At 64.0% G+C, this 56951-nt stretch carries 54 protein-coding genes and 1 tRNA gene (2 of these 55 cut by a window edge); 13 read left to right on the top strand and 42 right to left on the bottom strand.

The annotated features are described in order from the left end of the window. The 3 genes from tsaE to ahcY all read right to left on the bottom strand — a co-directional run. Window positions 1-219, bottom strand: partial view of a tRNA (adenosine(37)-N6)-threonylcarbamoyltransferase complex ATPase subunit type 1 TsaE gene (tsaE, locus tag K4G67_RS07730; RefSeq protein WP_239805809.1) — the 5' portion only. Its footprint begins 246 nt before the window's first position; the window shows 219 of its 465 coding nt (coding positions 1-219); it begins with the start codon at window positions 217-219; its stop codon lies off the left edge, out of view. Then, the gene (locus K4G67_RS07725) at window positions 216-2510 is read right to left on the bottom strand and encodes a sensor histidine kinase (protein WP_239805808.1); all 2295 of its coding nucleotides are present in this window, start codon (window positions 2508-2510) and stop codon (window positions 216-218) included. Before K4G67_RS07725 ends, tsaE begins: the two co-directional genes overlap by 4 nt. A 130-nt stretch (window positions 2511-2640) precedes the next feature. Next, the gene (gene ahcY, locus K4G67_RS07720; RefSeq protein WP_239805807.1) at window positions 2641-4056 is read right to left on the bottom strand and encodes an adenosylhomocysteinase; all 1416 of its coding nucleotides are present in this window, start codon (window positions 4054-4056) and stop codon (window positions 2641-2643) included. 210 nt (window positions 4057-4266) lie between these two features. Between ahcY and K4G67_RS07715 the strand changes: the two genes are divergently transcribed. Then, window positions 4267-4746 (top strand): peroxiredoxin, encoded by a 480-nt coding sequence (locus K4G67_RS07715; RefSeq protein WP_239805806.1) that lies wholly within the window; start codon window positions 4267-4269, stop codon window positions 4744-4746. A 76-nt stretch (window positions 4747-4822) separates the two neighbouring features. Here K4G67_RS07715 and K4G67_RS07710 read toward each other — a convergent pair whose 3' ends face one another. The 4 genes from K4G67_RS07710 to K4G67_RS07695 form a co-directional block, all read right to left on the bottom strand. Next, entirely contained in the window at window positions 4823-6349 is a 1527-nt protein-coding gene (locus K4G67_RS07710; RefSeq protein WP_239805805.1) for a phospholipase D-like domain-containing protein, read from the bottom strand. Continuing rightward, on the bottom strand, window positions 6346-6837 hold the full coding sequence (locus tag K4G67_RS07705; RefSeq protein ID WP_239805804.1) for a hemerythrin domain-containing protein: 492 nt from the start codon (window positions 6835-6837) through the stop codon (window positions 6346-6348). Before K4G67_RS07705 ends, K4G67_RS07710 begins: the two co-directional genes overlap by 4 nt. A 138-nt stretch (window positions 6838-6975) precedes the next feature. Beyond that, window positions 6976-7052 (bottom strand) — tRNA-Arg (locus K4G67_RS07700). A gap of 62 nt (window positions 7053-7114) precedes the next feature. Then, window positions 7115-7525, bottom strand: a complete 411-nt coding sequence (locus K4G67_RS07695; RefSeq protein ID WP_239805803.1) for a (deoxy)nucleoside triphosphate pyrophosphohydrolase — start codon at window positions 7523-7525, stop codon at window positions 7115-7117. A 120-nt stretch (window positions 7526-7645) separates the two neighbouring features. On the opposite strand from K4G67_RS07695, the gene K4G67_RS07690 reads away from it, so the two are divergent. Both K4G67_RS07690 and K4G67_RS07685 read left to right on the top strand, forming a co-directional pair. Beyond that, a complete protein-coding gene (locus K4G67_RS07690; RefSeq protein ID WP_239805802.1) occupies window positions 7646-7831 on the top strand; it encodes a Flp family type IVb pilin in 186 nt (61 codons plus the stop codon). Window positions 7832-7964: 133 nt separating this feature from the next. Next, window positions 7965-8183: a Flp family type IVb pilin gene (locus tag K4G67_RS07685; protein ID WP_239805801.1), complete on the top strand. Its 219-nt coding sequence runs from the start codon at window positions 7965-7967 to the stop codon at window positions 8181-8183. A gap of 123 nt (window positions 8184-8306) precedes the next feature. Here the strand turns inward: K4G67_RS07685 and K4G67_RS07680 are convergent, their stop codons facing one another. The 4 genes from K4G67_RS07680 to K4G67_RS07665 all read right to left on the bottom strand — a co-directional run bounded on the left by K4G67_RS07680 (window position 8307) and on the right by K4G67_RS07665 (window position 13912). Further along, window positions 8307-9818: a M48 family metalloprotease gene (locus tag K4G67_RS07680; protein ID WP_239805800.1), complete on the bottom strand. Its 1512-nt coding sequence runs from the start codon at window positions 9816-9818 to the stop codon at window positions 8307-8309. 159 nt (window positions 9819-9977) lie between these two features. Then, a complete protein-coding gene (locus K4G67_RS07675; RefSeq protein ID WP_239805799.1) occupies window positions 9978-10934 on the bottom strand; it encodes an acetyl-CoA carboxylase carboxyltransferase subunit alpha in 957 nt (318 codons plus the stop codon). A gap of 35 nt (window positions 10935-10969) precedes the next feature. Next, window positions 10970-11923 (bottom strand): tyrosine recombinase, encoded by a 954-nt coding sequence (locus tag K4G67_RS07670; protein ID WP_338026404.1) that lies wholly within the window; start codon window positions 11921-11923, stop codon window positions 10970-10972. Between the two features lie 36 nt (window positions 11924-11959). Next, the gene (locus K4G67_RS07665; protein WP_239805798.1) at window positions 11960-13912 is read right to left on the bottom strand and encodes a hypothetical protein; all 1953 of its coding nucleotides are present in this window, start codon (window positions 13910-13912) and stop codon (window positions 11960-11962) included. Window positions 13913-14230: 318 nt separating this feature from the next. On the opposite strand from K4G67_RS07665, the gene K4G67_RS07660 reads away from it, so the two are divergent. Both K4G67_RS07660 and aroB read left to right on the top strand, forming a co-directional pair. Next, entirely contained in the window at window positions 14231-14854 is a 624-nt protein-coding gene (locus tag K4G67_RS07660) for a shikimate kinase (RefSeq protein WP_420830010.1), read from the top strand. Next, window positions 14851-15975, top strand: coding sequence for a 3-dehydroquinate synthase (aroB, locus tag K4G67_RS07655; RefSeq protein WP_239805797.1), 1125 nt, complete (start codon window positions 14851-14853; stop codon window positions 15973-15975). Before K4G67_RS07660 ends, aroB begins: the two co-directional genes overlap by 4 nt. Here the strand turns inward: aroB and K4G67_RS07650 are convergent. The 11 genes from K4G67_RS07650 to K4G67_RS07600 form a co-directional block, all read right to left on the bottom strand. Beyond that, window positions 15972-16496 (bottom strand): DUF421 domain-containing protein, encoded by a 525-nt coding sequence (locus K4G67_RS07650; protein WP_239805796.1) that lies wholly within the window; start codon window positions 16494-16496, stop codon window positions 15972-15974. The genes aroB and K4G67_RS07650 overlap by 4 nt on opposite strands. 39 nt (window positions 16497-16535) lie before the next feature. Then, window positions 16536-17150: a DUF421 domain-containing protein gene (locus K4G67_RS07645; protein ID WP_239805795.1), complete on the bottom strand. Its 615-nt coding sequence runs from the start codon at window positions 17148-17150 to the stop codon at window positions 16536-16538. Between the two features lie 3 nt (window positions 17151-17153). After that, a complete protein-coding gene (locus tag K4G67_RS07640) occupies window positions 17154-17600 on the bottom strand; it encodes a DUF488 domain-containing protein (protein WP_239805794.1) in 447 nt (148 codons plus the stop codon). Continuing rightward, window positions 17597-17968 (bottom strand): tRNA-binding protein, encoded by a 372-nt coding sequence (locus tag K4G67_RS07635; protein ID WP_239805793.1) that lies wholly within the window; start codon window positions 17966-17968, stop codon window positions 17597-17599. Before K4G67_RS07635 ends, K4G67_RS07640 begins: the two co-directional genes overlap by 4 nt. Next, the gene (locus tag K4G67_RS07630) at window positions 17968-19995 is read right to left on the bottom strand and encodes an acetyl-CoA carboxylase biotin carboxylase subunit (RefSeq protein WP_239805792.1); all 2028 of its coding nucleotides are present in this window, start codon (window positions 19993-19995) and stop codon (window positions 17968-17970) included. The genes K4G67_RS07635 and K4G67_RS07630 overlap by 1 nt, the downstream gene beginning before the upstream one ends. Continuing rightward, entirely contained in the window at window positions 19995-20357 is a 363-nt protein-coding gene (locus K4G67_RS07625) for a lysozyme inhibitor LprI family protein (RefSeq protein ID WP_239805791.1), read from the bottom strand. The genes K4G67_RS07630 and K4G67_RS07625 overlap by 1 nt, the downstream gene beginning before the upstream one ends. After that, window positions 20354-21361 (bottom strand): biotin synthase BioB, encoded by a 1008-nt coding sequence (gene bioB / locus K4G67_RS07620; RefSeq protein WP_239805790.1) that lies wholly within the window; start codon window positions 21359-21361, stop codon window positions 20354-20356. Before bioB ends, K4G67_RS07625 begins: the two co-directional genes overlap by 4 nt. Further along, window positions 21358-23607: a methylmalonyl-CoA mutase gene (gene scpA / locus K4G67_RS07615; protein ID WP_239805789.1), complete on the bottom strand. Its 2250-nt coding sequence runs from the start codon at window positions 23605-23607 to the stop codon at window positions 21358-21360. Before scpA ends, bioB begins: the two co-directional genes overlap by 4 nt. Before the next feature lie 18 nt (window positions 23608-23625). Continuing rightward, window positions 23626-24399: an enoyl-CoA hydratase-related protein gene (locus K4G67_RS07610; protein WP_239805788.1), complete on the bottom strand. Its 774-nt coding sequence runs from the start codon at window positions 24397-24399 to the stop codon at window positions 23626-23628. A gap of 2 nt (window positions 24400-24401) precedes the next feature. Then, the gene (gene mce, locus K4G67_RS07605; protein ID WP_239805787.1) at window positions 24402-24839 is read right to left on the bottom strand and encodes a methylmalonyl-CoA epimerase; all 438 of its coding nucleotides are present in this window, start codon (window positions 24837-24839) and stop codon (window positions 24402-24404) included. Window positions 24840-24925: 86 nt separating this feature from the next. Next, window positions 24926-26452, bottom strand: coding sequence for an acyl-CoA carboxylase subunit beta (locus K4G67_RS07600; RefSeq protein ID WP_239805786.1), 1527 nt, complete (start codon window positions 26450-26452; stop codon window positions 24926-24928). A 134-nt stretch (window positions 26453-26586) separates the two neighbouring features. Here K4G67_RS07600 and K4G67_RS07595 point away from each other — a divergent pair, with 134 nt between their 5' ends. After that, window positions 26587-27996 (top strand): helix-turn-helix domain-containing protein, encoded by a 1410-nt coding sequence (locus K4G67_RS07595; RefSeq protein ID WP_239805785.1) that lies wholly within the window; start codon window positions 26587-26589, stop codon window positions 27994-27996. Window positions 27997-28074: 78 nt separating this feature from the next. On the opposite strand, the gene K4G67_RS07590 is transcribed toward K4G67_RS07595, so the two are convergent. The 4 genes from K4G67_RS07590 to pgi form a co-directional block, all read right to left on the bottom strand. Next, the gene (locus K4G67_RS07590; RefSeq protein ID WP_239805784.1) at window positions 28075-28674 is read right to left on the bottom strand and encodes an opacity protein; all 600 of its coding nucleotides are present in this window, start codon (window positions 28672-28674) and stop codon (window positions 28075-28077) included. A 260-nt stretch (window positions 28675-28934) separates the two neighbouring features. Beyond that, the gene (gene gor, locus K4G67_RS07585) at window positions 28935-30281 is read right to left on the bottom strand and encodes a glutathione-disulfide reductase (protein WP_239805783.1); all 1347 of its coding nucleotides are present in this window, start codon (window positions 30279-30281) and stop codon (window positions 28935-28937) included. 185 nt (window positions 30282-30466) lie between these two features. Further along, window positions 30467-30688, bottom strand: a complete 222-nt coding sequence (locus tag K4G67_RS07580; protein WP_239805782.1) for a hypothetical protein — start codon at window positions 30686-30688, stop codon at window positions 30467-30469. Between the two features lie 99 nt (window positions 30689-30787). Next, window positions 30788-32332: a glucose-6-phosphate isomerase gene (gene pgi / locus K4G67_RS07575; RefSeq protein ID WP_239805781.1), complete on the bottom strand. Its 1545-nt coding sequence runs from the start codon at window positions 32330-32332 to the stop codon at window positions 30788-30790. 144 nt (window positions 32333-32476) lie between these two features. Here pgi and lepB point away from each other — a divergent pair, with 144 nt between their 5' ends. Genes lepB through era form a run of 3 tightly spaced genes read left to right on the top strand, consistent with a single transcriptional unit; the run spans window position 32477 to window position 34933 of the window. Next, window positions 32477-33325: a signal peptidase I gene (lepB, locus tag K4G67_RS07570; RefSeq protein WP_239805780.1), complete on the top strand. Its 849-nt coding sequence runs from the start codon at window positions 32477-32479 to the stop codon at window positions 33323-33325. Next, the gene (gene rnc / locus K4G67_RS07565; RefSeq protein ID WP_239805779.1) at window positions 33325-33999 is read left to right on the top strand and encodes a ribonuclease III; all 675 of its coding nucleotides are present in this window, start codon (window positions 33325-33327) and stop codon (window positions 33997-33999) included. The genes lepB and rnc overlap by 1 nt, the downstream gene beginning before the upstream one ends. Then, complete coding sequence (era, locus tag K4G67_RS07560) at window positions 33992-34933, top strand: GTPase Era (RefSeq protein WP_239805778.1); 942 nt, start codon at window positions 33992-33994, stop codon at window positions 34931-34933. Before rnc ends, era begins: the two co-directional genes overlap by 8 nt. A 3-nt stretch (window positions 34934-34936) precedes the next feature. On the opposite strand, the gene K4G67_RS07555 is transcribed toward era, so the two are convergent. The 5 genes from K4G67_RS07555 to plsY all read right to left on the bottom strand — a co-directional run bounded on the left by K4G67_RS07555 (window position 34937) and on the right by plsY (window position 40910). Beyond that, complete coding sequence (locus K4G67_RS07555) at window positions 34937-35524, bottom strand: MFS transporter (RefSeq protein ID WP_239805777.1); 588 nt, start codon at window positions 35522-35524, stop codon at window positions 34937-34939. Next, window positions 35521-36387: an MFS transporter gene (locus K4G67_RS07550; protein WP_239805776.1), complete on the bottom strand. Its 867-nt coding sequence runs from the start codon at window positions 36385-36387 to the stop codon at window positions 35521-35523. The genes K4G67_RS07555 and K4G67_RS07550 overlap by 4 nt, the downstream gene beginning before the upstream one ends. 55 nt (window positions 36388-36442) lie before the next feature. Next, window positions 36443-39085 carry a type I DNA topoisomerase gene (topA, locus tag K4G67_RS07545; RefSeq protein WP_239805775.1) on the bottom strand — a complete coding sequence of 881 codons (2643 nt, stop codon included), beginning with the start codon at window positions 39083-39085 and terminating at the stop codon, window positions 36443-36445. Window positions 39086-39183: 98 nt separating this feature from the next. Beyond that, window positions 39184-40317, bottom strand: a complete 1134-nt coding sequence (dprA, locus tag K4G67_RS07540; protein ID WP_239805774.1) for a DNA-processing protein DprA — start codon at window positions 40315-40317, stop codon at window positions 39184-39186. Beyond that, complete coding sequence (plsY, locus tag K4G67_RS07535; protein WP_239805773.1) at window positions 40314-40910, bottom strand: glycerol-3-phosphate 1-O-acyltransferase PlsY; 597 nt, start codon at window positions 40908-40910, stop codon at window positions 40314-40316. The genes dprA and plsY overlap by 4 nt, the downstream gene beginning before the upstream one ends. Window positions 40911-41021: 111 nt before the next feature. On the opposite strand from plsY, the gene murI reads away from it, so the two are divergent. The 3 genes from murI (at window position 41022) to hemA (ending at window position 44238) form a co-directional block, all read left to right on the top strand. Then, window positions 41022-41858 (top strand): glutamate racemase, encoded by an 837-nt coding sequence (gene murI, locus K4G67_RS07530; RefSeq protein ID WP_420830008.1) that lies wholly within the window; start codon window positions 41022-41024, stop codon window positions 41856-41858. Between the two features lie 60 nt (window positions 41859-41918). Next, on the top strand, window positions 41919-42851 hold the full coding sequence (locus tag K4G67_RS07525) for a hypothetical protein (RefSeq protein WP_239805772.1): 933 nt from the start codon (window positions 41919-41921) through the stop codon (window positions 42849-42851). A 172-nt stretch (window positions 42852-43023) separates the two neighbouring features. Next, on the top strand, window positions 43024-44238 hold the full coding sequence (hemA, locus tag K4G67_RS07520; RefSeq protein ID WP_239805771.1) for a 5-aminolevulinate synthase: 1215 nt from the start codon (window positions 43024-43026) through the stop codon (window positions 44236-44238). 30 nt (window positions 44239-44268) lie between these two features. On the opposite strand, the gene K4G67_RS07515 is transcribed toward hemA, so the two are convergent. The 5 genes from K4G67_RS07515 to K4G67_RS07495 all read right to left on the bottom strand — a co-directional run bounded on the left by K4G67_RS07515 (window position 44269) and on the right by K4G67_RS07495 (window position 48856). Beyond that, window positions 44269-44652, bottom strand: a complete 384-nt coding sequence (locus tag K4G67_RS07515; protein ID WP_275588785.1) for a VOC family protein — start codon at window positions 44650-44652, stop codon at window positions 44269-44271. 45 nt (window positions 44653-44697) lie between these two features. Next, window positions 44698-45891: a type III PLP-dependent enzyme gene (locus tag K4G67_RS07510; RefSeq protein WP_239805769.1), complete on the bottom strand. Its 1194-nt coding sequence runs from the start codon at window positions 45889-45891 to the stop codon at window positions 44698-44700. Window positions 45892-46063: 172 nt separating this feature from the next. After that, complete coding sequence (locus tag K4G67_RS07505; RefSeq protein WP_239805768.1) at window positions 46064-47236, bottom strand: carboxynorspermidine decarboxylase; 1173 nt, start codon at window positions 47234-47236, stop codon at window positions 46064-46066. 12 nt (window positions 47237-47248) lie between these two features. Next, the gene (locus K4G67_RS07500; protein WP_239805767.1) at window positions 47249-47641 is read right to left on the bottom strand and encodes a hypothetical protein; all 393 of its coding nucleotides are present in this window, start codon (window positions 47639-47641) and stop codon (window positions 47249-47251) included. A gap of 3 nt (window positions 47642-47644) precedes the next feature. After that, entirely contained in the window at window positions 47645-48856 is a 1212-nt protein-coding gene (locus K4G67_RS07495; protein WP_239805766.1) for a saccharopine dehydrogenase family protein, read from the bottom strand. Window positions 48857-49002: 146 nt separating this feature from the next. On the opposite strand from K4G67_RS07495, the gene K4G67_RS07490 reads away from it, so the two are divergent. Next, entirely contained in the window at window positions 49003-49440 is a 438-nt protein-coding gene (locus K4G67_RS07490) for an MAPEG family protein (protein ID WP_239805765.1), read from the top strand. Here K4G67_RS07490 and K4G67_RS07485 read toward each other — a convergent pair. From K4G67_RS07485 to K4G67_RS07460, 6 genes are all read right to left on the bottom strand, one after another. Next, entirely contained in the window at window positions 49430-50644 is a 1215-nt protein-coding gene (locus K4G67_RS07485) for a class I SAM-dependent RNA methyltransferase (RefSeq protein WP_239805764.1), read from the bottom strand. The two genes, K4G67_RS07490 and K4G67_RS07485, sit on opposite strands and share 11 nt — an antisense overlap. A gap of 12 nt (window positions 50645-50656) precedes the next feature. Beyond that, a complete protein-coding gene (locus tag K4G67_RS07480) occupies window positions 50657-52069 on the bottom strand; it encodes an NAD(P)H-hydrate dehydratase (RefSeq protein WP_239805763.1) in 1413 nt (470 codons plus the stop codon). Window positions 52070-52074: 5 nt separating this feature from the next. Continuing rightward, on the bottom strand, window positions 52075-53937 hold the full coding sequence (ilvD, locus tag K4G67_RS07475; protein WP_239805762.1) for a dihydroxy-acid dehydratase: 1863 nt from the start codon (window positions 53935-53937) through the stop codon (window positions 52075-52077). An 81-nt stretch (window positions 53938-54018) separates the two neighbouring features. Then, complete coding sequence (locus K4G67_RS07470) at window positions 54019-54741, bottom strand: N-formylglutamate amidohydrolase (RefSeq protein WP_239805761.1); 723 nt, start codon at window positions 54739-54741, stop codon at window positions 54019-54021. Continuing rightward, window positions 54738-55550, bottom strand: a complete 813-nt coding sequence (locus K4G67_RS07465) for a 4-(cytidine 5'-diphospho)-2-C-methyl-D-erythritol kinase (protein ID WP_239805760.1) — start codon at window positions 55548-55550, stop codon at window positions 54738-54740. The genes K4G67_RS07470 and K4G67_RS07465 overlap by 4 nt, the downstream gene beginning before the upstream one ends. 16 nt (window positions 55551-55566) lie before the next feature. Then, window positions 55567-56951, bottom strand: the 3' portion of a protein-coding gene (locus tag K4G67_RS07460; RefSeq protein ID WP_239805759.1) for an electron transfer flavoprotein-ubiquinone oxidoreductase. 262 nt of this gene lie beyond the right edge of the window; only the last 1385 of its 1647 coding nucleotides appear in the window; its start codon lies off the right edge, out of view; the stop codon is at window positions 55567-55569.

Here is a 56951-nt window from a genome sequence, read left to right as displayed (position 1 = left end):
ATAGGTCTGTATGATGGCGAAGCTGGGGCTCGGCACCTCGCCCGTGTGGCCGAGCGCGGCGATGATGGCGCGTGCCATCGTGGTCTTTCCCATGCCGAGCCCGCCCGAAAGCGCGACGACATCGCCGCCGCGCAATCGCGCCGCGATACGGCGGCCCAACGCATGGGTCGCCGCCTCATCACGAAGCGGCAGGCGGAGCACGGGCGCGCCCTCCGTCATGGCAGGAAGATCGCCGCCTGCACGACCTGTCCGTCGCCATGCATGAAATCGAGCCGTCCGCCATGCGCCTCGATCAATTCGCGCGCGAGCGGCAGGCCAAGGCCCGCGGTCTGTCGGGCCGCCTCGCCGCCGGAGGTCTTGCCGGTGGAGACATGCGCCACCCGGATAACCGCGCCATTGGGTTTGCGCCGCAGTTCGACATTGATCTGGCCGCCGCGCGCGCTCGCCGAAATGGCATTGTCGAGGACATTGCCGATCGCCCGGCGAAGGCGGCGGCGGTCGCCCTGCACGCTGCCCGAAGACCGGTCCCCGCGCACGTTCAGCGTCAACGCCTCGGTATCGATACGCTCGGCCCGTTCATGCGCAAGTTCGGTGACGAGCGCCATCAGTTCGACCGTCTCATGCACCAGCGGCAACATGCCTGCCTCGCTCTGCGTAAGGTCGAGCACCGCCTCGATCTGATCCGAGAGGCGCTGTGTCGAAGAAAGGATCGCATCGACGTAATCCATCTCCTTTTCGTTCAGCGTGCCGGCCACGCCGCTATGCAGCATTTCGGCAAACCCCATGATGGAGGTGAGCGGCGTGCGGAATTCATAGCTCATATTGGCGAGGAAGCGGGTCTTCACCGCATCCGCCTCGACCAGCGCCTTGTTCCGCTCGATCAGCGCGGCCTCCGCCTTTTGCGAATCGGTGATGTCGAGCGCGGACAGCATGCCGTTCCCGTCGGGCAGCGGCACCCCCATCAGCGCGAGCGTGCGGCCATCCTTCATCGCGACGCGCCGGCTCGCACGCTTGCGGCGCAGGGTCGCCGATTCGATGATATGCGCGATATGCTCCGCATCGCTTTCATTATCGAGCTGCGATTGCAGCGCGGGCAGAAGCGCATCGACATGGGGATGCGTCGCCAGGAATTTTTCGGCCAGCCGCCATTCGGTGCCGAACCGGCGGTTCCACATCTGCACCTTGCCATCGGGCGCGAACACGGCGAGCGCCTCGAACAGGCTGTCCAAGGTCGCCGACCGCACGCGCAGCAAGGTGTCGCGCGAACTGGCGAGCTTGAGCTGTTCGGTCCGGTCCTCCACGATCATCATCAACCCGCCGTCCGGCATCGGCTGCGCCACGACGCGCAGATGCGTGCCATCGGCCAGCACCCATTCCTCGTCCTGCGCATCGCTGGCGGTGAACCATGCCTCATGCTCGCGGCGCCATTGGGGGAAGTCGCGCACCTGCGGAAGCCGGTTGGAATCGCGCATCATGTCCAGAACCCGGCCTACCGGCAGCGATTCGCGCCCGACATCGCCGGGAAGATCGAATATGCGCCGCATCGGCAGGTTGATGAAAACGAGGTTCCGGTTGCGGTCGAATTGCGCGACCCCGGACGAAAGCTGATCCAGCAAGGCCCGCTGCGCGGCGCGAAACATGCGAAATTCGCGCGACAGCTGCTCCACATCCTCGACATCGATGGCATAGCCTGCGACGCCTTCCTGTCCCACCGGCACATCGCTCACGCGCAGGGCACGGCGTTCGCCGCCGATCGTGGCCATCACCGTACGCTCGACCGGGCGGCGCGCGGCGAAGGCCTGGCTCGCCACGTCGGCGGCATCGACCCCGGCGATGGATTCGACCAGCTCGATATTGGCGGCGGTGGTGCGCCCGGCATCCGGCGCGCCGACGCTGCGGACATAGGCCTCGTTCACCAGCTTCATCTTCCCATCGGGGCCGCGAAACCACATGGGTATGGGCGCCGCCTCGATAAGGCCGGAGAGCGCCGCATACTCGCTGCGCACCTTGTCACGTTCGCCTGACAGACGTTCGATATCGTCGGCCATGTTCGTCACATCGATCGCCCATACCAGCACCGAGCCGGCCGGCGCATTGCGCGAATCGGCGACCTTCCCCTCCAGCATGATCGTGCGCGGACCACCGCCGGGCCGCACCGTCATGCGAAAGGGCGTGGCCGATACCTTGGTATCGCGAACCGCTTTGGCGAGCGCCTCGACATCGGCCGCCGACAGCCCGCCTTCGTCCTGGGACAGTTCGGCCATGGTCGCGGGCATCCGGTCGCACCCCAGCCATCGCGCGAGCCGTGCCGGCCCCTCGATCCGCATCGATGCATCGATGAGAAGCGGCTGTGCCGGCGCGGCGTCGATCATCGATTGGAGGTGATCGGGCGGTGCCTTGGCGTGATGAGCCGCGATGGCGCGGGTCCGCATGACCGCAAAGACCGCGGCCATCGTCCACCCGGCGAGGATCAGCCCGATGGCGGCAAGAGCGATCCCGCTCAATTCCACCGTCGCACCCTTGCGCCGCGCGATCGTGCCAGAATGGAAAAAGCCCGCATACCCATGCCCATAGGGCTAGGGAATGCGGGCTTCCATTACAATCTGTCCGATGCCGTCCGGCCCCGGAAAACTGATCCGATCAGTAGCGGTAATGTTCCGGCTTGAACGGGCCTTCGACCGGAACGCCGATATAATCGGCCTGCCGCTTCGACAATTTGGTCAGCTTCACGCCAAGCTGTTCAAGGTGAAGCGAGGCGACCTTCTCGTCCAGATGCTTGGGCAGGACATAGACGTCGTTCTTGTATTCGTCGCCCTTGGTGAAAAGCTCGATCTGCGCGAGCACCTGATTGGTGAAGCTGTTGCTCATGACAAAGCTGGGGTGCCCGGTCGCACAGCCCAGATTGACCAGGCGGCCCTTCGCCAGAATGAGCAATTGCTTGCCATCGGGGAAGGTCACGAGATCGGTGCCGGGCTTGATCTGCTTCCACTCGTAATTGTCGAGCGCGGAAATCTGGATCTCGGAATCGAAATGGCCGATGTTGCACACGATGGCCATGTTCTTCATCGCCTTCATGTGCTCGCCGGTGATGACGCCCTCATTGCCGGTCGCCGTCACGAAAATGTCGCAGCGTTTCACCGCGTCTTCCATCGTGACGACCTCGTACCCTTCCATCGCCGCCTGAAGCGCGCAGATCGGGTCGACCTCGGTCACCATGACGCGGGCGCCGCCATTGCGCAGCGAATCGGCGCTGCCCTTGCCGACATCGCCGAAGCCCGCGACGCAGGCGACCTTCCCGGCCAGCATCACGTCGGTCGCACGGCGGATCGCATCGACCAGCGATTCCTTGCAACCATAGAGATTGTCGAACTTCGACTTGGTCACCGAATCGTTCACGTTGATCGCCGGGAACGGCAGCTTGCCGGCCTTGGCAATGTGATAAAGGCGGTGCACGCCGGTCGTCGTTTCCTCCGACACGCCGCGAATGGCCTCGACGCTGCGGGTGAGGTAGCCGGGCTTGCGCTTGATGAAGGCCTTCAACGCGCGCTGCATCTCGATCTCTTCGGCGTTTTCGGGGTCGGGCATTTCCTCGCCCGCCTCGAGCCGCGCGCCCCAGAGCGCGAACATCGTCGCATCGCCGCCATCGTCGAGGATGAGGTTCGCGGTATTGTCCGAACCGTCGGCGTCCCATTCGAAGATGCGGCCGACATAATCCCAGTAATCGGCGAGGCTTTCACCCTTGATCGCGAAGACCGGCACGCCGCTTTCGGCAATTGCGGCCGCGGCGTGATCCTGTGTCGAGAAAATATTGCACGTGGCCCAGCGCACCTCGGCACCCAGCGCGGTGAGCGTCTGGATGAGCACGGCTGTCTGGATCGTCATGTGGAGCGAGCCGGTGATGCGCGCGCCGGTGAGCGGCTTGCTCTCGCCAAATTCCTCGCGCAGCGCCATCAGCCCCGGCATTTCGGTTTCGGCGATCGCGATTTCATCGCGACCATATTCGGCAAGGCCGATGTCGGCGATGACGTAATCTTCGTTTTTTGCAGCAGTGGCCAAGGCGCTGTGCTCCTGTGAAAATGATGAAAGACAATGGTTCGGCCCCGGCAAAGGGCGCCTGTATCGCTTCGCGCTTTAACGCCTCGACGCGTAGAGGGCAAATATAAAGGAAACTTTATATGTGCACCCCGCGCGTGCCACTCTCTTGTCGCCCGCGAGATGCCGCCTATCTGGCACGGTGACATCACAGTCAGACAGAAGGACCCGTTCATGACGATCAAGCAAGGCGATACGCTCCCCGACGCAAAACTGGTGAAAGCCACCCCCGACGGCCCGGCTCCTGTGCAGGCGAAGGATTATTTCGCGGGGCGCAAGGTCGCCCTGTTCTCGGTTCCGGGTGCCTTTACCCCGACCTGCTCCGCCCGCCACCTGCCCGGTTTCGCGGACAAGGCCGAGGAACTCAAAGCCAAGGGCATCGACGAGATCGCCTGCACCGCGGTGAACGATGCCTTTGTCATGGGCGCCTGGAACGAGCGTGACGGATCGAAGGATATCACCATGCTGGCGGACGGCAATGGCGAGTTTGCAGAGGCGCTCGGCCTCACCATGGACGGCAGCGGCTTTGGCCTTGGCAAGCGCGGACAACGCTGGGCCATGATCGTCGACGATGGCAAGGTGACCTCGCTCAACGTCGAAGAAAGCGGCGATTTCAAGGTCAGCAGCGCGGAGCACATGCTCAACCAGCTTTGATCGCTACCATAGCAATCGTGACAAAGGGGGCGCTTCCACGACGGAGCGCCCCCTTTTTCATGCGCCGGTTACGCCCTTATCTCGGGCGGCGCAGGCGGCGGAACAGCCCCTTGCGCTTGCTCATCGGCTCGAACATGTCGGCCGGGCTTTCGGGGTCCAGCCATTCCTCGTCGGCCAGCGTCTTTTCGACGTCGGTCAGTTTGTTGAGCTTGAACAGGCGGAGGCTGCGCCCAGGCTGCGGATGTTCGCGGATCAACGCGCGCATCGAACCGTATTTCTCCAGCAATCCGCCGATCTCGCCCTCGGGAATGCCGAGATGTTCCGCGAGCAATGAATAGCGCAGCTTACGGATGTTGTCGCCCTGCCCCCGATTGGCCGCGCGCGCCGTGTCGAGCAGCAGATCGCATTCGCTGTCGAGCCCGAGCGAACGGTTGTTCATGTTCGCCGACCCGATCTTCAACACCTCGTCATCCACGATCATCAGCTTGGCATGGACGTAGATCGGCGTGCCCTTGTCCGTGTGCGGGACATAGAGACGGAAGCGATTGCCGGGATCGTTCCGGCCGATCGTTTCGATGAGGCGCGCGCGGGCGGTATCCATCGCCTGCTGCTCGAGCCAGCCTTCGGCGCTCATCGGATTGACGATGACGATCTCGGGCGGGTCGTCCTCCTGCATCCGCCGGCAGATCGCTTCCGCAATCTTGCGCGAGGCGAAATACTGGCTTTCTGCATAGATGAAATTCTTGGCCCGGCCGATCAGCTCAACGAAAAGAGCCTCGATCTCGCGGATCTCCTCGATATCCTCATATGGCGCGCGGGTGCGCGACACGCCGAGTTCGACATCCTCGAAATCGGGTTCGAGGCCGTTGGGCCATGCCGTCTGCGATTGTGCCTCGACCGGGAGAAGCTCGTGCCTGCCCGCCAGCTTCCATCGGGTCAACGCCAGATTCTCCAGCGCGCGCACAATGTCGCCTTCGACCATCATCGTCATGTCGTGCCAGGGGGGATAACGGCGCCCGCCCGGTCGCCGGCGGCGCGGGTCGCGGTCGATGTGATCGCGGGTGTCCCACCGGTCCGCCGTCATGTCGATACCGCCGCACACCGCGACGGTATCGTCGATGACGACGATCTTCTGATGATGAGAACAACCGAACGGATGCATCGAATCGAACTTGAACTCGATCCGGTCATGCCGATACCAGCGCCATATATCGGCCAGCATCGATCCGCGGAAAAACATCTTGATCGCGCCGAAATCCCATTTCAGCACGCGAATTTCGAGATCGGGATTGCGATTGGCGAGCCACACGACGAAGCGGCCCAGTCGCCGCGGCGGCCGGTCGCGTCCGAAAATCTGATACCATCGTCGTCCACGGCCAAGCGCGATGCGCGTATCGAAATCCCAACCGATCAGCAGAATGCGCTTCTTCGCATTCATCATCGCCTGCTGCATGTACTGAAAATAATCGGCCGCATCGACGATGACCGTCGCGCGTGTCGCCCTGTCGTAACGCCAGACGGCGGGAGAGGCCCTTTCCTCCCCCGTCGCATGCAAATCCTCCTGCCGGGTTATATCGCCCGGCGAATCCAGTGGTGTACTCACTCCTTTGCGTCTTCCATCTTTTCGGGCGTGACCTCGGCGTGGTCCTTTTCCGCCTCCTTGCGGCGGTCGAACACGGATCGCATGTGCGCGATGTCATCCTCGGTCAGATAGTTCGCAAAATCGGGGAAGTGGTCCTCCTCCTCCTCGTCGATATGATGTTCGTAATCGTGGCGCAGATCCTTGAACTTGGACATCCACGCGCTCGACGACATGTCCGTCGCCGCCAGATCGTTGAGCATTTCCTCGATCTCGTGATGCTCAGCGACGGAGTGGCGGGTTTCGCCCGTCGTTTCGGGCTTGCGCAGCATGGTGGAATAAAGCGCCTGCTCCTCGGCCGCGGCGTGGCTCTTAACCTCGCGCGTGAATTGCGCGAGGAGATCGGCGCGCTCTTCGCTTTCCCCCGACGTGCTGGCCATTTTTTCGAGCAGCTTGCGATGATCGTCGTGATCCTGTTTCAAACGATCGAAAATGTCGGTCTTGTCGGACATGCGCGTTTCTCCTTGCATCTTTCGCTATGGAACAGGCGAAGCGAGATGCGGTTCCGAGCAGGCGGACGCTTCACCCCGGACCCGAAAGACGGCCATGAAAAAGGCCGCTCCCTCATTCGAAGGAGCGGCCTGATTTCGTGGCGCGCCCGGAAGGATTCGAACCTCCGGCCACCTGATTCGTAGTCAGGTACTCTATCCAGCTGAGCTACGGGCGCGTCGTGGGGAGGCAGATAGTCGGCACGCCGAACATTGGCAAGCCCTGTCTGTAACAAAATTATCAGAGAACGAGAAATTCCCGGAATCGCAAGAGTTCCCGGTCGAGCGGCGCGAGCGCGAGTGTGTCCAGCATGTCCGCCACGGTCCATTGGAGACTTCCGCCTTCCTGCGGATCCGGCGTGCCGGACCAGCGTCGGCAGATATAGAGAAGCAGCACGATTCCCCGACCGTCCGGCCCGCCCGTGGGCGAGGACGCAAAGCCGGTCGGCACGCAATCGTCCGGCGCAACCACGATGGCCAGTTCCTCATGCAGTTCACGGGCGAGCGCAGCGTCCGGCTGCTCGCCCGCGTCGACCTTTCCGCCCGGAAATTCCCAGAGGCCGCCATGATGCTTGCCCTCGGGCCGCCTGTGCATCGCGATCCGGCCATCGGGACCGATCAGCGCGCCGGCCACAACAATAATCGGTGCCATCGCTTTCCCATCCCCCCGTGCGTCAGCCCGAGGGGCCGCTCAACCAAAGCTTAACAGCTTTGCTGCATCCCATGCCGCGCATCTGAAGAAAAGACCCGCCGCAACATAGAGGAGCGCCCAGTGATCAGCTGTACCAGGGCAATATGGCGTGATGAGAGCGGTGCGACCGCGGTGGAATACGGCCTGATTGCAGCCGTCTTGGTCATCGGCCTCATCGGTTCGCTGATCTTTTTCGCCTCAGGCACGATTGGAATGTGGGACGGCGTATCGACACGCACGCAGAATGCCGTCGAAAAGAAGGGTTAATCGAATTTACGATTTATTTAGTAATTCCCCGTATCCATCGAATGGCGCGATCTCAACGGAATGGGGGCAATACGAAATTCGCCAGACCGTAATTTGAACGGCGCAATCGAGTTTTGGAGTCAGGAGACCAACCATGAAGCTTTTCCATCAGATCATCAAAGACGAATCCGGCGCAACCGCCATCGAATACGGCCTGATCGCCGCCCTCATCGCCGTGGCATGCATCGGCGCGCTCACCCAGCTTGGGGGTAATCTGACGGGCACGTTCGAGAAGGTTGGAACCGAGCTGGGCGGCGACGCCGATGGTGGCGGTGAGGGCGGTGCGGATGCTGGCGCAGAAGGCGGCGCCTAATTCCCAGATCCATCGACCCGATGACAAACGACGGGCGGCGAGCAATCGCCGCCCGTTTCGTTTCGCGCATAAAAAAGGCGGCATCCGAAAATGCCGCCTTTCTGCATGTCAGAGTGAAGGAAATCAGTAGGTGACGATCTTCACTTTCTCGCCCGCACGCAATGTCGCGTTCGGGTCGAGCGAGTTGAGTACCAGGAACCGTTCGAGCTGCGCATTGTCATACGCCATCCGGTTGGCGAGCGAACGAATGGTGTCGCCCGATTTCACCGTCACGACGCTGACCTTGCGCGCCTTCACGGCATTGGCCTCGGCGGAGGAAATGCGGCGCATCGAATTGAACATGGGATTGAACGTCGCGGTCTGCCCCACCGGCGTGATGGTCAGGAAGTGAAACGCCTGATCGTTCGAAAATTCATAGGCGAATACGGTCACCTCCACGTTCGACTGCCCGTTGTTCACGCGCGCCTGGCCATACGCTGCCTCGATGCCGTTGACCGTGGTGCGCTGTATCGCTTGCGGCACGATATTCTGCTGCCCTTGTGGCGTGAGATCGGCAAACGCGCCGCGGATATAGCTGTCGAGATTATTGCCATAGGGACGCGTGGTGAGCTGCGCCTTGCCCGTCTGTCCGGTGATCGTGACGGCCTGCGTGCCGTTCACCATGAAATAGCCGTCGGGCGCGCGAAACTGAAACCCGAACACCGGATGGATGAAGGTGGAGCCGTTCACCACGCCCTGCTTCGGGTCGTCGCCATACATCATGCCATTGATGCGGCTGAGGAAAACGTCGCGATTGGTGACATTGCCGGGCATGCCCTGCGCCTCGGCCAGCGCATCGTTCACGCGGCTTGCCGGATCGGGGTGCGTCGAGGCCCATTCGGGGACATTGGTGTCGCCCCGCCCCGTCAGCCGCGCATCGAGCGCGTTCTGCTCGGCAAGGCTGCGCAGCACCATTCCCATCGCGCGCGGATCGTAACCCGCCGACGACAGATAGGCGACGCCGAGATCGTCGGCCTGACGCTCCTGGCTCCGCGAATAGCCGAGGGTAAGCAGCTGGCTGCCGGTCTGTGCGACCTGCTGCCCGATCTGACCGAGCGCGCTATTGCCGAGCAGCACACCCGAAAGCACGGAGCCGAGCACGCCGAGAATCGAGTTTTGCTGCGCCGCTTGCTGACGCGATTGCGAATGGCGCGCCGCGACATGGCCGACCTCGTGTCCCAGCACGGCGGCAAGCTCGGCCTCATTGTCCATCAGGCCGACAAGCTGACGTGTGGTGTAGATATAGCCGCCGGGAATGGCGAAAGCATTGTTCACCGGCGAATTGAGCAGGGTCACGGTATATGCGCTCTGCGCATTGGCGAGCCCGGATTGCGTGGCGATGTTCTGCCCCACCTGCTGCACATAGCCAGCGCCGGGCCCATCGTACGAACCGCCGAATTCGGCGACGAGCTGCGGATGCGCCTGTGCGCCCTGCTGCTTTTCCTGCGGCGTGATGGCCTGCGCCTGCCCCGGCACGACCGGCGGCGTCGATGTCCCCGCACAGCTCGACAGGGCCAGCGCGCCGACGGATGCAAAGGCGGTCAACCGCGCCTTGCGAAGGAACGCGGGGAAAGGGGCGGCGGGGCGGTTCGGCATGTGATCAGGCTCCTCAATACGAACGTGACGCGGGCGGGCACATTCCGTTCGGATCGCGGCCACACCCGGCATATTGCGGGTAAAACCAGCCTGATACTGCAATTGTTCCCGGCGGCGTCGGCGCGATCGTTCGGCCGTCGCATACGGCGGGCGCAACGCTTAGCCGAGCGATCCAATCGCGACGAAGCGGTCCGCGCGCTGACGCTGTAGCGTGGCGGGGTCGAGTTGCGACAGGACGGAAAGCTCCTGCTCGATCGCCTCGGCCAGATTGCGGGATGCCGTCGCGGGATCGCGATGCGCCCCGCCGAGCGGTTCGGCAACGATGCGGTCGATCACCTGAAACCGGCGAAGATCCTGCGCCGTGACCTTCATGGCCTCGGCAGCCTCGGGCGCCTTTTCATTGGTTCGCCACAGGATGGAGGCGCAGCCCTCGGGCGAGATCACGGAATAGACCGCATGCTCCATCATCAACACGCGTTCCGCAGCGGCCAGTGCCACCGCACCGCCCGATCCGCCCTCGCCGACAATCACGGCAACCATCGGCACGGGAAGGTCGAGACACGCCTGCGTCGCGCGGGCGATCGCCTCGGCCTGGCCGCGCTCTTCCGCTTCGATGCCGGGGAACGCCCCGCTCGTATCGACAAGGGTCACCACCGGGAGGCCGAAGCGCCCCGCAAGCTCCATCAGGCGGATCGCCTTGCGATAGCCCTCCGGCTTGCCCATGCCGAAATTATGGCGCAGCCGGCTTTGCGTATCATTGCCCTTTTCGTGGCCGATCAGCATCACGCGCCGTTTGCCCATTGTCGCGAAACCGCCCATGATCGCCTGATCGTCGCCAAAGGCGCGGTCTCCGGCAAGCGGCACGAAATCGGTGAAGGCATGGGCGACGTAATCGCCGAAATGCGGGCGGGCCGGATGGCGGGCCACCTGGGTCTTCTGCCACGGCGTCAGGTTGCGATAGATCGCGGCGCGCTGCGCATCGGCCTTCGCCTGCAGCTTGGCGATATCGCCGTCCATTTCCCCTGCGACGTCCGCCTTCTCGGCAGTTTCGCGCAATTCGGCGATGCGCCGTTCCAGCTCGGCAAGCGGCTTTTCAAATTCGAGATAGCTAATCATTTCGCGCCAACCGCTAGGGTCGAAGGCCGCGCCGGTCAACTCGTATCCGACGCATTTCCCGAACGCCGCGACACGGAATGCCGCGACAGGGGATGCCGCGCATTGACCAACGAGACGAGCCGCCCCGCATCGACATGGGTATAGATTTGCGTCGTCGCGATATCGGCATGGCCAAGCAGGCTTTGCAATACGCGCAGATCGGCCCCGCCCTCCAGCAGATGGGTGGCAAAGGCATGGCGAAGCACGTGCGGGCTGACCGATTCGGGTGCGATCCCGGCGCGCGCGGCCAGTTCGCGCAGCATCTGAAACAGGCGAACGCGGGTTATATGCGACCCGCGCGATGGGAAAAGGTAGCGCGATTCCGCATCGCGACCCGCCCCGCGCACCGCCGTCCAGTCGGAGAGCGCCGCCCGCGCCCGCCCGCTTACCGGCACGAGCCGTTCCTGCCCCCCCTTCCCCCTGACCGTCAGCAGCGGCGCATCGCGCGGCACCGCGCTCACCGGAAGCGAGACAAGCTCCGTGGCGCGCAGGCCCGATCCATAAAGCAGTTCGAGCAATGCCAGCATGCGCAGTGCCGCAGGTTTCGCCTCCGCCGCCTCATCCTCCGCACGAAGGAGCAGCGCCTCGACCTCGGCATGGGACAATATCCGCGGGAGGGGGCGACGCGTCGCCGGTTTCGGCAGTCCGCCCGAAGGGTCGTCGTCCCGCATGTGCGAATCGATCAGAAATCCATAGAACTGCCGCAGCGCGGAGCAGCGCCGCGCCACGCTCGACGGCGCAAGCTCCGACCATTGCGGGCCGAGCGCGGCAAGATCGTCCGGCCCGGCGCGAAGCAGCGAGGGCAACGCATCGCGCGCGGCATCGAGATCGCGGCGATAGGCGGCAATGGTATTGGCCGCCGCCCCCCGGTCCACCGCCGCCATTTCCAGAAACGCGTCGATCGCGGCACGGTCGGCACGTGCGCTTTCGCCGGCCGCTTCGCCGCTCACGCCCATATGCCCCGGTCCCGACGCACGCAACGCATGTCAGGCGCGCGCGACAGCCTCGGCCGCGATCATCCGAGCCTCCGCCCCCATGCCGGCGGCGTTGAGCGCGGACACGATGTGATAGAGGTAGAGCGGCGTCATCTTGCTCCAGTCGCTGCCCTGCATGCCGAGTGCGGCGAGATAGGTGACGAGCGGCTGATTCCGGCGCTGTGCCGAACGGGTGATCGCCTGGGTCCACCGGGCCCGGCGGGCAAGGTCGAAGCCCATGTCGCCCGCAAGTTCCGCACTCGTCCCATCGTCGAGCCGGCCCAGCCCGGCCAGCCCCGCGACGAGGAACGCGGCCTGACGCTCGCTCCCCACGTCCATGTAGTCACGCACCGCACCCTCGCTGACCTCGCCCGCGGCCGGATTGGCGAGCGAGAGCAGCGCCCACCCTTGCGACCCGGTCGGCACCACGCTAGCCCAGCGCAGCGCATTGCGGTCCAACCCTGCGGTCAGCATCGAGGCGATGAGCGGCCCTGCATCCTCGGCGAATTCTTCCGACGGCAGCAGTCGCGCCGCGGCATAGGCGGTGAGCACCTGGCGCGATTCGTAATTCGCCGCCGCCTCGCCGTCGGTCGCACGCTCGCCCCATATCTCACGGATGGCGGCGAACCGCTGTGCCGGGGTGCCGACATAGGCGGTGCGAAGCCGGTTCGCCTGCGCCGCCGCATCGCCGTCCATGTCGGTTTGCGCGTAAATCTGGGAATAGAGATCGACGAGCGCCGCGCTCGACAATATGCCTGCGGCGGCGGCGGCCTGGGCGCCCATTGCCCGTTCGCCGAGGCCGACATTGGGCGATGTCGCCGCATAATAGGCATAGCGCGGCCCGCCCGCGTCAACGAGTGCGGCCGGAACCGTGCCGCCCGTCGCGGTGGCAAGCGCATAGCGCCACGGCGTCAACTCATCCACATCGTCCCATTCCACGGTGACGGCGCGGCGTTCGGTGCCAAAGGCGCCCGCGTATTTCTGCGCGAGCAGGGCATCGATGGCGGGTGCCTCTTCGCGGCGCAACATGCGTTCGATACGGTCCATTCCGCTCGTCTCGCCCGAAAAGGTCGAGCATATCCCGCGCAGCAGGTTCCACTGCGCATCGTCCCGTTCCGCACCGTGCAGGCGCACCATCGGACATGCGCCGGTGATGTCCCCGTTGGCGAGATAGCTGTCATACGCCGCCGCGATCAGCGCGGGCGAATAATCGGCGGTGTCGACCTGTTGCACCATGGCGCGGGCGACCGTGCTTTCGCCAAGCCGCAACAGCGCCGCGGTGCGCAGCGCGGCGAATTCGACCCCGTCCATGCCGGACGGCGTTTCCAGCCGGCTGGCCAGCGCGCGGCGCAATGCGATATGGCCCCAGCGCGACACGAGCGGCCCCTCGATACCGTTGAGCACGTTGCGCACGAATAACCCGGCCGTATTGCCGAGCGAGGACGCCGCCATGCCGCGCTCCTCCGGGCCGAGCAGGCCGACCTCGTCCGTGGACCGACGCGCGGCGGGCGGGATGTCGAAACTCGGACGCAGGCCCAGCAATTCGTCGATCTCGTCGGTGTCCGCCGAATCGAGCGTATCGAGCTCGTTGATCCGGCGCAGGATTTCACGCGCGCGCTCGATCCCGCTCGTGGGCGCGGACGCGGCGGGGGTCGCCGTCGCCGACGATGCACCGCGCGAGGCGGAGCCGGATGCGGCGGGGCTGTCCGGTATGTCCTGCACCACGGGGCGCGACGTCGTCGCAGGCGCAGGAGCAGGCGTAGGCGCCGGGCGCGATGTGGGCGCGGGCCGGGGCGCGGGCGCCGGGGACGGGCGCGATGTCGGCGCCGGCCGGGGCGCGGGCGTGGGCGCCGGTGCCGGATCGTCGAAACCCGGCGGGAGGAGCGATTCCGGCGCGCCCTGCGCCTGAAGCGCGAGAACCGGCGCGCTGGCCAGCAAGAGAGCTATGAGAGCTTTGGTCTTCATCGGTGCATGCTCTTGTTCATTGTGCGCTTCGCGTCAATCGGCCCGTCGATATGGCGGGGGCCACCGGCCTCTCTCGCCGCATCATTCCGCCTTGCGTTCGTCCAGTGCGACCGGCTGTTCGATGATGCGGGTTTCCTCCCGCCCCCCGTCGATCCACGCATAGGCGACGATCGCCAGGATGAGGATGATCGCGGCCACCAGGCCCCTGCCAATGTGCATCGCGTTCGGCTCGTTCCCATTTTCGTACAATGCGGCCACGCGATCAATCGCGCCCGCACGCTTGCGCCGACGCCTAGCCCATCTATACGCGGTCCCGCAATGGATCACGCGCATGACAATTCGGACCAGGACGACCATGACGGCGCGGGGGGACCGCCGATGCCGTCCGGCGCCGCGATAGATACGCTCATCGCGCGGATCGATCGTCCCATCGTGCTGGTCGGGCTCATGGGTGTGGGCAAGTCCACCGTCGGGCGAAAGCTTGCGCAAGTGCTCGCGACCGCATTCGTCGATGCCGACGATGCCATTACCGAAGCCGCGCAAATGCCGATCCCTGACATCTTCGACCAGTATGGAGAGGCGCATTTTCGCGATGGCGAGCGCCGGGTGATCGCGCGTCTGATCGAGGAGAACACCGGGCGTGCCGCCGTCATCGCGACGGGCGGCGGTGCCTTTGCCGATGACGAGACGCGCAGCCTCATCCTCGATCGTGCGATTGCCGTATGGCTCGACGCGCGGATCGAGGTGCTGGCCGAACGGGTCGGGCGCAAGCAGACGCGTCCCCTGCTCATCGGGCGCGACCCGCATGAAGTGCTGGCCGACTTGCTGGCGAAACGCGGCCCCGCCTATGCGCAGGCCCCTATCCGCATCGTGAGCGATCAGGGGCCGCACGCGCATAGCGTGGCGCGCATCCTGGCGGCTTTGATGGAGTATGTGACATGACACACGAAACCGTCAGCGTGGAACTTGGTGCCGGATCGGCGAAGGACCGCAGCTACCCCGTGCTGGTCGGTGACGGGCTGATTGCGGATATTGCCGGACTGGCGGGCCCGTTGCTGCGCAAGCCGGTGGTGCCGATCGTGACCGATGCGAATGTCGCGCGCCTGTATCGCGGTGCGGTCGACGCCGCCTTGCACGCCGCGGGAAAGGACGCACGCTGGCTCGTCCTGCCGCCGGGCGAGGCGACGAAGGACTGGGCTCACCTTGCGAAGGTCAGCGATTTTTTCCTGACCGAAGGGGTCGAGCGGGGCGATCATGTCATCGCGCTGGGCGGCGGGGTCATCGGCGATCTCACCGGGTTTGCCGCCGCGATATTGAAGCGCGGATGCGGCTTCATCCAGATCCCGACGAGCCTGCTTGCCCAGGTGGACAGCAGCGTCGGCGGAAAGACCGCGATCAACACGCCTGCGGGCAAGAATCTCGTCGGCGCCTTTCACCAACCTGCGCTGGTGCTCGCCGACATCGGCGCGCTTGCCACCTTGCCGATGCGCGAATTGCGCGCAGGCTATGCCGAGGTCGTGAAATACGGATTGATCGACGACGCGCAGTTTTTCGAATGGTGCGAAACGAACGGCGCGGCCCTGCTCTCGGGCGATACGGATTTGCGCCGCCATGCGGTTACATGCTCCGTCGCGGCGAAGGCCCGCGTGGTCGCCGCGGACGAACGGGAATTGAGCGGGACCCGCGCGCTCCTCAATCTCGGCCATACGTTCGGCCATGCGCTGGAGGCTGAAACGGGATATTCCGATTGGCTTCTCCATGGGGAGGCCGTGGCGCTGGGCATGGTCCTTGCCGCACGCTACTCTGCGCGCCGCGGCCACATGGGCGTGGACGAGGCGGGCCGGATCGCCGCGCATTTCGCCGCATGCGGGATGATGGCGGAACTGTCCGATCTCGGTCTTGCGTGCAGCGGGCGGCGGCTCGCCGATCACATGCTCCATGACAAGAAGATGGATGCGGGCACGCTGCCTTTCGTGCTGATGCGCGGGATCGGTGCGGCCTTTCTCGACCGGGCGGTCGATATCGACGATATCGCCACCTTCATGACCGAGCAGCTTGCCTAAAGGCTCGTTTCCTCCGGCCCCAGAACCGAGCGCAGCGCCGTGAAATCGCGCGAGGGACCCTGACATATCACGCTCAGCGACCCGTCGGATTCCAGTACGACGGCGCTTACATTGGCGATCTTGCCTTCGCCGTGCTTGCGAATGGCCGCCTCGACCTCGCCTTTCGTGACACGTTCGTTGCGCAGCGCCTCGTCATGAAACTTGCCATCGGACAGCAACAGGCGCGGTTCGGACCGCAGCACCTTTGCAAAGCGATGGCTGAGGTTCGAAAGCCATGTCACGAGCATTTGCAACACCGCAAGCCCGAGCAGCGCCGCCACCCCTTCGGACAGGGAAATATCCTTCAACAGGATCGTGCTGGCCAGGATCGAGCCGAGCGCGATCGTGACCACGAAATCGAAGGCGTTTAGCTTTGACAAGGAGCGTTTGCCTGCCGCGCGCAGGATCACGATGATCAGCGCATAGGACGTCCCCGCCATCGCAAGGACTCTGAAGACCTGATCCCAACTATCGAAAAACATTAAAGAGTTCCTGTATCATTTGTCGCGCAAACCAAAGCATCATGCATCGGTTTCGTTCTTGCGCACCGGGTCGAGCACGCTGCGGGTCTTGGCCTTGGATCGCGGGATCACGCTGAACGTGCCGTCGCTTTCGAGTACGACGGCGGCAATATCCTCCCGGTCGCCGAAGCCTTTCTTGCGAATTTCGGACTCGACCTCGTGATAGGTGATGCGTTCGTCGCGCATCGCGTCATCGCAAAACGCCCCATTATCGAGGAGGAGCCGCGGTTCGGACCGGATCACCCGTTTGAACCTGTCGGAATGGATCGACCATTTCGATACGACCCATTGCAGGCCGCACAGCATGACAAACGCCATCACACCTTCGACATAAGCGACGTTTTCCGACAATAATATGCTGGCAAGAGTGGACCCCAACGCGACGGTGACGACGAAATCGAACACGTTCAACTTCGCCAGCGAACGCTTGCCGACGATGCGCAGGATCACGATCAACCCGATATAGGCGAATGTCGTCATGACGATCACCCGCTCGATCCCGAACCAGTTATCGTAAAACATCCTCGCCAGATCGGCGGCAATTTCTTCCAAGTCCATATCGGACCTTACGCGCCGCCGCCCGGTCGGTTCCGGTATCCGCCCGGCGCCGGTCATGCTTCATGGCAAAAGGTCGATCGCGGTAAAATCGTCGAGCATCGCGTCGCGCAGGATCGAACGATGGCATTTCGCGGCATCGCGGCAGAAGCAAAGCATGGCGGTGCGATGACGCAGCGCCAGATCGCGCAATTGCGCCCCGGCGGCGAGCGCCTCGGGCAGTTCGAGCTGTCCTTCGTAAAGGCGGGACAATGCGGCCCGGTCACCCTTGCGCGCGGCTTCCCGCCCCTCCTTCGGCGTGCCAAGCGGCTTCATGTGGCGATAGGCGATACCCGCCTCCTGCGCCGCACCGGCAAGCGCGGTCTTGGAAAACCCGGGCCTCCTCGACAAAGGCAAGGCCCGAACATCGACGAGCAGTTCGATCCCCGCCGCCGTCAGCGCGTCGATAACGGCGGGAACCGTCGCCTGTTCATACCCGATGGTCCAGATGCGGCGGGAAGCCTCGCTCAAAACAGGCGCGATCCATTCGGCACCGGGCGGTCCGGCGCGAACAGGACCACCTCGCCCGCCTCGTCCGCGAACCCGATGGTCAGCACCTCCGACTTGATCGGCCCGATCTGACGCGGCGGGAAATTCACCACCGCGGCGACCTGCCGGCCGACCAGATCCTCGCGCGTGTAATTCACGGTGATCTGCGCGCTGGATTTCCGGGTGCCGATCGCCGGGCCGAAATCGATGTGCAGGATATAGGCAGGCTTGCGCGCCTCCGGAAATTCGAGTGCCTCGACCACCGTGCCGATGCGGATGTCGGATTTCAGGAACGTCCCGAAATCCGTCTCCTCGGCCGGTGGGGCGGATGGATCGTGGTGAAGATGCATTATTCCAGTTCGAGGATGATGGCATCGACGGCAAGACTGTCGCCCTCCGCTGCCTCGACTGATTTTACGGTTCCGCTCTTTTCCGCGCGCAGGATGTTTTCCATCTTCATCGCCTCCACCGTGGCGAGCGGCTGACCCGCTTCGACCTTGTCGCCCTCACCCACGTGCAGCGAGACGAGCAGGCCCGGCATCGGGCATACGAGATATTTGCTCATGTCCGGCGGGATCTTTTCGATCATGTGCGACTGATGCTTGGCGACGCGGGTCGGCAACACGCGCAGGTCGTGGCTCGCCCCGCGCGTGATCAGGCGAAAGCCCGCCGGCTTCGGCTTGACCTGCACGGTGATGGTCTCACCGCCCTCGCCGTCTTCGTCGCTGTCGAAGGTGGCCTGCACGCTGCGCTGTCCCGGTGCGTATTCCATGGAAAGGTCGATGAGAGTATCGTCGACCTTGATCCGGTCGCCGGACAATTCGACGGTCATCACCTCGTCCTCGATCCACACGCTCCATTCGCCCGGTGCGTGGAGCCGGTTGCCGAGCTGTCCGTCGATGCGGCGGGCACGGTCGGCATGCGCGGCGGCGATGAACGCTCCTATCGCGGCGAGCTGCCTGCGCAGCGCCGCGTCCGCGGGTGCACCGTCGAAACCTTCAGGATATTCCTCCGCGATGAACCCGGTCGTCAGCTCGCCCGAACGGAACCGGGGATGCTGCATGATGGCGGAGAGGAAATCGATATTGTGGCCCAGCCCCTCGATCTCGAAAGCGTCCAGTGCGGCAATCTGAAGATCGGCGGCCTCGTCGCGGGTTTCGCCCCAGGTGACGAGTTTCGCGATCATGGGATCGTAGAACATCGACACCTCGCCGCCCTCGGCGACGCCTTCGTCGACGCGGATGCCATCGACGCCGCGAATGCCGCCCGTCCACCCGGCGACCGGCGGATCGTAACGCACGAGCCGCCCCGTGCTGGGCAGGAAACCGCGATAGGGATCCTCGGCATAGACGCGATTCTCGATCGCCCAGCCTTCGATCTTCACGTCGTCCTGCGTCATGTCGAGCTTTTCGCCGGCGGCGACGCGGATCATCTGCTCCACGATGTCGATGCCGGTGATCGCCTCTGTCACCGGATGCTCGACCTGAAGCCGGGTGTTCATTTCGAGGAAGTAGAAACTCTGCCCCGTCTTGTCCGCGCCCGACACGATCAGTTCGACCGTGCCCGCGCTGTAATAGCCGACCGCGCGTGACAGGGCGACCGCCTGCTCGCCCATGGCCTTGCGCATTTCGGGCGTGACGAAGGGCGACGGCGCTTCCTCGACCACTTTCTGGTGGCGCCGCTGGATCGAGCATTCGCGCTCGTTGAGGTAGAGGATGTTGCCGTGCTTGTCGCCGAGGATCTGTATCTCGATGTGGCGCGGCGATTCGATGAATTTCTCGATAAAGACGCGGTCGTCGCCGAAGGAGTTGAGCCCCTCGCGCTTGGTCGCCTCGAAGCCTTCCTCGACATCCTTGTCGTTCCAGGCGAGACGCATGCCCTTGCCGCCGCCGCCTGCGCTGGCCTTCATCATCACCGGGTAGCCGATCTTGTTCGCCCACTCGAGCGCCTCTGCCGTGGTGTCGATCGCGCCGCCCGAACCGGGAACGGTGTTCACCCCCGCCTTTTCGGCCAGTTTCTTGGACTCAATCTTGTCGCCCATCGCGGCAATGGCCTTCACGGGCGGGCCGATGAACTCGATCCCTGCATCGGCCAGCGCCTCGGCAAAGCTGGTGCGTTCGGACAGGAAACCATAGCCAGGGTGCACCGCATCGGCGCCGGTCCTTTTACACGCATCGATGATCTTGTCCGCGACGAGATAGCTTTCGGCCGCGGCGGCGGGGCCGATATGCACGGCCTCGTCCGCCATCTTCACGAAAGGCGCGCGCGCATCCGCATCGGAATAGACCGCGACGGTCGCGATGCCCATCTTCTTGGCCGACTTGATGACCCGGCACGCGATTTCGCCACGGTTTGCGATCAGGATTTTCTTGAACATCAATTCGTCTCACTCATTTCGCGCAGCTGTGCGTTGCGTGTTTCGGTCAGTTCTGTCAGGCAGCCATTGTGGATCAACGGGCGGATCGAGCCGCCGGCATATCGTGCCGCAACCGCCTCGCAATGCGCGTCCCGGAATGCGAGCCAGCGCCGCTGCGCCCGCAGCAGCTCGCCGAAAAGATCGCGGCTCTTCGCGACGTCGCGGGCGATTTTCCACTGCGCATTCAATGCCGCATCCGCCGCCTGATACTCGGCATAGGAGCACGCGTTCATGGCTGCCTGCGTCGTCGCGTTCTCGCAATCGGGCACCGCGGACGGCTCGGCAGCCGACTGCACCATCATGGCCAGCGCGAGGAAGATCATTCCGCCGCCTCCGCCACCGAAGCGGCAGGCATGTTATCGCAGCCCATCGTTTCGAGCCCGAGCCGTTCGAACAAGGCATCGTCCGCATCGTCACCCGCGTTCCCGGCGGTAAGCAATTTCTCCCCGCTGAAGATCGAGTTCGCGCCTGACAGAAAGCACAGCGCCTGCGTGCTGTCGGACATGCTTTCGCGCCCGGCGGACAGGCGTACCATGCTGTCCGGCATGGTGATGCGGGCGACCGCGACGGTGCGCACGAATTCGATCTCGTCGATCTTCGCCATCGGCGTATCGGCAAGCATATCGCCCAGCACCGTGCCCTTTACCGGGACCAGCGCATTGACGGGTACGCTTTCCGGGTGCGTTTCCATCGTCGACAGCGCGTGGATGAACCCGACGCGATCATCGCGCGTTTCGCCCATGCCGACGATGCCGCCACAACATACCTTTATCCCGGCACCGCGAACATTGCCGATCGTGTCGATGCGATCCTCGAACGTGCGGGTGGTGATGACGCGGTCGTAATATTCCGGTCCGGTGTCGATATTGTGGTTGTAGTAATCCAGCCCCGCCTCCGCGAGCTGATCCGCCTGCTCGGCATCGAGCATTCCGGCGGTCATGCAGGTTTCGAGACCCATCGCCTTGACCTGCCGCACCATTTCGGTGAGCGCCGGCATGTCGCGCGGCTTGGGATTGCGGAACGCCGCACCCATGCAAAAGCGGGTCGAGCCATGGTCCTTCGCCTGCGCCGCGGCCTGGATCACCTGACGCACATCCATGAGCTTGGTGGCCTTCACTCCGCTTTCGGCCTTCACCGATTGGGAGCAATAGCCGCAATCCTCGGGGCAGCCGCCAGTCTTGATCGACAGCAGCGTCGAACGCTGCACCGCGCCCGCCCGGTGATGATCGCGATGCACGGCGGCGGCGCGAAAGACAAGCTCGGTCAAGGGAAGGTCGAACAGCTCCGCAATCTCATCGCGGGTCCAGTCATTACGCAGCGCGCTCATTCGGCGGCATCCTTTTCTTCATCGTCGGCAGGGGGCATGTTGTGGCCAAGCAGGCGAAGCATGTCGGCGGCGCATTCCACGACATTGCTGCCGGGTCCGTAAATGCCCTGCACGCCGGAATCGCGCAGATATTGATAATCGGTGGCAGGAATGACGCCGCCCGCCGTCACCTTGATGTCGCTGCGTCCCGCATCCTTCAACAGGCGGATGAGTTCGGGGATCAACGTCTTGTGCCCGGCCGCAAGCGACGATGCGCCGATGATGTCGACATCGCGGTCGAGCGCCATTTCGAGCGTTTCCTGAGGCGTCTGAAACAGCGGCCCGGTGGTCACGTCGAACCCAATGTCGCCAAACGCGCTCGCGATGACATTCGCGCCGCGATCGTGGCCGTCCTGCCCCATTTTGGCGACCATGACGCGGGGCGCGCGGCCCATGCGGCGTTCGACCGCCTGCACCCCTTCGACGACGGCGCGGTACCGCGTATCCTCGGCATAGGCCTTGCCGTAGATTCCCTTTACCGGCGTCGGCATGGTGTCGTGACGGCCGAACACCGCCTCCATCGCATCCGAAATCTCGCCCAGCGTGGCGCGTTCGCGCGCGGCATCCACCGCGAGCGCCAGCACATTGCCGTCGCCGCGCGCGCCATCTTCCAAAGCTTTCAACGCGGCGCGGCATTTCGCCTCGTCGCGATTGGCGCGCGTCGTTTCGAGCCGGCGGATCTGCGACTGCCGCACGGCCGTGTTGTCGATGTCGAGCGTTTCGAGCTCGTCCTCGGCGGCCAAGCGATATTTGTTGACGCCGACGATGACGTCCTCGCCCTTGTCCACGCGGGCCTGACGCGATGCGGCGGCTTCCTCGATCATGCCTTTGGGCCATCCCGCCGCGACCGCCTTGGCCATGCCGCCTTCGGCCTGAACCTTTTCGATGATCGCCCACGCCTCGTCGACGAGGTTCTTGGTAAGCGCCTCGACGTAATAGGACCCGCCCAGCGGATCGACCACATTGGTCATGCCTGTCTCTTCCTGCAACACGATCTGCGTATTGCGGGCGATGCGGGCGGAAAAATCGGTGGGCAACGCAATCGCTTCGTCAAGCGCATTGGTGTGCAGCGATTGCGTACCGCCCAGCATGGCGGCCATCGCCTCCACCGTGGTGCGGATCACGTTGTTGTACGGATCCTGCTCGGTCAGCGAGACGCCGCTGGTCTGGCAATGGGTGCGCAGCATTTTCGAGCGTTCGGACTGCGCGCCAAGTTGCGTCATCGCCCGGTGCCAGAGCGTGCGCGCGGCGCGCAATTTCGCGACCTCCATGAAAAAGTTCATGCCGATCGCGAAGAAGAACGACAGCCGCCCGGCGAACCGGTCGATATCCAGCCCGCTATCCACGCCATATTTCACATATTCCATGCCATCGGCGATGGTGAAGGCAAGCTCCTGCACCTGCGTCGCGCCGGCCTCCTGCATGTGATAGCCGGAAATGGAGATCGAGTTGAACTTCGGCATGTGATCCGCCGTATAGGCGAAGATGTCGGAGATGATCCGCATGCTGGGTTCGGGCGGGTAGATATAGGTGTTGCGGACCATGAACTCCTTCAGAATGTCGTTCTGAATGGTGCCCGTCAGCTGATCCGGGGTGACGCCCTGTTCCTCCGCCGCGATGATGTAGAACGCAAGACACGGGATCACGGCGCCGTTCATCGTCATCGACACGCTCATCTTGTCGAGCGGGATCTGATCGAACAGGATCTTCATGTCCTCGACACTGTCGATCGCGACGCCCGCCTTGCCGACGTCGCCGACGACGCGGGGGTGGTCGCTGTCATAGCCGCGATGGGTCGCAAGGTCGAACGCGACCGAAAGCCCTTTCTGTCCGGCGGCGAGATTGCGGCGGTAGAACGCGTTCGATTCCTCCGCCGTGGAAAAACCCGCATATTGCCGGATCGTCCATTTGCGGCCCGCGTACATGCTGGCCTTCACCCCGCGCGTATAGGGCGCGAAACCGGGCAGGCCGGGATCCCAACCGGCGAGATCGTCTTTTGTATACAACGGCTTCACGTCGATACCTTCGGGCGTTTCCCAGGTAAGGTCGCGGCCCTTCACTTCCTTTGCGGCCAATGCCTCCCAATCGGAAAGGGTCGGCGCGGTATCCTCCGCCTTGGCCGGGGCGGCGGGCTTTGTGCCGGTCGCGCCGGCATCCTCGCCGGTGTGCGTCTCGATCTTCGGATCGTTTTGATCGGGTGTGCTCATGATCTGTCCTGTCGGCCCCTAGCGGCCCTTGAATTCGGGTTTGCGCTTTTCGCGAAAGGCGGCGATCGCCTCTGCGAAATCCTGCGTGAAGCCGGCCGTGCTTTGATGCGCGCGTTCCATATCGAGGCTGGCTTCGAAACCGTGGTCGAGCGCGTGAAGCACCTGCGCACGGATCAGGCCGATGGACTTGCTCGGTCCCTGCGCGAGCCGCGACGCCAACGCCTTCGCCTCGTTTAACGCGGTTCCGTCATCGACGACGCGGGACACCAGCCCGGCATCATGGGCCGCCGCCGCATCGATCTTTTCACCGCTGAGCAACATATCCATCGCCCGCGCTTTGCCCACGCTGCGCGTCAGGTGCCACGTGGTGCCCGCATCGGGAACCAGCCCGATATTGACGAACGCGAACAGCAGATAGGCCGACCGTTCGGCAATGACGATATCGCCGCCGATGGCGAAACCGGCGCCCGCCCCCACCGCCGGGCCGTTCATCGCGACGATCAACGGTATGCGAAGATCGGCGATCGCACGCGCGACGGGATTGTAATACAGATCGATATTCTCGCCCGCATCGGCGGACATGCGCCCCCGCTGCTTCAGATCCGCGCCGGAGCAGAACGACGCCCCCGCCCCGGTCAGAACCAGGGCGCGCGCGCCGGCCTCCTCCGCCCCGGAAATGCCCGCCGCCAGCGCCGTCAGCAATTCGGGCGACAGCGCATTCATGCTGTCCGCCCGGTTCATGGTCAGGACGACGACATCGCCTTCGCGCTGGGTAAGAAGCACCTGTGTCATCGTCAATGCGCCTGTTTCGGCGTTTCCATGATCTCGGTCAGTTGGCCGAGCATGTCCTTGGGATGAAGGAAGAAGATCGGCGTGCCATGCGCCCCGATGCGCGTCGGGCCGAGAATACGCTTGCCCATCGCCTCGAACTCGGCGCGCGCTTCGGCAATATCGGGCACTTCGTAACAGATGTGATGCTGCCCGCCCGCAGGATTCTTTGCCATGAAGCCGGCGACCGGCGATTTTTCATCCAGCGGGGACAGCAATTCGACCTGCGTCCCTTCTGTTTCGTCATGTCCGGGCGTGTGCACGAAACACACGCGCACCCCCTGTTCGGGCAGGTCGAACGGTTCGGTTACCTGCCGTGCACCCATCGTGTCACGATAATGCGCGATGGCTGCGTCGATGTCGGGCACGGCGACGCCGACATGGTTCATGCGTCCAAGCTTCATGAAAGAACCCCGAAAAGAATGCTGACGATCACGATGATCGCGATGAAGACGAGACCGAATTTCGCGAGCCGGGTCATGACGCCACCTTACAACGGGATATTGTCATGTTTCTTCCATGGGTTGGCGAGTTCCTTGTTCCGCAGCTTGCGCAGGCCCAATGCCACGCGGCGGCGGGTGGAATGCGGCATGATCACCTCGTCGATGAAGCCTTTCGACGCCGCGACGAAGGGATTGGCGAAGCGATCCTCGTATTCCTTCGTTTTCTGCGCGATGCCTTCCTCGTCGAGATTGCGGAAGATGATCTCCACCGCGCCCTTTGCGCCCATCACCGCGATTTCCGCGGTCGGCCATGCGTAGTTGAGATCGCCGCGCAAATGCTTGGACGCCATCACGTCATAGGCCCCGCCATACGCCTTGCGCGTGATGACCGTGATCTTGGGCACCGTCGCCTCGGCATAGGCGAAGAGCAGCTTGGCCCCGTGCTTGATGATGCCGTTGTGTTCCTGCGCCGTGCCGGGAAGGAAGCCGGGCACTTCAACGAAGGTGATGATCGGAATGTTGAACGCATCGCAGAAACGCACGAAACGGGCGGCCTTCTTCGCCGAATTGATGTCGAGCACACCAGCCAGCACCATGGGCTGGTTTGCGACGATGCCGACGCTGCGCCCCTCGACCCTGCCGAAGCCGCAGATGATGTTCGCGGCATGCCTGGGCTGAACCTCGAAGAAATCGCCCTCGTCCACCGTTTTGCGAATGACCTCATGCATGTCGTAGGGCTGGTTCGCATTGTCAGGGATGATCGTGTCGAGGCTTTCCTCAAGCCTGTCCCACGGATCGTTGGTGGGCCGCTCGGGCACTTCGTCGCGGTTGGATAGCGGCAGGAAATCGAAGAAATCGCGCGCCTGCAACAGGGCGACAATGTCGTTCTCGCACGCGAGATCGGCAACGCTGGTCTTCGTCGTGTGGGTGCTCGCCCCGCCTAGCTCTTCCTGCGTGACGACCTCGTTCGTCACCGTTTTAACCACGTCGGGCCCGGTCACGAACATGTAGCTGCTATCCTCCACCATGAAGATGAAGTCGGTCATCGCCGGCGAATAGACCGCCCCGCCCGCGCATGGCCCCATGATGAGCGACAATTGTGGAATGACGCCCGATGCCAGCACGTTGCGCTGAAACACCTCGGCATAGCCGCCCAGCGATGCGACGCCTTCCTGAATCCGGGCGCCGCCGCTGTCGTTGAGGCCGATGACAGGCGCGCCAAGCTTCATCGCCGTGTCCATCACCTTGCAGATCTTTTCCGCGTGACGTTCCGACAGCGACCCGCCGAAAACGGTGAAATCCTGGCTGAATACATAGACGAGGCGGCCATTGATCGTGCCGCTGCCGGTGACGACGCCGTCGCCGGGGATGTGGTTTTCGTCCATGCCGAAATCGACGCAATTATGCTCCACATAAGTGTCGATCTCTTCGAAACTTCCTTCGTCGAGGAGGATTTCGAGCCGTTCGCGTGCGGTCAGCTTGCCCTTGGCGTGCTGTGCATCGATGCGTTTCTGTCCGCCACCCATGCGGGCGGCCTCGCGGCGGCGTTCGGTTTCGGCGATGTTCGCGGACATCCAGCTCTCCGTTCAGGCTACAGGCGTATTGTCGCGCGATGTATGGCGCAGGGCCGCCGCAGATGTCCAATGCGAATTTGCAAAATCGGCGCGGTGGGTTTTGCAAAACCGCGGCGATGCGCTACGCCCATCGGATGCCGAGACAACAGCGCATCTTTGCGGGAAAGACCCTTCGCGCCCTTCGCGACATGCGCGGGCTGCGACAGGCGGACATGGCCCGCGACCTCGGCATTTCGGTCAGCTATCTCAGCCAGATCGAGCATGATCACCGCCCGCTGACCGCGCCGCTCATTGCCGGGTTGTCGCGCCGGTTCGGCGTATCGCTCGACGATTTCGGCGGCGACAGCTCGGACGCGCGGGCAGAGGCGCTGCGCCGCGCCGCCGCCGATCCGATCTTCGCCGAACCGCTCGACGATGCGCAGACCCTGCGCGCGGTGCGGCAGCAGCCGCATCTTTCGGAACGCTTCATTCAGCTACACGCCGCCTATCGCGATGCGGGCGAAAGGCTGCTCATGCTGGATGAGGCCTTGTCGAGTGACGGCACCGCCGGCACCCGCCTGCCGTGGGAGGAGGTGCGCGACTGGTTCCACGATGCGGGCAATTACGTCGATACGCTGGATTGCGCGGCAGAATCGCTGGCCCGCGAAATGTCCGGAGGAGCGCCCTCCCCGCCGTTTTCCAACCTCGCCCGATTTGCGCGCACGCGGTTGAACGTGAGCCTGGCCGACGGGGGCGGGACCGTCCTGCGCCAGTTCGAGACGGATACGCGCGCGCTCACGCTCGACCGTGCGCAGCCACCCGAAACACGCCGGTTTCAACTCGCGCATCAAATCGCGGCGCTTGCCCTTTCGCGCGAGATCGCCGGCGTCGTCGATGCCTCCGGCCTGAGTTCGCCCGCCGCGCGGCAATTGCTGTCGGTTGGGCTTGCCAATTATACGGCTGGCGCGATCATGATGCCGTATGCCGCATTTCGCGAAGCGGCGCGTGAGCAGCGGCATGACATCGACCGGCTGCGCCAGATCTTCGGCGTCAGTTTCGAACAGTCCTGTCACCGTCTGTCCACGCTGCAACGGCCCGACATGCGCGGTATTCCTTTCTTTTTCTGCCGCGTCGACATGGCGGGCAACATCACCAAACGCCATTCCGCGACGCCGTTGCAATTCGCGCGTTTCGGCGGCGCGTGCCCGCTGTGGATCGTGCACGAGGCGGTGGCGATACCCGACCGTATCCTGACGCAGCTGGCCGAAACGCCCGATGGCGTTCGCTATGTCTCGATGGCGAAGGGGTTGGTGAAACCATCGGGCAGCTTTGCGCGGCAACCGCGCCGCTATGCCGTCGCGCTGGGGTGCGAGGCCGGGCACGCGGGCGAGTTCATCTATGCCGACGGGCTCGACACCAATGCCCGTCATGCGGCCACGCCGATCGGCATATCATGCAGGATCTGCCCGCGTGACAATTGCGATCAGCGTGCCTTCCCGCCGGGCGACCGGGCCATCGTCGTCGATCGCGACGAACGCGGGGTCGTGCCCTATCGCATTGCGTGATCGGGCGGCGCTTCCAACGAAAACGGCCCGCCCCCGGGGTGGGGAGCGGGCCGCATTTCTACCGCAGAGGCGACAGGATCAGAACTGAAACACCACCGCCGCGTTCGGGCGGAAGGATTCGAAATCCTTGAACGTGTCGACGCCGATGCGCAGACGCACGCCGCTTTCGCCGGTCACGCCGCCAAGGCCGATGTCCTTCGTGCCGACCTCGGCGCCGATGCCGTAGATCACGCCATCGCGGTCACGGCTGCTCGGCCCGCCGTCGGTGTCGAGGAAATCGTCTTCGGCATAGTTGTTCTCGCCTTCGAGCCACATGTAGCCGACCCGGCCGAAAAACATGCCGGATTCGCCGACACGCACGCCAAAGCGGCCTGCCGCGCCATATTCCCAGTCAATGTCGGAAAAGCCGTAGGAGCCGAAGCCTTCCGCGCCGACGAAAAACGCGCCGAGCGGAACGTTCGCGCCAACGGTGCCGGTGATCACGGCGCCTTCGGTGGAATCTTCGAAGGCGATCGTGCCCGGATTACCGGAGCGGTCGAAATCGTGATAGCCGCCGCCGATCGCCACATAGGGTTCGAAACCGAATGCGTCGGTGCCGTCGGGTGCTTCCTGCGCGAAGGCCTGCGCTGGGAACAGCGCGGCGCCAGCGGCGAGGAGAAGTGCGGTTTTGGTGTTCATAAAATTCAATTCCTAATATTCGTTTTATCAGTTCCCCGGCCGCACAACCGGGCACCGACGGTGGAGTTCCAGTTCCCGGCGGAACCGAACTTTAGTGTGTTATTTAAGCAACTTCTCGCACATGCAGACGAATCCGGATCAGCAATGCTGCATGGCATCAAACATGTATGCACCCTGTATGAAACATGGCGTTGCGCACCCGATTTGTGCCCCTGCCGCACCGCCGGCCCACATCGTCGCACGGCCGGCGCCGGTGCCGCCTATTTCATCAGCACGAGTTCTTCCGCCATGGTGGGATGGATCGCGACGGTCGCATCGAAATCCGCCTTGGTCAGACCGGCTTTCACCGCGATGGCGGCGCCCTGCATGATCTCGGCAGCGTCGGGACCGATCATGTGCAGCCCGACGACGCGTTCGTTTTCGCCCTCGCAAATCATCTTGTAAAGGCCGCGCTCATTCCGCCCCGCCACGACGTTCTTCATCGGACGGAAATCGGATTGATAGACCTTGATCGTGCCGAGCTTGTCGCGGGCCTCCCCTTCGGTCATGCCGACGCTGGCGAGCGGGGGATGGCTGAAGACCGCGCTCGGGATACAGTCGTAGCTGACCGAGGTGGGCTTGTTCCCGAACACGGTGTCGGCGAATGCCTGGCCCTCGCGAATGGCCACCGGCGTCAATTGCACCCGGTCGGTCACGTCGCCCACGGCATAGATATGGTCAATATTGGTCTTGGAAAACCGGTCGACCTTTACCGCGCCGCGCGCATCGACCTCGACGCCCGCAGTTTCCAGCCCCAGCCCCCGTGTATTGGGAAGCCGGCCCGTCGCGAAGAGCACGCAATCGACATCGATGTCATCGTGATTCGTCATCGACACGCGCAGGCTGCCGTCGTCGTTCTTCTCGATCCCGCGGAAATCCGCGTTGAAGCGGAACTCGATCCCCTTCATGAGCGAAATCTGAAGGAGACGGTCGCGCAGGCTTTCGTCATATCCGCGCAAAAGCTGATCGGAGCGATTGATGAGCGTGACCTTCGATCCGAACTGGTGAAAGATCCCGGCGAATTCGTTGGCGATATAGCCGGCCCCGGCAATCAGCATGCGCTTGGGTATGGCGTCGAGATGGAACGCCTCATTGCTCGTGATGCCGTGCTCGTGCCCCGGACATTGCGGCACATGGGGATGCGCGCCGACCGCGATGAGAATGTGCCTTGCCGTGACCGTGCGCCCTGATGACAGCGTGATTTCGTGCGGGCCGGTCAGAACCGCACGCTCGTTGATGATCTCGACCGCATTGTTTTCCAGCGTCTGACGATACAGCCCGTTCAGCCTGTCGACATCGGCCAGAACATTGTCGCGCAGTTTTTTCCAGTTGAACTGACACTCGCCCAGTTCCCAGCCAAATTGCTGCGCATCTTCAAGATCCTCGGCGAAATGCGCCCCATAGACGAGCATCTTTTTCGGCACGCAGCCGCGGATGACGCAGGTCCCGCCGACGCGAAATTCCTCGGCTACGGCGACTTTCGCGCCATGAGAAGCCGCCACGCGGCTCGCGCGCACGCCGCCCGAACCGGCACCGATGGTAAAAAGATCGTAGTCGAATTCGGACATGTTGGCTCCTTTTTCCTGTGCGCACGATATGGCGAAGGGATAGGCGTTTTTCCAACCCCAATCCGCGAAAGGCACCGCCGCCCGGACGACGCGCACGAAAAAGGCCGGCGGATCGCGATGATCCACCGGCCTCGTTCACCATCCGGGCTGGCGGACAATGCCGCCGCGCGCCGGATTATGCGAGATCAGATCTCGTCGGCGGCTTCGCCCATCTGGTCGGCCTGCTCGTCGAGCTGCTCTTCCTGCATTTCCATGCCCTGCTCGTCGGCGAGGTCGGCCTGCTCTTCGAGGATGTCTTCCTGCGATTCCAGCTTCTGCTCCTGAACTTCTTCAGCAGCATTGTCGGCGCCGCAAGCGGCGAGCGTTGCGAACGAAGCAGCGGCGAGAACGGTAACGATCTTCTTCATGGTATATCCCCTTCTGGTTGGAATGGCGCCTCAATGGCACGAACGAAATGGCAAGGCAAGCGATTTGCCACTTTTTTGACACATTTGATGAAAATCAAATCAGCCGTCCAATCCCGCGGCGCGAAGCAATGCCTTTGTCGAGGAATCGAAATTGCCCCCTTCGCCGCGTTCTATCTCGTTCGCGATGCGCTTGCCAAGCTCCACGCCGAACTGATCGAACGGATTGATGCCCAGCAACACCGCCGCACTGAACGTGCGATGCTCATGAAATGCAATAAGGGCACCAAGCGTTCCCGGCGACACCGTATCGCACAGGATCGTGGCCGAAGGGCGATTGCCGGGATAGCGGCGCGCGCCATCCTGCGCATCCGCGCCGGCCATCAAGGCCGCTCCTTGCGCGAAACAATTGGTGAGCAGGATCCGGTGGTGCGCCTCGTCGAGATCGTGGCCGGGTTCCTTTGCCGCGATGAAATCGACCGGAACCTCGAACGTGCCTTGATGAAGCAGTTGAAACACCGCGTGTTGCGCATCCGTGCCGGTCCCGCCCCAGGTGATCGGCGCGCTGGGCCGCGGGAGGGGTTCGCCGTTCGCGGTCACGGATTTCCCGTTCGATTCCATCTCAAGCTGTTGCAGATAGTCGGGAAACAGGTCGAGCCGCTCGTCATAGGCGAAAACGGCGCGCGTCTGACACCCGCGTGCCTGTGTGTAGAGAAGGTCGGCGAACGCGGCGCGCAGCGGAAGGTTCGCGGCCCCGCTCTCGTTCGCGAAATGCTCGTCGATGGCCGCCGCGCCCGCCAGCATCGCGGCAAACCCGTCATAGCCGATCGCCATCGCGACCGGAAACCCGATCGACGACCACAGCGAGTAGCGCCCGCCCACACTCTCCGAAAACGGCAGCACGCGCGTTTCGTCAATGCCCCATTCGACGGCCTTTTCCGGGCTCGCCGTGAGCGCCACGACACGCCCATGCGGATCGGCAACGCCCGATTCCTCAAGCCATTGGACCGCGCTTGCGGCATTGGTCATCGTCTCGATCGTGGTGAATGTCTTGGACGCGACCGCGATCATAGTGTGGGCCGGATCGCACGCCTCGAACGCGGCTTCGAGCGCGTTGCCGTCGATGTTCGACACGACATGCACGTCGATCCGCGCGCGAAATTCCGCCGTCGGCCGCGCCAGCGCATCGACCGCGAGCGCCGGCCCCAGCGCGGAGCCGCCGATGCCGATGTGAATGAGATGGCGAATATCGCCGAGCGCACCCTCGTGGATCGCCTCGACCAGCAATTGCATACGCCGATGCAATGCTTCTGCTTCCTCGACACTGGCGTCGGCGCCCATGCCGCGTTGCGCCGTATGTTCGGCGGCGCGTCCTTCGGTCGGATTGGCGATGCCGCCGGTCAGCATGAGCTGACGCGCCGCATCGAAATCCATCGCATCGCAAAGCTGCTCGAACCGGGCGATGGTGTCGTCGTCGAGATGGGTCTTCGACCAATCGAAAAGAATATCGCCGCCCGGCAGCGCGAGCGTCTGGGCAAGCCTGTCCACCCGATTCCCGTCATTTTCGAACAGGGTCTGCAACGTGGGCCGGTCCTGCTTTGCGATCGTGTCCCAGATTTCGGCAGCCTTGGAAGTGTCGTGCGTCATTTTCGGTCGGTGTCCTTATCCTTGCGGGTCCTGCCCTGTTTGCGCCGGGACGTTGCAGGCGCCCCTGGCCGCAATTGACTTTGCATGGCGGCATTCCTGCCCTATGCCGCTGGCCTTGACCAGCAGCAAGCAGACGAAACCTGTATGAACGATTTGGCGACCCCCGATAAGGCCAAGGGGAAGGAAAAGAAGGAAGACAGCTTCGTCGTTTTCCTGATCAAGCTTGCGGTGATCGTGTTCGTCTTTCGCAGCTTCATCTATTCGCCGTTCAACATTCCATCGGAATCGATGCAGCCGCGCCTGCTCATCGGCGATTACCTGCTCGCTGCGAAATGGCCTTATGGCTATACACGCTATTCCCTGCCGGGGGGCATTCCGCTCATCCCCGACCGCATCTTGGCGAGCGATCCCGAACGCGGCGACATCGCGATCTTTCGCGGGACGAAGACCGATTTCGACCTCATCAAGCGTGTCATCGGGCTTCCCGGCGACCAGGTTCAGGTGCGCGAGGGGCAATTGTTCCTCAACGGCACGGCGGTTCCAAAGGAGCGGATCGAGGATTTCGTCATTCCGGTGACGCAGAACATGATCGACGCCGCCGAGCTTGCCGGGCGCCCGTCACCCTGCCGCGACGAAAGCTTCGTCGAAACCGGTCCGGGCGGGGGCGATTACTGTCGCTACCCGCGCTACCGCGAGACATTGCCGGGCGGCAAAAGCTACGAGGTGCTTGATCTCGGCATGAGCTGGCCTGACAATACGCCGGTCTTCACCGTGCCGGAGGGTCATTTCTTTGCCATGGGCGACAATCGCGACAATTCGCAGGACAGCCGCTTTCCCGCAACGCCCACCGGCGGGCTTGGATACATTCCGATGAATCACCTCATCGGCAAGGCCCATGTCATGATGTTCAGCACGGATGGATCCTCGCACCTCTGGAACCCGATAAGCTGGTTCGAGGCAACACGGTGGAGCCGCATCGGGGGCACGTTCTGATGCCGTCCCTTGGCGCCGAAACGCGGGACTGGATCGAGCGGAACATCGGTGCGAAACCGGACGATGCGCGCCTCTGGCTCGCCGCGTTCACCCATGGCAGCACCGGCGAATCGCTCGATTATCAACGGCTCGAATTTCTGGGCGACCGGGTTCTCGGGCTGACGATCGCGCAATGGCTCTATGAACAGAATGGCGACGCCGAGGGCACGCTCTCACAGCGGTTGAACGCGCTTGTCAGCCGGCGGACATGTGCACAGGTCGCACGCAGGGTCGGCCTACCCGCGCATATAAGGCTCGGCAAACAAGCGAATGCCGATGGCGGGCGGGAAAGCGACAATATCCTTGGCGACGTAACCGAATCGGTCATCGGTGCCTGCTTTGTCGCGCAAGGGTTCGACACGGCCAGCGCCATGGTCCGCCGATGGTGGCAGGACGCGATGCACGGGCACGAAGGGCGCAGCAAGCACCCCAAATCCGCGCTTCAGGAATGGGCCGCCGGCAATCAGCGCCGCATGCCTGAATATGAACTGGTCGAACGATCCGGTCCCGACCACGCCGCACATTTCACCGTCCGGGTCACGATCCACAATGTCGGCGATGCGGTCGGCAAGGGCGACAGCAAGCAGCAGGCGGAAACCAACGCCGCCGCCGCGTTTTTGGAACAACATGGCTGATACGAACGAAAATTCCTTGCAGGACCATACCTCGCCCGAACAGGGTACGAAATGCGGGGTGGTCGCCGTGCTCGGCCCGCCCAATGCGGGCAAATCGACACTGGTCAATCAGCTCGTCGGGCAGAAGGTCGCGATTACGAGCGCGAAGACGCAGACGACGCGTGCGCGCTTGCTCGGCATCGCGCTTCACGACGAGACGCAGATCATCCTTGCCGATACGCCCGGCATTTTCGCGCCGCGCCGACGGCTCGACCGCGCGATGGTCAGCGCGGCATGGGAAGGCGCGCATGCCGCCGATGCCATTGTCCTGCTGATCGACCCGGTGAAGCAGCGGCGGCACGAGCTGATGCCGCTCATCGAAAGCCTGAAGGACCGGCCCGAACGCAAGTTGCTCGCGCTCAACAAGGTCGATGCCTCGCCCAAGGAGCCTTTGCTCGCGCTCGCGCAGGAGCTGGCCGATGGCGGGCTCTTCGACGAGGTGTTCTTCATCTCCGCCCTGACCGGCGATGGCGTTCCGGAATTAAAGGCGCATCTCGCCTCGCTGATGCCCGAAGGACCGTGGCACTACCCCGAAGACCAGGTTTCGGATGCGAGCGAACGGCTGCTGGCGGCCGAAATCACGCGCGAACAGCTTTATCGGCAATTGCACGACGAATTGCCCTATGACAGCGCGGTGCGGCCCGAAGCCTACAAGCATCGCAAGGACGGATCGGTCGAAATTCACCAGCAGATCGTCGTCGGCCGCGAAAGCCAGCGCCCCATCGTCCTGGGCAAGCGCGGCGCGAGGATCAAGGCCATCGGCGAGGCGGCGCGGACCGAGCTTTCGGAACTGCTCGGCCACAAGGTTCACCTTTTCCTCCACGTGAAGGTCGAGGAAGGCTGGGACGAAAATCGCGAACATTACGAGGCGATGGGCCTCGACTGGGTGAAATAGCGCCTAAGCTCCGACATCCTGCGCGGTGACGGGACCGGGCTGCGATGCGACGGTGCGGGTGCGGAACATGCTGCACCCTGCCGCCGCGATCGCCAGAACCGCCGATACGATCAACGGCACGGGCCCCAGCCCCAGGCCGAGCGACAGGATGACACCGACCATCGCCGCCGCCGTCGTCTGTCCGAACAGGCGCGCGGTGGACAAGAGCCCGCCTGCCGCCGCCGAACGATCCTCCGGCGTGCTGCCGATCAGGAGGCGCGAATTGGGCGCGAAGAAAAATCCGAACCCCAGCGCCACGATCGTCAGCCGCCATGCGATGCCGAACCATCCCGGCTGCTCCGGCATGAAGATCATGAGCATCAGCCCGAAAATCGTCACCGCCATCCCGGCCACGCCCAGTTTCGTCGACGCGACCCGATCCGACAACCAGCCCGCCAGCGGCGAAATCACCAGCAACGTCAAGGGATAGGGCAGCAGCAGCAAGCCCACCTGATCCGGCGAATATCCCATCGCCTGTTCGAACAGGAACGGCAGCGACACGATGAGCACGGCACTGGAACAGAACACCGCCACCGCGGCGAGCGCGCTCAATCCGACCGACGGGATCGCATGATATCCACTGGCACGATCGGACGCTGACGCCCGCGTTCCCGGCGGATGAGAAGAGCACTCGATACGACGCCCGCCGCGATGATCGCAAGGCCATAGAACAGGTCGCCCGCATGGGTCGAGATCTGCACCCCGCCGATCAGCATGGCGACCGTTACCGCGCTCCACAGCGCGCTGATGATATCGCCGCGCACGTTCCCCGCCGGTTGCCGCGGCGATTCCGGCAAGGAACGGCCGAGGAGAAGCGAGAATACGGCAAAGGGCGCCGCCGCCACGAAAACGAGTTGCCACGGAAGATCCGCGACGATGAAGCCGCCCAGTGTCGGCGCGATGGCCGCCGCCGTCGCGATGACAACGGAATTGAAGCCCAGCCCGCTGCCCAGTGCCGCCCGCGGATAGATCCGGCGCAATACCGCCACCGAAACCGCAAGCGCCATGCTCGCGCCCAAAGCCTGCCCCACGCGCAGGATGAGCAGCATCGCAAAGCTGTCCACGAAATAGCACAGCGCCGAGGCCAGGCAGAATATCACCTGCCCCGTTTGATAGAGGCGGCGATGCCCGATCCCGTCGCCCAGCTTTGCAAAGGGGAGCAGACCCATCACCATGACGAGTTGATACAGCGTGATGACATTTGTCACCGCCGCCTCGGTCACGTTGAGTTCGCGCGCCAGCGTCGGCAGCGCGACATTGGCGATGCTTCCGTCGATGACGAGGACCGCCACCCCGAAACTGACCGCCGCAATCGCGACGAGCCGGCGCGGCATGGGCAGTCCGTCCCACCCATCGGACGAGTTTTTGCCGCCACCGTCCGTATCGGTGTCGGAAATGGTTCGCGTTTGCAGCATGGCGTTCAAACGGTGACGCCCCGACCCGGTTCCCTTGTCCGGATCGGGGCGTGTATCATGCGTTCTCGCCGTCTTCGGTCGCCGCGGCTTTGTTCTTGGCCGGTGCCTTCTTGGCCGCATCCTTCTTCGGGGCGGCTTTCTTGGCGGCGGGTTTCTTGGCTGCCGCCTTCTTGGCGGGGGCCTTCTTCGCGGGGGCCTTCTTCGCTGCGGCCTTCTTTGCCAGGGTTTTCGTCTTTTTCTTGGCCGGCGCCTTCGCCGCGCGTTCGTCGATCAACCGGATCGCATCTTCCTCGGTCACGTCCTCCGGCTTCATGTCGCGCGGAATGGTTGCATTCGTCGTGCCGTCGGTGACATACGGACCGTATCGACCGGGCAGAACCTTCATCTCGCCGCCACTGGTGGGGTGTTCCCTGAACGTCTTGATCGGCTCGGCCTTTGCCCTGCCCCGACCGCCCCTGTTCGCCGCTGCTTCGGCGAGAAGCGTGACCGCCGCATTCATGCCGGTGTCGAACACATCCGCCGTTCCGGAGAGTTTCGCATACTTGCCCTGATGCACGAGGTATGGCCCGTAACGCCCTATGCTCGCACGAATTTCTTCGCCTGTTTCCGGATGCATCCCGACAAGGCGCGGCAGGCTGAGCAACTTGACCGCCATATCGAAATCGAGCTCGCCAATGTCCTTCGGTATGGACGAGCGTTTCGCCTCCTTGCCCTCTCCCATCTGCACATAGGGTCCGAAGCGACCCGTCTTTCGCACCACGTCTTCGCCCGTTTCTGGATGCTGGCCCAGCACGCCATCCTCGGCCGCATCGTCGCCATCGGCATTGGGCTGCCCAAAGCGCCGCGTAAACTTGCACTCGGGATAGTTGGAGCAGGCAACGAACGCACCGAAGCGCCCGCCGCGCAGCGCAAGCCGTCCGTCGCCGCATTGCGGACAGACGCGCGGATCGCTCCCGTCATCCTTGGGTGGGAAGAGATAATCGGACAGGAAAATGTCCAGCTCGGCGGTAATCTCGCTCGGCTGCTGTTCCATGACTTCGTCGGACTTGGGCTTAAAATCGCGCCAGAACGCTTCGAGCACGGCCTTCCACGCGGCGCGCCCGCCGGACACGTCGTCAAGCTCATCCTCCATTCCGGCGGTAAAGTCATAGGCGACATAGCGGGTGAAGAAACGTTCGAGAAACGACGTCAGGAGCCGACCCGAATCCTCTGCAAAGAAACGGTTTTTCTCGGTCCGGACATAGTTGCGATCCTTTAGCACCTGCAAGGTCGCGGCATAGGTCGAAGGGCGTCCGATGCCCAGCTCCTCGAGCCTTTTGACGAGGCTGGCCTCGGAATAGCGCGGCGGCGGCTGCGTGAAGTGTTGCGTGGCCTCCACGCCCTTCTTCGCCGGCTTGTCGCCCGATTTCATGGGGGGCAGCAGACCGGACTCGTCGTCCTCCGACTTAACGTCGAGCCCTTCTTCATACACCGCGAGGAAGCCCGGGAATTTAACCACCTGCCCCGTCGCGCGCAATTCGGAATTGCCGGTTCCGTCACGCAACGTGACGGTCGTGCGTTCGAGCGATGCGGACGCCATCTGGCTCGCCATCGCGCGCTTGAAAATCAGGTCGTAAAGCTTGCCCGCATCGCCCTGACCGGCGCGGTCCTTCGTGAAGTCGGTGGGCCGGATCGCTTCGTGGGCTTCCTGCGCATTCTTCGCCTTGGTTTGATAATGTCGAGGCGTTTCAGGAAGATAATGGCCGTCGTAACGATCGCTTATCGCCTTGCGCGCGGCGGAAATGGCGCTCGGGTCCATCTGCACGCCGTCGGTCCGCATATAGGTGATCGCGCCCTGCTCATACAGCCCCTGCGCAAGCCGCATGGTGTGGCTGGCGGAGTAGCCGAGCTTGCGCGCGGCTTCCTGTTGCAGGGTCGAGGTCGTGAACGGCGGCGCGGGGTGGCGCTTCTGCGGCTTGGTCTCGACCTCTTCGACGGTGAAGCTGCCGGCCTCGACCGCGGCCTTCGCCCGCATGGCGCTGCTCTCGTCGCCAAGGCTCAGCTTGTCGAGCTTCTTGCCCTCGAAACGGACGAGGCGCGCATCGAACGGCGTGCCGCCCTGCTCCATCCTCGCCAGGATCTGCCAGTATTCGTCGGGCCGGAACGCCTCGATCTCGCGTTCGCGCTCCACGATGAGGCGCAGGGCAACCGACTGCACACGTCCGGCCGATTTCGCCCCCGGCAACTTGCGCCACAACACGGGCGAAAGCGTGAAACCGAACAGATAATCCAATGCGCGGCGGGCGAGATAGGCGTCGATCAGATCGCTGTCGAGATCGCGCGGCGCCTTCATCGCGTCGATCACCGCCTGCTTCGTGATCGCGTTGAAGGTTACGCGCTCGACATCCTTCGGAAGTGCCTTACGTTTGGCCAGCAACTCCCTGACATGCCAGGAAATCGCTTCGCCTTCGCGGTCGGGGTCGGTTGCGAGGATGAGGCGGTCGGCCTGCTTGGCGAGGTCGGTGATCGCCCGGATCTGCTTCTTCTTGTCGCCGTAAAGCTCCCAATCCATGGCAAAGTCGTCGTCGGGCTTGACCGACCCGTCCTTGGGCGGAAGGTCGCGGACATGGCCGTAGCTGGCGAGGACCTTGTAATCCTTGCCGAGGTATTTCTCGATGGTTTTTGCCTTTGCGGGCGATTCGACGATGACGAGTTGCATACAATTTCCTGTTGCGGGGCGCCGGTACGGCCAAGCCCCTTACGTGTATGCGCACGAAAATGGGGAGGCTTGCGCCCCATCGTCAAGCGGGATGTTTTTCATGATGACAGGCTGACCCGCCCACCGGCATGGCGCGTCAGCCGCCCGGCGAGCTCCAGTTCGATGAGCGCCATCTGCACCGAGGGCGTGTTCGCACCGCTCAACCGGATGATCTCGTCGACGCTGACGGGCGCGCTCGACAAGAGGGCGGCGATGTCGAGCTTGCTGTCGTCCTCAACCTCCGGCGTGGGGGCATGAATGACCGGTTCGGGCGCTTCCTCCCGAAAATGCGAGCGCGGGTTGCCGGTAAAGCTGTCGAGCATTTCGGCAACGTCGTCCGGCTCCTGCACGAGGATCGCGCCGTCGCGGATAAGCTGATTGCAGCCGCGCGCCCGTGCATCGCGCGGCGAGCCGGGTATCGCCATGACGTCGCGCCCCGCATCATACGCCATTCGCGCGGTCAGCAGGCTACCCGAACGCGGCGCCGCCTCCACCACTAGCGTTCCGGCGCACAGCCCGGCAATTATCCGGTTGCGCGACGGGAAATGGCGCGCCTGCGGCTCCACCCCCGGCGGTTGTTCCGCGATAAGGATACCTTCGTTCGCGATGCGTTGCTGAAGATCGAAATGTTGCGAGGGGTAGACCACGTCGATCCCGCCGGCGATGACCGCACACGTGCCACCCCTTCCCGCCGAGAGCGCCCCTTCGTGCGCCGCACCGTCGATGCCGCGCGCAAGGCCCGACACCACGAGCCGCCCCTGTCCGGCGAGTGCGGCGGCAAATTCCCCCGCCATGCGCATCGCCGCCGCCGATGCGTTGCGCGCGCCGACGATGGCCACCGCCGGACGGTCGAACAATCCGATGTCGCCGCGATAGGTCAGGATCGGCGGCGCACCTGCAAATTCCCGCAAAAGAGCCGGATAGGACGCGGAATCCTCGAACAGATATTTTGCACCCGCCACGCGCACCGCGTCGATTTCGGCAGACACCCGGTCCGCGTCGGCCACGCGATAGCGGCCCCCACCCCGGGCAGCGAGATCGGGCATCGCCTGCAGCGCGGTTTGCGCCGTGCCGAACCGGCTCATCAGCTGACGATAGGTGACGGGCCCGACATTGGGCGAACGCAGCAGGCGGATACGGGCGAAAGCCTCCGCCTGCGGCAGGTTTCGCACCGCGTCCCGTGCCTGCGTCACCGCGATCCGTCCTTGCGGCCGACGCGCGGTTCGCTCCCCGCCATTAACCGGGCGAGGTTGGATCGGTGCCGCCACACCACGATGGCCGCCATCACGATACCGGCAACGACAAACCCGGAATAGCCCAGCGCCCACGCGGCCAGCGGCGCGGAGATCGCCGCGCTCATCCCTGCAACCGACGAAATGCGCAGCAGGGCCAGCAGGCCAAGCCACACCACCGCAAACACGAGGCCGAGCGGCCACGCCAGGCCGAGCACCACGCCCATCATCGTGGCAACCCCCTTGCCCCCGTTGAAACGAAGCCAGATCGGGTAGCAATGGCCCGCGACGGCCCCGACGGCCGCAAATTGCGCCCCGTCCGGCCAGATGGCCCCCGCGATCACCACGGCGCAAAGCCCCTTCAACAGATCGAGGAGCAATGTCGCCGCGGCCAGCCCCTTGCGCCCGGTGCGCAGGACATTCGTGGCCCCCGTGCTGCCCGACCCGATTTCGCGCAGGTTCCCCGCCCCTGTCATGCGGGTCAGCACGATGCCCCAGGGAATCGATCCCAACAGATAGCCGAACGCGGCCGCGAAAATTGCATGTTCGGACATGATGGTTTCAACGGGCCTCCCTGCCGGTTCGCGTTTCGCATAGGCGCTGGCCGGACAAGGCTCAAGCGCCCGGCTTGCAAAAGGTTCGTGGCACGGCGATAGGGCGGCGTCATGGCAACCGCCCCCTTACCGACGCCCGACATGCGCGGCGATGCACCCGTGCTGATCTTCGATTCGGGCGTAGGCGGGCTTACCGTTTTGGACGCGGTGCGCCGCGAATTGCCCGACATGCCGGTGATCTATGCCGCCGACAATGGCGGCCTGCCTTATGGTGAGAAGAGCGAGGCGGAAATAGCGGCGCGCGTGGCCGGGCTGCTTGGCCGGATGGCGGAACGGTTCCGGCCCCGGCTGGCCTGTATCGCGTGCAACACCGCCTCGACCATCGCGCTTGGCATGGTGCGCGACGTGCTCGCCATCCCGATCGTGGGAACGGTGCCCGCGATAAAACCCGCCGCGGCGCTGACGAAGACCGGCACCATCGCGCTCATCGGGACGGAGGCCACGATCCGGCAGGCTTATGTCGACAGGCTGGAGGAGGAATTCGCGCAAGGGCGCACGCTGATCCGGCTTGCCGCGCCGGAGCTTGTCGGCCTGGCCGAAGGGAAGCTGCGCGGCGCGGCGGTCGACGGCGCGGTGATCGTCAACCTCGCCAACCGGATGCGCGAAATGGCGGGCGCGCAGGGGGCCGCGCCGATCGATACGCTGGTGCTCGCCTGCACGCATTTCCCGCTTCTGCGCGACGAATTGCGCGCCGCATTCGGCGCAGATGTCGCACTCGTGGACGGCGCGGGCGGTATCGCGCGCCGGATCGCGTTTCTCACCAAGGCCCAACCGATGACTCGGTCGCAGCCCGACACCGCCGTTTTCACGCGCGACACTGCCGATCTTGCCCGGCTTTATCCGCCATTGCGCATGCGCGGTTTGGAGAAATTCGAAATTCTGTCATAGAAGCGCAAGATAGATGGGGGCGGGGTTCATCGCATAATGGCTTTCGGGCGGAAAAGACGTTTGGCGCGCAGGCTGTCATGGGTCGTGGCCGTGCTGTTGCTGGGTGCGTACTGGTATCTTCTGCTCGACGGACGTGCGGACGGCGATGCGCCTGCGCCCCGGATCGACATTGCCCGCCTGCGCGAACTTTCGGAGGCGATACCCGGCGCCGCGCCCACCGACATCGTCGCCTATGTTACCGCGGTGGATCGCAAGCCGGGCAATCTGCTGGTTGCGGGATCGGGCTTTCACGCGCCGCACGTCGCCGCGATCGGCTACGCCATCAACTACGCGCGACAGCCGGCGATCGTCATCGACGCCGCCATGGACGAGCGTGCCGCCATCGCGCAGGGTGTCGAGGGATATTCCGCCACCCGCCGGGCGGAGCTCGACCGCCGGATAGAGCAGGCCTCCACGATACTCCTGACCGGGACCGGCCCGTTCTACGCATCGGGTCTCCATACGCTGCCCAGGGCGCGGCTGGGCGAAGCGCAGGCCCGCGTGCTGCGCGCGCAGATCCCAGCGGACCGGGAGGAGCAGGAGCAAATGCCGGGCCTGCTCCCCGATGATCGGCCCAGCGCGATCGCGCCGGGCATCGTGTCGATCCCCGCGCCGGGCTTCGATGCCGCGACCCGCATGATCTATGTCCGGATGATAAGCGGGCGCGAACTTCTCTTTACCGGCCCCAATGCCCCCATCGCGCGGGCATGGCACGCACGCAAACCCCCGGCGCGCCACGTCACCGACATGCTGGAGAAACGCGATCGCGCCGCCATGCGCGGCTGGTTGAATGCAATCGCCGACCTGAAGCGGCAGGCCCCGGACCTGATCGTGATAGCGGGCAACGATATCGATACGCTCGAACGCGAAATTCAGAACAGCGATGCCGCGCTCGGCCTGTTGCGCTACGGTCTGCGGCAGCCCGGCATCTTCGTTCCGCCGGGCGAGGATTGATCTTGGCCCGTTCCGGATCAAAATGCCTTTTGCATGGGTGGACGCAATCGTCTATGGGCGAAGCCAAGCAATCTGTCCTGCCCCCGGCAGGCGCGATTTTTCGCGCGTTTGGGTGCGCCGTTCGACAGGTCGGTTGCAACGACGAAGTCTTGAGGCCGACGGGACCCAAAGCGTGAATTACGACCAGATTTTCGATCAGGCGATCGACCGCCTCCATTCCGAGGGGCGTTACCGGGTTTTCATCGACATCCTGCGCAACAAGGGCGCCTACCCCAATGCGCGGTGCTTTGCCGGGCACAACGGGCCCAAGCCGATTACCGTATGGTGCTCCAACGACTATCTCGCCATGGGGCAGCATCCCAAGGTTGTCGCCGCGATGGAGGAAGCGCTGCACGATGTCGGCGCCGGTTCCGGGGGCACGCGCAACATCGGTGGCAACACGCATTATCACGTCGATCTGGAGCGTGAGCTGGCCGACCTGCACGGCAAGGAGCGTGCGCTTCTGTTTACCAGCGGATATGTCTCCAACGACACGACCCTGTCGACACTGGGCAAGCTGCTGCCGGGCTGCGTAATCCTTTCCGACGAGCTCAACCATGCCAGCATGATCGCCGGCATCCGCAATTCGGGCTGTGAAAAACGCGTATGGCGGCACAACGACCTCGCCCATCTCGAGGAGCTTCTCGCCGCGGAGGATGAGAATACGCCGAAGCTGATCGCGTTCGAATCGGTGTATTCGATGGATGGCGACGTGGCGCCGATCCATGCGATCTGCGATCTTGCCGACAAGTATAATGCGCTGACCTATATCGATGAGGTTCACGCCGTCGGCATGTACGGACCGCGCGGCGGCGGCATTTCGGAACGGGACAAGGCCGCTGACCGCATCACCATTATCGAAGGGACCTTGGGCAAGGCGTTCGGCGTCATGGGCGGCTATATCGCCGCGGACGAAAAGATCGTCGATTGCATCCGCTCCTACGCGCCCGGTTTCATCTTCACGACGTCGCTGTCGCCGGTCCTGGTCGCGGGGGTACTTGCCTCTGTCCGCCATTTGAAGGGCAGCAGCGCCGAACGCGACGCGCAACAGGCCGCCGCCGCGACATTGAAGACGATGTTCCGTAAAGCCGGGCTCCCGGTGATGGACAGCACGACACATATCGTGCCGCTCATGGTGGGCGATCCGGTCAAGGCCAAGAAGATCAGCGATATCCTGCTCGCCGAATATGGCGTTTATGTGCAGCCGATCAATTTCCCGACAGTTCCGCGCGGGACGGAACGTTTGCGCTTTACCCCCGGCCCCGCCCATGACGAGGCGATGATGCGGGATCTCACCAAGGCTCTCGTCGAAATCTGGGACCGTCTGGAGATGCGGCTCGCTGCTTGACCGCGCGGCGGCACTTCGCGTGGTGCCGCGCTAGTCCGCCGTGGGCAACCGCCATGGCGGATTCCACCTGTTCACGCCTGCGCTAAAGAGACATAGCCGATTGCCCGCAGGATCGTGCAGGCGTGCCTCCCGCCAAAGCCAGGGTTGGTCGGTCGGACCGCTGTCGAAAACGATGCCAGCGGCGCGCAGATGGGCCACCATCGCGTCCACGTCGGCAACCTCGAAATAGATCATCGGACCATCGGCGCAGACGCGGTCTTGCAGGTGCACCGAAAGCGTGGCGTCCCCCTCCGGCATTTCGAAGCGGGCGTATTCCCCCCGCGACGATACGATGAGCCGAAGACCCATACCGGTATAGAAAGCCACGCTCCGCGCGAAGTCAGTGGCGCCGACGGTAACCTGGTTCAGGCGCATCGGCGGAAACCCCGGCGGGATGCCTTGCCATCCCGCCGGCCATCGTCATCGCAGGCTGACGACATTGTCCGACACGCGCGGATCGACCCGATCGCCGCGGTAAAGACTCGCCATCGGTTCGTCGGACACGGTTTCCACAGGACCGGTGCCAAAACCGTTGAACCCGGTCCGCATCGCCGCGCCATAGGCACCGAGCATGCCGATCTCGATGTAATCGCCCGCGTCGATCCCGGCGGGCAGGTTGAACGGCCCCTCCATGAAATCGGCATCGTCGCATGTCGGGCCGTAGAACGCGAAATCGGCCATTTCCGCACCCTCGACCGGTTCGGCGACCTGCCGCACGGGGAAACGCCATCCGATATGGGCGGCATCGAACAACGCGCCATAGGACCCATCATTGATGAAAAGCTCGTTTCCGCGGCGCTTTTCCACCCGCACGATGATCGAGTTGTATTCCGCGCACAGGGCCCGCCCCGGCTCGCACCAAAGCTCCGCATTATAGGCGATGGGAAGCGCGTAGAAATGCCGATGGATGATCGCGAAATAATCGTCGAGCGGCGGCGGCTCCATGCCCGGATAGATCGACGGAAAGCCCCCGCCGACGTCGACCATGTCGATCAGCACCGCAGCCTCGGCAATGGCGGCGCGCACGCGTTCGAGCGCCTGCACATAGGCAAACGGCGTCATGGCCTGGCTGCCGACGTGGAAACACACGCCGAGCCAGTCCGCAACCTGCCGCGTGGCCTGCAAAAGCGCGGGGGCGTCGGCGAGCTCGGCGCCGAATTTGGAGGCGAGAGAGAGCTCGGAATATTCCGACGACACGCGCAGGCGCACACACAGCCGCAAATCCTTCGCATCCTTCGTGGCGCGGCGAATCTTCTCCAGCTCCTCGATCGAATCGAGACTGAAGGTCTTGCAGCCGTGCTCAAAATACGCCTCCTCGATGGCGCGGGCGGTCTTGACCGGGTGCATGAAGCACAGTGTCGCCTCAGGCAGCGTTTCGCGCACGAGCCGGACCTCGGCAATGCTGGCGACGTCGTAATGCGTCACGCCGCCGTCCCACAGCACGCGCAGCAGGTCGGCAGATGGATTCGCCTTTACCGCGTAGAGCACCTTGCCGGGAAACTTCTCGACAAAGAAACGCGCCGCGCGCCGCGCCGCATGCGGGCGGTTGAGAATGACAGGTTCGTCCGGAGCGGTGTCGCGAACTACAGCCAGTGCGTCAGGATGGATGGACAATTCAAGGGACCCCCAGGACGGTAATTGCACAAAAAGCTGCCTTGCGGTTTGGAAGTCCCCATGGGGCAGCGGTGGGCGGATATAGGCAGTGGCGCATGAACTGCAAGTGAAATCCGCGCAGATGATTTGCAAGCGTGCATCGGCCCGGCCGCAGCACGCAGGCGACGAGCGGTCAGCTCAGCCTGTCGCGAAAGGTTTCGTAGCCGAAATCGCGAATCTTTTCCAGGGCATCGGTCTCGCTGTCCCACAGCCAGATGGAGGGCAGCGGCACGCCGTTGAACGTGTTGGTCTTCACCATCGAGTAATGCGCCTGATCGAGGAAGGCGATGCGCTGCCCCGCCTCGTTCGGCACGGGAAGGTGGTAATCGCCGATGATGTCGCCGGCCAGACAGCTCGGCCCGCCGAGGCGAACGGGCGCCCCCGCCCCGCCCTCGTGCAGCATGGCGGGGCGATAGGGCGCCTCGATCACGTCGGGCATGTGGCAGGTCGCCGAAATGTCCGTGATGGCAATCGGCATCTCGTTCACGCCGGAATCGAGGATCGTCCCGACGAGTATGCCGGCGTCGAGCGCGACCGCCTCACCCGGTTCGATGATGATCTGCGCGCCGGTATCCTCGGCCGCATCGCGCAGGAATTCGACCAGCTCCTCACGCTGATAATCGGCGCGGGTGATGTGGTGACCGCCGCCCATGTTGATCCATTTGAGCTGTCCGAACCACGGCTCTATTGCATCGAATACCTTGTCCCAGGTTTTGAGGAGCGGCTCGATATCCTGCTCGCACAGATTGTGGAAATGAATGCCGTCGATCCCCTCCATATGCTCTTCGGTAAGCTGTTCGATCGGAAAGCCGAGCCGCGAGCCGGGGCTCGACGGGTCGTAGCGCGGCACTTCGCCGGTCGGCACCTGCGGGTTGAGGCGCAGGCCGACATCGAACGCGCCGCCGGTGCTGCGCGCCTGTTCGAGGATGAGGCCCGCCCGCATATGCTGCGCCGGGAAGTTGAAGATGACGTGGTCGGACAACCGGCACACCTCCTCCAGTTCGTCCGGGCGGTAGGCCGCGGAATAGGTCGTGATCTCGCCGTCGTAGAATTCCGACGCGAGCCGCGCCTCCCACAATCCCGAGGCGCACACCCCGTCGAGATATTCGCCGATGATGGGCGCGGTCGACCACATCGAGAACGCCTTTAGCGCGGCGAGCACCTTGCATCCCGACGCATCGCGAATATCGGCGAGTATGCGGCAATTTTCGCGCAGCTTCGCCGCATCCACGACGAAAGCCGGGCTATCCACCCGGTTCAGATCGAAATGCGCGAAAGCACCGGGATCGCCAGCCTTGGTTTCCATCGAAATGCCCCGTCAATCCACGCAGATCGCGCGCACGGCGGCGCCGTCCACAACCTCGGCATAGCATCCGAACAGCGCATCGTCCGCCTGGCATTCGCCGACGACGCCGGTCATGCCCGCATCGGGTTCGGCGACACACTTGCCATCGCATTGCTGATTATCGGTGCAGCTTTGCCCCGCATCGGCATAGGGATGGACGCATGTCTCGAACTGCCCGCGCCCGCGCCGGTCGATGAAACCGCCCGACGCCTCGCACGAGGCAGGGTCGACATTTTGCGGATTGGCGACCGATTGCGGTCCGGTAACCAAGGCCGGGCCCGCCGCGTCATCGGCGACCGGGGTCGGAGCCGGTGTGCAGGACGCGATGAAAACCGGCGCAAGAAGAAGTGGCAGGACGATACGCATGGCTCAGAACTCCAGCGGGCCGGAAAGCTCCTCGACCTCCCAGGGCAGGCCATTATGGGCCAGCATGTCGAGGAAGGGATCTGGGTCGAACTGCTCCATGTTGAACACGCCCGCGCCGTCCCACTTGCCGGTCAGCATCATCGCCGCGCCGACCATCGCGGGCACGCCGGTGGTATAGGACACGGCCTGGTTGCCGGTTTCCTCGAACGCCTTTTCATGGTCGCAGATGTTGCGGATGTAGAACGTCTTTTCGCCGAGCCCGTCCTTTGCCTCGCCCGTGGCGATGTCGCCGATATTGGTCTTGCCCTTGGTGGTGGAGCCAAGGCTCGACGGTTCGGGCAGCACGGCCTTCAGGAATTGCAGGGGGATGATTTCCTTCCCCTCGTACATGACGGGGTCGATGCGCGTCATGCCGACATTCTGAAGCACGGTGAGATGCTTGATATATTCCTCACCAAAGGTCATCCAGAAGCGCGCGCGTTCCATTTCCGGCACGAATTTGGCGAGGCTTTCCAGTTCCTCGTGATACATCATGTACATCGTCTTTTCGCCGACCTCGGCAAAATCGAACGTCTGCTTCACGCCCATCGCAGGGGTTTCCACGAATTGCCCGTTTTCCCAGTGGCGGGCGGGCGCGGTCACTTCGCGGATATTGATTTCGGGATTGAAATTGGTGGCGAACGCCTGCCCATGATCGCCGCCATTGCAATCGAGGATGTCGAGCAAACGGATGGTATTGAGCCGGTGCTTTTTAAGCCACATGGCAAACACGCTCGTCACGCCGGGGTCGAAGCCGGAGCCGAGCAGCGCGGTAAGCCCGGCCTTCTCGAAACGTTCGTGATACTCCCACTGCCATTTGTATTCGAACCTCGCCTCCTCGCGCGGTTCGTAATTGGCGGTGTCCATGTAATCGACGCCTGCGGCAAGGCACGCATCCATGATCGCCAGATCCTGATACGGCAGGGCGAGGTTCACGACGAGCCGGGGGCCGACCTTTTTGATAAGGGCGGTGGTCGCGGCGACATCGTCGGCGTCGATCTGATGCGTGGTAATTTCGACGCCTGTGCGTTCCTTCACGCTTTGCGCGATGGCCTCGCACTTGGAAACCGTCCGGCTGGCAAGCGTGATATCGGTGAAGATATCGTCGTTCATCGCCATCTTGTGCACCGCCACACTGCCAACGCCGCCCGCACCGATCACCAGAACCTTGCTCAAACCCAATCTCCTGTTACCAATTCACAGGGCCATGACCGGCCCGGATACCGGCCCGAAGGCCGTCCATGCCCGCCCATATAGGGGCTGTGCCCATTATCGAAAGGGTCAATGCGCCGCACGCGACCCCGGCGCCGAAAAGGAAAGCGATGAACGGATTGGATACGCAGATACTCGTGCCCGCGGCCGTGCTGCTGGTCTGGACGATGGTCGTAATGGCGTGGATGATGGCAGGCCGCATGGCGAACTTTCGCGCGAACAAGGTAGCGATGGGGCGCCTGCCGCGCGGTTTCAGGGCCAGCGATGCCGGCGATACGCTGTCGGGCCGGCGCGAATGGCCCGCGCATAATTACATGCACCTGATGGAGCAGCCGACGGTATTCTACCCCTGCATCATCCTGCTCGCGCTGGCGAGATATGGGGCGTTCGACGTGGTGGTGGCGTGGGTGTACGTCGCGTTGCGCGTGGCGCATTCGCTGTGGCAGAACCTCGTCAATACGCTGCCGGTGCGGGCCGGGCTTTTCATGGCGGGCAGCCTGGCTCTTTTCATCCTCACCATACGCGCGCTTTTTTCGCTTATCTCGTGAAATAGCTCGCCAGCTCGACATGAGTGGACCAGCGGAACTGCCCCACGGGGCGCAGGTTCTGTAACGTCCAGCCCGCGGCGACGAGCGCGGCCGCATCCTTTGCCCAGCTGCTCGGGTTACAGCTGATGTAGCAGATGCGCGGCACTTGGGCTTGGCACAAACGCTCCACCTGCTCGCGCGCGCCGGCGCGTGGCGGGTCGAGCAGGACGGCGTCGAAGCGATTGAGCTCGTCCGTCATCAACGGGTTGCGGAACAGGTCGCGATGCTGCGCAAAGACCGGGCGCCGGTGCAGGTCGGCGCCCTGCTTGCACGCAAGGTGCAGATCGCGCGCCGCTTCCGCTGCCAGCACCCGCGCATCCCCCGCCAGGGCGAAGGCAAACGTGCCCAGCCCCGAAAACAGATCCGCCACGCGGGTCGCGCCCGCGAGATAGTCGCGGGCGGAGGCAACGAGCGCCGCCTCCCCCGTGCGGGTGGGTTGCAGGAACGCGCCCGGCGGCATCGCGACCGGCACGCCCGACAGCGTGACCGTCACCGGCTCCGGTTCCCAATGCGTTTCCGCGCCATATCCATCGTCGAGCGTGAGCCGCGCCAGACCATTCGCCTGCGCAAAGGCGATCATGCCCTCGGTCTCGGCAAGCCCCTCGGGACGCCAGCCCTTGATCCCGCAATCGACCCCTTGGTCGGTGAGGGTGAGATGCACGTCGCAGGAAAGCTTCTTTCGCCCCAGCCCGGCGATCAAACGGCGCAGCGGGGCGATGATCGCGAACAGGGCGGGTTCCATCACCTCGCATTGTTTCATGTCGACGATGCGATGCGTGCGCGCGGCCTTGAAACCGATGCGAACCTGACGGCCCTTGGCCTCGGCATGAAGCGTGGCGCGCCGGCGGCTTTGTCGCGGGGACAGGACGGTAGGCTCCATATTGGCGGGGGAAAGGCCCTGCCCCTCGGCCGCATTGGCGACGCGCGCGGTCACGAAATCGGACCAGCTTTCCTCGTCCAGCTGTTGCAGCTGACAGCCGCCGCATTCGGGGAAATGGCGGCATGGCGGGGTCTGATGATGGGGGCCGGGCACGATCGTGCCATCGGCCGCGACCGCGTCGCCGGGTGCGGTAAGCGCGACGTGTCGCCCCGATTGGGTCACGCCGTCGCCCTTCGCCGCGATGCGGAGGATGGTTTCGGATTCGGTCGGTGTGGTCTGTTCCATGGCGCCCCGCCCTTACAGCGCGGCGGCCACCGCGTCTTGCACTGATTGCGCGAGCATGGCGGCGGTGAATGCCGGCCCGGCACGCCGCGCAGCCTCCCCGTGAAGCCAGACCGCCTGCATCGCGGCATCCCACGCCTGCCCCGTCACGCCGAGCCGCGCGGCCACGATCCCGGCCAATACATCGCCGCTGCCCGCCACCGAAAGCCAGCTCGTCGCCGACGGCGCAAAGGCGAGCCGCCCCTGCGGCGTGGCGATGACCGTATCGGGCCCCTTTGCAATGACAAGCGCATCCATCTTGGCGGCAAGAGCGAGCGCGCGTTCCGGCTTCGACCCATCGCCCGGCAATCCGAACAGATCTTCGAGCCCCGACAATTCGCCCTCATGCGGCGTCACGATCAGCGGCGCCGCCCGGCGCGTCATCATCGCGGGGCGCAGCATCACGAGCGCATCGGCGTCGAGCACGGTGGGCCGGTCCGCCGACAGCACCTGCCCCAACCGTTCGCGCGCATCGGCATCGCGGCCCAGCCCTGGCCCGATGAGCAGCGCGGCCACGCGTTCGTCGCCGATCTCCCGCCCGAGCGAAACATCGCCCGGCGCCTTCATCGTGACGAGATCGGCCGGCGCATCGACGATCCGCCGCTGCGAAAGCAGTTTGACATAGCCTGCGCCCGCCAGCGCCGCGGCCCCCGCCGCCATCACCCCGGCGCCCGGCATCTGCCCGCCCACCACATCGATCAACCCACGCCGATATTTGTGCGCATCAATCGCAGGAGCCGACAGCCGCGGCTTTTCGATCAGCAAGGCACGGCCATCGGCCCGTTCCACCCCGATGTCGATCAGGCGGAGCATGTCCCAATGCGCCATGGCCGGCATCAGATAATGCGCCCGTTTCCACGCCCCCAGCGCGATGCACAGATCATATCGCGGCAATTCGTCGGCGAGCAGCGCGCCGTCGTCCGCGCCGATCCCGCTCGGCAAATCGACGGCGACAAGCCGGTCGTGACGCGAGGCCAGACCGATCAGCATATCCTGAACCTCATCCGACAGCCGGCGATTGAGCCCGCTCCCGAACAGGCAATCGATCAGCACGTCGCCCGTTGCCACATCGGGTTCGGCGCGGGGCGCTTCGCATGCCGACGCGGCCCGCCGCGCCGCATCGCCCACCGGTTCCATCGCCGTCACCACCGTGACCCGGTGGCCCCATTCACGCAGCGCGCGCGCAATCACATAACCATCGCCGCCATTGTTGCCCGGCCCGCACAGCACGGTGATGGCCGCCCCCGGCGCCATCCGCCGGATGAGATGCGCGGCGCCGCGCCCGGCCCGCTGCATCAAGGTATCGACATCGGTGCCGGCGGCGATCAACCGGTCCTCCGCGCCGCGCATCTGCGCAACGCTCAACACCTGAGCACGCGCATCGTGCATGGGCGTCAATCCTTGCGCCTGCGGTCGAGGGCGGACAGGTCGCGCACCGCCCCGCGCGCCGCACTCGTCGTCATCGCGGCATAGGCCTTGAGCGCGGTTGAAACGCGGCGCGGGCGCGGGTGCGAGGGCATCCACGCATCGTCGCCCTTCTCCTCCATCGCGGCGCGGCGATGGGCCAGCGTCGCCTCGTCGACCTGCAATTCGATGGTGCGTTCGGGAATGTCGATGGCGATGATGTCGCCCTGTTCGACAAGACCGATATTGCCACCCTCCGCCGCCTCCGGGCTGGCATGGCCGATGGACAGGCCCGACGTGCCACCCGAAAAACGCCCGTCGGTGATCAGCGCGCAATCGGCGCCCAGCCCCTTCGATTTGAGGTAGCTCGTGGGATAGAGCATTTCCTGCATCCCCGGTCCGCCGCGCGGCCCTTCGTAACGGATGACGACGACATCGCCCTTCACCACCTTGCCCGCGAGGATGCCGGTGACGGCGGCTTCCTGGCTTTCGAAGACCTTGGCCGGGCCGGTGAATTTCAAAATGCTTTCATCCACGCCCGCCGTTTTCACGATACAGCCGTCACGCGCAATATTGCCATAGAGCACGGCAAGGCCGCCATCCTTGCTGAACGCGTGTTCGGCGCTTCGGATAACGCCGGTTTCGCGGTCGAAATCGGGGTCCCAGCGGCGATCCTGCGAAAAGGCGGTCTGCGTCGGGACACCGCCCGGCGCGGCGGAGTAGAAGCTGACGACGCCGGGCGAAGGATCGCGCGCGATGTCCCACCGGTCGAGCGCGTCGGCCATGGTACGGCTGTGCACCGTCGGCAAGTCGGTGTGGAGCAACCCTGCGCGGTCCAGCTCGCCCAGGATCGCCATGATGCCGCCTGCACGATGCACGTCCTCCATATGGACGTCGTCCTTCGATGGTGCGACCTTCGACAGGCACGGCACGCGCCGCGACAACCGGTCGATGTCGGCCATCGTGAAATCGACCCCCGCCTCATGCGCGGCGGCCAACAGATGCAGCACGGTATTGGTCGACCCGCCCATCGCGATGTCGAGGCTCATCGCGTTTTCGAACGCACCGAACCCGGCGATGGAGCGGGGCAGGACGCTGTCGTCATCCTGCTCGTAATAACGTTTGCACAGGTCGACGGCGGTGCGCCCCGCCTCCCGGAACAGCTTTTCCCGGTCGGCATGGGTGGCGAGCAGCGACCCGTTGCCCGGCAGCGACAGGCCGAGCGCCTCGGTCAGGCAATTCATCGAATTGGCGGTGAACATGCCGCTGCACGACCCGCAGGTCGGACAGGCGGAGCGTTCGATCGCGGTGACGTCCTCGTCGCTGATCCGGTCGTCGGCGGCGGCGACCATCGCATCGACGAGGTCCAGCGCCTTTTCCTTGCCGTCGATCACGACCTTGCCCGCCTCCATCGGCCCGCCCGACACAAACACCACCGGAATGTTGAGCCGGAGCGCCGCCATCAGCATGCCGGGCGTGATCTTGTCACAATTGGAAATGCAAACGATCGCATCGGCGCAATGCGCGTTCACCATGAATTCGACGCTATCGGCGATGAGGTCGCGGCTCGGCAGGGAATAGAGCATGCCGTCGTGGCCCATCGCAATGCCGTCGTCGACCGCGATGGTGTTGAATTCCTTTGCGACGCCGCCCGCATCTTCGATCTCGCGCGCGACGAGCTGACCCAGATCTTTAAGATGCACGTGCCCCGGCACGAACTGGGTAAAGCTGTTGGCGATGGCGATGATCGGCTTTCCGAAATCATCGTCCTTCATCCCCGTCGCCCGCCACAGCCCGCGGGCGCCCGCCATGTTGCGGCCATGGGTGGTGGTACGGGAACGATAGGCAGGCATGGGTCTCTCCGTCGGTTGCGCTTGGCGCCCCCTACATCACCATCGGCTATAGCTTAAGCAAGAAATGCTTTGGGTGCGCGCTCAATCCAGCATCAAAGCTACGCGATTGGCGATGTCGGCGATCAATCCTGCCCAGCGTTGCTGTCCAGCGGCGGTGGCGATGTGGTCCTGCCGCACCTCGATGGCGAGATAGTTGCGGCCCTTCGCCTCCGCATGGCGGTTCATCGTGGCGTTCAATATGCGACCGGAGTAAGGCTCATTATCGCCGACATTCATCCCCTGCGCCCGGAACATGGCCATCGCGCGCAAGGCCGGCTCGCTGTTTTCGTTGTACAGCAGACCGACGTCCCATGGGCGTTCCTCGCCCGGATCGCTCTCCAGCTTCGGCGTGAAACTGTGCAGCGATACGATCAGCCGCGGGTCCGCCGCGTCCAGCCATTGCGCCAGCGCGTCGTGATAGGGCCGATAATACAGCGCGACGCGCCGGTCGCGATCCGCACCGATATTGCCCGCAATCAGGTGCCCGTCGCTTTCGACCGGAATCAGCTTTTCGTGGTCCTCCTCGCGGTGGAGGTCGATGACCAGCCTGCTGATCGTGGCGAGATGGGCGGGTATGTCGTGCCGCCGGGCCATGCGTTCGGCCACGCCCTCCACCCCGATATCGACCGCGATATGCCGCGTCATCAAATCCGGCCCGATGCCGAGCGGTATGTCGTCGGGCACCAAGATTCCGGCATGGTCGGCGACGAGCACGATGCCGCCGCGTGACGGCGTGCCAACCTGGCGATAGGGGGTGAGGCTCAACGCAGGCATCCTTCCATCTGCCACCAGCCCGGATGGGCGGTGGCCATCGCGCGGGCGGCATTTTCGCGGCCACGCATGTCGTCATATAACGCAAAACAGGTCGCACCCGATCCCGACATCCTGACGACAAACGCGTCGGTTTCGCGCAAGGCCGCCAGCACATCGGCGATCTGCGGGCATAGCGCGACCGCGCCCGGCTCCAGATCGTTGCGCCCCGCCATGGCAATGGCGCGCACGCCGCCATCCGGCATCGCGCCGCGATCTTTCCCGTCCCATTGCGCGAATACCGGCCCGGTGGCGAGAGGCACGCGCGGATTGACGAGCAACACCGGCGTTCCGGCAAGGTCGCTGTCCACCAATTCAAGGTCGGTGCCGGTGCCGCGCCCGATGCAGGTCCGGCTTTCGACACAGGCGGGCACGTCGGCGCCAAGCCGCGCCGCTTTCTCGCGCCAGTCATCGGGCAGGCCATGCGCATCGCGCACCATGCGAAAGATCGCGCCCGCATCGGCCGACCCGCCGCCAAGCCCCGCCGCCACCGGCAGCCGCTTTTCCAGCGTGACATCCCACCCCGCCCCATGCGGAAGGCGGGAGAGCGCCTGCACGACGATATTACCGAACGGATCGGTCAGCGCGCCCGCAAACTCGCCGATGGACGTCAGCCGGTCGGCCTGTGCGCCGCGCGCAGTCAGCCGGTCGCCGTCGTCGACGAAGGCGAACAGCGTTTCAAGCTCATGATAACCATCCTCGCGCCGCTTGCGGACATGCAGCGCAAGGTTGATCTTGGCAAAGGCGGTTTCGGCAAGCGCCACGCGTCAGGCGCCCCGCTCACATGTTCGGATAGTTCGGCCCGCCGCCGCCCTCCGGCGTGACCCAGTTGATGTTCTGCGTCGGGTCCTTGATGTCGCACGTCTTGCAATGCACGCAATTCTGCGCGTTGATGACGAATTTCGGATCGCCCTCCTCGACACCCACATATTCGTAGACGCCCGCCGGGCAATATCGCGCCGCGGGGCCGGCGAATACCGGCAGGTTGATCTTCACCGGCACGTCCGGATCGGTCAGCTGCAGGTGACAGGGCTGATCCTCGGCATGGTTGGTGTTGGACAGGAACACGCTCGAAAGCCGGTCGAAGCTGATGACGCCGTCGGGCTTGGGATATTCGATCGGCTTGTAAAGATCGGCACGCTGCAACTGCTCGCAATCGCGGTGATGCTTCATTTTGACGGGAAGGCCGATCTTCAACGTGCGCATCCACATGTCCGCGCCGGCGAGGATGGTGCCGAGCGAACCGCCGAATTTCGCGACGGCGGGTTCGGCGTTCTGCACCTTCTTCAATTCCTCGGCGATCCAGCTCGACCGCAGGTTCGCTTCATATTCCGAAACCTCGTCATGTTCGCGGTCGGCGCCGATGGCGTCCGCCATGGCTTCGGCGGCGAGCATGCCCGATTTCATCGCGGTATGGCTGCCCTTGATCCGGGGCACGTTGACGAAACCCGCCGCGCAACCGATCAGCGCGCCGCCGGGGAAGCCGAGCTTGGGCACCGATTGCCAGCCGCCTTCATTGATCGCACGCGCGCCATAGGACACCCGCTTCCCCCCTTCGAGCAGGGGGCGAATGTCGGGGTGCTGCTTCCACCGCTGAAATTCCTCGAACGGGTGGACGTAGGGGTTCTTGTAATCGAGCGCGGTGACGAAGCCGATCGCGACCTGTCCGTTCGCCTGGTGATAGATGAACCCGCCGCCCCAGCTTTCGCTTTCCGACAGGGGCCAGCCCTGTGTGTGGACGACGCGGCCCGGCACGTGCTTGCCCGGTTCGATGTCCCACAATTCCTTGATGCCGAGGCCATAGACCTGCGGCTCGCAATTTGCCTCAAGATCGTATTTCGCCTTCAGCTGCTTGGTCAGCGAACCGCGCGCCCCTTCGGCAAAGAGCGTGTATTTCGCGTGCAGTTCCATGCCTTGCGCGTAATCGGCCTTGTGGCTGCCATCTGCCGCGACGCCCATGTCGCCGGTCGCCACCCCGCGCACCGCGCCATTGTCGTCATACAGGATTTCCGCCGCCGGGAATCCGGGGAAGATCTCGACACCCAGACCTTCCGCCTTTTCCGCCAGCCAGCGGGACAGATTGCCGAGAGAGCCTGTATAGTTGCCCTTGTTCGAAAGAAGCGGCGGCATCATCGCGTGGGGCATGTTGAATTTCTTGCCCTTGG

Source organism: Croceicoccus hydrothermalis, from assembly GCF_022378335.1.
GTDB lineage: Bacteria > Pseudomonadota > Alphaproteobacteria > Sphingomonadales > Sphingomonadaceae > Croceicoccus > Croceicoccus hydrothermalis.
The sequence above is the reverse complement of the archived record's forward strand: the minus strand, read 5'-3'. Positions and strand labels throughout refer to the sequence as shown.

Excerpts from the sequence above, each read along its gene's own strand:
- K4G67_RS07715 (WP_239805806.1), top strand. The coding sequence starts at position 4,267 with ATGACGATCAAGCAAGGCGATACGCTCCCCGACGCAAAACTGGTGAAA.
- K4G67_RS07705 (WP_239805804.1), bottom strand. The coding sequence starts at position 6,837 with ATGTCCGACAAGACCGACATTTTCGATCGTTTGAAACAGGATCACGAC.
- K4G67_RS07695 (WP_239805803.1), bottom strand. The coding sequence starts at position 7,525 with ATGGCACCGATTATTGTTGTGGCCGGCGCGCTGATCGGTCCCGATGGC.
- K4G67_RS07685 (WP_239805801.1), top strand. The coding sequence starts at position 7,965 with ATGAAGCTTTTCCATCAGATCATCAAAGACGAATCCGGCGCAACCGCC.
- K4G67_RS07680 (WP_239805800.1), bottom strand. The coding sequence starts at position 9,818 with ATGCCGAACCGCCCCGCCGCCCCTTTCCCCGCGTTCCTTCGCAAGGCG.
- K4G67_RS07675 (WP_239805799.1), bottom strand. The coding sequence starts at position 10,934 with ATGATTAGCTATCTCGAATTTGAAAAGCCGCTTGCCGAGCTGGAACGG.
- K4G67_RS07665 (WP_239805798.1), bottom strand. The coding sequence starts at position 13,912 with ATGAAGACCAAAGCTCTCATAGCTCTCTTGCTGGCCAGCGCGCCGGTT.
- K4G67_RS07660 (WP_420830010.1), top strand. The coding sequence starts at position 14,231 with ATGGATCACGCGCATGACAATTCGGACCAGGACGACCATGACGGCGCG.
- aroB (WP_239805797.1), top strand. The coding sequence starts at position 14,851 with ATGACACACGAAACCGTCAGCGTGGAACTTGGTGCCGGATCGGCGAAG.
- K4G67_RS07650 (WP_239805796.1), bottom strand. The coding sequence starts at position 16,496 with ATGTTTTTCGATAGTTGGGATCAGGTCTTCAGAGTCCTTGCGATGGCG.
- K4G67_RS07645 (WP_239805795.1), bottom strand. The coding sequence starts at position 17,150 with ATGACCGGCGCCGGGCGGATACCGGAACCGACCGGGCGGCGGCGCGTA.
- K4G67_RS07635 (WP_239805793.1), bottom strand. The coding sequence starts at position 17,968 with ATGCATCTTCACCACGATCCATCCGCCCCACCGGCCGAGGAGACGGAT.
- K4G67_RS07630 (WP_239805792.1), bottom strand. The coding sequence starts at position 19,995 with ATGTTCAAGAAAATCCTGATCGCAAACCGTGGCGAAATCGCGTGCCGG.
- K4G67_RS07625 (WP_239805791.1), bottom strand. The coding sequence starts at position 20,357 with ATGATCTTCCTCGCGCTGGCCATGATGGTGCAGTCGGCTGCCGAGCCG.
- bioB (WP_239805790.1), bottom strand. The coding sequence starts at position 21,361 with ATGAGCGCGCTGCGTAATGACTGGACCCGCGATGAGATTGCGGAGCTG.
- scpA (WP_239805789.1), bottom strand. The coding sequence starts at position 23,607 with ATGAGCACACCCGATCAAAACGATCCGAAGATCGAGACGCACACCGGC.
- K4G67_RS07610 (WP_239805788.1), bottom strand. The coding sequence starts at position 24,399 with ATGACACAGGTGCTTCTTACCCAGCGCGAAGGCGATGTCGTCGTCCTG.
- mce (WP_239805787.1), bottom strand. The coding sequence starts at position 24,839 with ATGAAGCTTGGACGCATGAACCATGTCGGCGTCGCCGTGCCCGACATC.
- K4G67_RS07600 (WP_239805786.1), bottom strand. The coding sequence starts at position 26,452 with ATGTCCGCGAACATCGCCGAAACCGAACGCCGCCGCGAGGCCGCCCGC.
- K4G67_RS07595 (WP_239805785.1), top strand. The coding sequence starts at position 26,587 with ATGCCGAGACAACAGCGCATCTTTGCGGGAAAGACCCTTCGCGCCCTT.
- K4G67_RS07590 (WP_239805784.1), bottom strand. The coding sequence starts at position 28,674 with ATGAACACCAAAACCGCACTTCTCCTCGCCGCTGGCGCCGCGCTGTTC.
- gor (WP_239805783.1), bottom strand. The coding sequence starts at position 30,281 with ATGTCCGAATTCGACTACGATCTTTTTACCATCGGTGCCGGTTCGGGC.
- K4G67_RS07580 (WP_239805782.1), bottom strand. The coding sequence starts at position 30,688 with ATGAAGAAGATCGTTACCGTTCTCGCCGCTGCTTCGTTCGCAACGCTC.
- pgi (WP_239805781.1), bottom strand. The coding sequence starts at position 32,332 with ATGACGCACGACACTTCCAAGGCTGCCGAAATCTGGGACACGATCGCA.
- lepB (WP_239805780.1), top strand. The coding sequence starts at position 32,477 with ATGAACGATTTGGCGACCCCCGATAAGGCCAAGGGGAAGGAAAAGAAG.
- rnc (WP_239805779.1), top strand. The coding sequence starts at position 33,325 with ATGCCGTCCCTTGGCGCCGAAACGCGGGACTGGATCGAGCGGAACATC.
- era (WP_239805778.1), top strand. The coding sequence starts at position 33,992 with ATGGCTGATACGAACGAAAATTCCTTGCAGGACCATACCTCGCCCGAA.
- K4G67_RS07550 (WP_239805776.1), bottom strand. The coding sequence starts at position 36,387 with ATGCTGCAAACGCGAACCATTTCCGACACCGATACGGACGGTGGCGGC.
- topA (WP_239805775.1), bottom strand. The coding sequence starts at position 39,085 with ATGCAACTCGTCATCGTCGAATCGCCCGCAAAGGCAAAAACCATCGAG.
- plsY (WP_239805773.1), bottom strand. The coding sequence starts at position 40,910 with ATGTCCGAACATGCAATTTTCGCGGCCGCGTTCGGCTATCTGTTGGGA.
- murI (WP_420830008.1), top strand. The coding sequence starts at position 41,022 with ATGGCAACCGCCCCCTTACCGACGCCCGACATGCGCGGCGATGCACCC.
- K4G67_RS07515 (WP_275588785.1), bottom strand. The coding sequence starts at position 44,652 with ATGCGCCTGAACCAGGTTACCGTCGGCGCCACTGACTTCGCGCGGAGC.
- K4G67_RS07505 (WP_239805768.1), bottom strand. The coding sequence starts at position 47,236 with ATGGAAACCAAGGCTGGCGATCCCGGTGCTTTCGCGCATTTCGATCTG.
- K4G67_RS07500 (WP_239805767.1), bottom strand. The coding sequence starts at position 47,641 with ATGCGTATCGTCCTGCCACTTCTTCTTGCGCCGGTTTTCATCGCGTCC.
- K4G67_RS07490 (WP_239805765.1), top strand. The coding sequence starts at position 49,003 with ATGAACGGATTGGATACGCAGATACTCGTGCCCGCGGCCGTGCTGCTG.
- K4G67_RS07485 (WP_239805764.1), bottom strand. The coding sequence starts at position 50,644 with ATGGAACAGACCACACCGACCGAATCCGAAACCATCCTCCGCATCGCG.
- K4G67_RS07480 (WP_239805763.1), bottom strand. The coding sequence starts at position 52,069 with ATGCACGATGCGCGTGCTCAGGTGTTGAGCGTTGCGCAGATGCGCGGC.
- ilvD (WP_239805762.1), bottom strand. The coding sequence starts at position 53,937 with ATGCCTGCCTATCGTTCCCGTACCACCACCCATGGCCGCAACATGGCG.